Annotated in this window: 52 protein-coding genes and 9 tRNA genes (2 of these 61 cut by a window edge); 30 read left to right on the forward strand and 31 right to left on the reverse strand. The window is 42.5% G+C overall.

The genetic code is table 11. From position 1 onward, the window contains the following. The 3 genes in view from OFY17_RS11320 to OFY17_RS11330 are tightly spaced (at most 25 nt apart) and all read right to left on the reverse strand, a layout consistent with a single transcriptional unit that may run on beyond the window. A protein-coding gene (locus tag OFY17_RS11320) for a DUF2489 domain-containing protein (protein WP_263530850.1) crosses the window boundary here: on the reverse strand, positions 1-86 show its beginning. It extends 373 nt beyond the left edge of the window; the window shows 86 of its 459 coding nt (coding positions 1-86); the start codon lies at positions 84-86; its stop codon lies beyond the left edge, outside the window. A 24-nt stretch (positions 87-110) separates the two neighbouring features. Beyond that, a complete protein-coding gene (locus tag OFY17_RS11325; RefSeq protein WP_263530851.1) occupies positions 111-914 on the reverse strand; it encodes an inositol monophosphatase family protein in 804 nt (267 codons plus the stop codon). A gap of 25 nt (positions 915-939) precedes the next feature. Continuing rightward, positions 940-1,608 carry an alpha/beta hydrolase gene (locus OFY17_RS11330; RefSeq protein WP_263530852.1) on the reverse strand — a complete coding sequence of 223 codons (669 nt, stop codon included), beginning with the start codon at positions 1,606-1,608 and terminating at the stop codon, positions 940-942. 187 nt (positions 1,609-1,795) lie between these two features. Here OFY17_RS11330 and OFY17_RS11335 point away from each other — a divergent pair, with 187 nt between their 5' ends. Continuing rightward, a complete protein-coding gene (locus OFY17_RS11335) occupies positions 1,796-2,614 on the forward strand; it encodes a phosphate/phosphite/phosphonate ABC transporter substrate-binding protein (protein WP_263530853.1) in 819 nt (272 codons plus the stop codon). Between the two features lie 8 nt (positions 2,615-2,622). Next, positions 2,623-4,275, forward strand: coding sequence for an ATP-binding protein (locus OFY17_RS11340; protein ID WP_263530854.1), 1,653 nt, complete (start codon positions 2,623-2,625; stop codon positions 4,273-4,275). A 45-nt stretch (positions 4,276-4,320) separates the two neighbouring features. Here the strand turns inward: OFY17_RS11340 and OFY17_RS11345 are convergent, their stop codons facing one another. Further along, positions 4,321-5,931 carry an EAL domain-containing response regulator gene (locus OFY17_RS11345; protein WP_263530855.1) on the reverse strand — a complete coding sequence of 537 codons (1,611 nt, stop codon included), beginning with the start codon at positions 5,929-5,931 and terminating at the stop codon, positions 4,321-4,323. A gap of 198 nt (positions 5,932-6,129) precedes the next feature. Continuing rightward, positions 6,130-7,188 (reverse strand): DNA polymerase IV, encoded by a 1,059-nt coding sequence (gene dinB / locus OFY17_RS11350; RefSeq protein WP_263530856.1) that lies wholly within the window; start codon positions 7,186-7,188, stop codon positions 6,130-6,132. A gap of 345 nt (positions 7,189-7,533) precedes the next feature. Here dinB and OFY17_RS11355 point away from each other — a divergent pair, with 345 nt between their 5' ends. The 6 genes from OFY17_RS11355 to OFY17_RS11380 all read left to right on the forward strand — a co-directional run bounded on the left by OFY17_RS11355 (position 7,534) and on the right by OFY17_RS11380 (position 11,383). Further along, positions 7,534-8,187, forward strand: a complete 654-nt coding sequence (locus OFY17_RS11355) for an LPP20 family lipoprotein (RefSeq protein ID WP_263530857.1) — start codon at positions 7,534-7,536, stop codon at positions 8,185-8,187. Positions 8,188-8,192: 5 nt separating this feature from the next. After that, a complete protein-coding gene (locus OFY17_RS11360; protein WP_263530858.1) occupies positions 8,193-9,380 on the forward strand; it encodes a flagellar assembly protein FlgT in 1,188 nt (395 codons plus the stop codon). A 40-nt stretch (positions 9,381-9,420) separates the two neighbouring features. Then, entirely contained in the window at positions 9,421-9,648 is a 228-nt protein-coding gene (locus tag OFY17_RS11365) for a cell division protein ZapB (RefSeq protein ID WP_263530859.1), read from the forward strand. Beyond that, positions 9,648-10,118: a hypothetical protein gene (locus tag OFY17_RS11370; RefSeq protein ID WP_263530860.1), complete on the forward strand. Its 471-nt coding sequence runs from the start codon at positions 9,648-9,650 to the stop codon at positions 10,116-10,118. The genes OFY17_RS11365 and OFY17_RS11370 overlap by 1 nt, the downstream gene beginning before the upstream one ends. Before the next feature lie 182 nt (positions 10,119-10,300). Next, entirely contained in the window at positions 10,301-11,248 is a 948-nt protein-coding gene (locus tag OFY17_RS11375; protein WP_263530861.1) for a ProQ/FINO family protein, read from the forward strand. Positions 11,249-11,299: 51 nt separating this feature from the next. Beyond that, positions 11,300-11,383: transfer RNA gene (locus tag OFY17_RS11380), tRNA-Tyr, on the forward strand. A 467-nt stretch (positions 11,384-11,850) separates the two neighbouring features. On the opposite strand, the gene OFY17_RS11385 is transcribed toward OFY17_RS11380, so the two are convergent. The 8 genes from OFY17_RS11385 to OFY17_RS11420 form a co-directional block, all read right to left on the reverse strand. Further along, a tRNA-Lys gene (locus OFY17_RS11385) sits at positions 11,851-11,926 on the reverse strand. 77 nt (positions 11,927-12,003) lie between these two features. Continuing rightward, positions 12,004-12,079, reverse strand: a tRNA-Asn gene (locus OFY17_RS11390). Positions 12,080-12,114: 35 nt separating this feature from the next. Next, positions 12,115-12,190: transfer RNA gene (locus OFY17_RS11395), tRNA-Lys, on the reverse strand. A gap of 14 nt (positions 12,191-12,204) precedes the next feature. Further along, a tRNA-His gene (locus OFY17_RS11400) sits at positions 12,205-12,280 on the reverse strand. 21 nt (positions 12,281-12,301) lie between these two features. Further along, positions 12,302-12,378, reverse strand: a tRNA-Pro gene (locus OFY17_RS11405). A 2-nt stretch (positions 12,379-12,380) separates the two neighbouring features. Next, a tRNA-Asn gene (locus tag OFY17_RS11410) sits at positions 12,381-12,456 on the reverse strand. A gap of 36 nt (positions 12,457-12,492) precedes the next feature. Further along, positions 12,493-12,583: transfer RNA gene (locus tag OFY17_RS11415), tRNA-Ser, on the reverse strand. A gap of 56 nt (positions 12,584-12,639) precedes the next feature. Continuing rightward, complete coding sequence (locus OFY17_RS11420) at positions 12,640-13,710, reverse strand: polysaccharide deacetylase family protein (protein ID WP_263530862.1); 1,071 nt, start codon at positions 13,708-13,710, stop codon at positions 12,640-12,642. A 192-nt stretch (positions 13,711-13,902) separates the two neighbouring features. Here OFY17_RS11420 and nudC point away from each other — a divergent pair, with 192 nt between their 5' ends. The 3 genes from nudC (at position 13,903) to glsB (ending at position 17,573) form a co-directional block, all read left to right on the forward strand. Continuing rightward, positions 13,903-14,715: an NAD(+) diphosphatase gene (gene nudC / locus OFY17_RS11425; protein WP_263530863.1), complete on the forward strand. Its 813-nt coding sequence runs from the start codon at positions 13,903-13,905 to the stop codon at positions 14,713-14,715. Positions 14,716-14,794: 79 nt separating this feature from the next. Beyond that, positions 14,795-16,471 carry a choice-of-anchor I family protein gene (locus OFY17_RS11430; protein ID WP_263530864.1) on the forward strand — a complete coding sequence of 559 codons (1,677 nt, stop codon included), beginning with the start codon at positions 14,795-14,797 and terminating at the stop codon, positions 16,469-16,471. Between the two features lie 193 nt (positions 16,472-16,664). Continuing rightward, a complete protein-coding gene (gene glsB / locus OFY17_RS11435) occupies positions 16,665-17,573 on the forward strand; it encodes a glutaminase B (protein ID WP_263530865.1) in 909 nt (302 codons plus the stop codon). Positions 17,574-17,619: 46 nt separating this feature from the next. Here the strand turns inward: glsB and ppnN are convergent, their stop codons facing one another. Then, positions 17,620-18,993 (reverse strand): nucleotide 5'-monophosphate nucleosidase PpnN, encoded by a 1,374-nt coding sequence (ppnN, locus tag OFY17_RS11440; RefSeq protein WP_263530866.1) that lies wholly within the window; start codon positions 18,991-18,993, stop codon positions 17,620-17,622. Positions 18,994-19,483: 490 nt separating this feature from the next. On the opposite strand from ppnN, the gene OFY17_RS11445 reads away from it, so the two are divergent. After that, positions 19,484-20,803 carry an ABC transporter substrate-binding protein gene (locus tag OFY17_RS11445; RefSeq protein ID WP_263530867.1) on the forward strand — a complete coding sequence of 440 codons (1,320 nt, stop codon included), beginning with the start codon at positions 19,484-19,486 and terminating at the stop codon, positions 20,801-20,803. A 77-nt stretch (positions 20,804-20,880) separates the two neighbouring features. After that, positions 20,881-22,596 (forward strand): purine-cytosine permease family protein, encoded by a 1,716-nt coding sequence (locus OFY17_RS11450; protein ID WP_263530868.1) that lies wholly within the window; start codon positions 20,881-20,883, stop codon positions 22,594-22,596. A 97-nt stretch (positions 22,597-22,693) separates the two neighbouring features. Here the strand turns inward: OFY17_RS11450 and OFY17_RS11455 are convergent, their stop codons facing one another. From OFY17_RS11455 to urtA, 9 genes are all read right to left on the reverse strand, one after another. Beyond that, positions 22,694-23,083: an FmdB family zinc ribbon protein gene (locus OFY17_RS11455; RefSeq protein ID WP_263530869.1), complete on the reverse strand. Its 390-nt coding sequence runs from the start codon at positions 23,081-23,083 to the stop codon at positions 22,694-22,696. Positions 23,084-23,099: 16 nt separating this feature from the next. Next, on the reverse strand, positions 23,100-24,329 hold the full coding sequence (gene fmdA / locus OFY17_RS11460) for a formamidase (protein ID WP_263530870.1): 1,230 nt from the start codon (positions 24,327-24,329) through the stop codon (positions 23,100-23,102). Between the two features lie 108 nt (positions 24,330-24,437). Beyond that, positions 24,438-25,511 carry an AAA family ATPase gene (locus OFY17_RS11465; protein WP_263530871.1) on the reverse strand — a complete coding sequence of 358 codons (1,074 nt, stop codon included), beginning with the start codon at positions 25,509-25,511 and terminating at the stop codon, positions 24,438-24,440. A gap of 21 nt (positions 25,512-25,532) precedes the next feature. After that, positions 25,533-26,576 (reverse strand): aliphatic amidase, encoded by a 1,044-nt coding sequence (locus OFY17_RS11470; protein WP_263530872.1) that lies wholly within the window; start codon positions 26,574-26,576, stop codon positions 25,533-25,535. Positions 26,577-26,595: 19 nt separating this feature from the next. Beyond that, entirely contained in the window at positions 26,596-27,285 is a 690-nt protein-coding gene (urtE, locus tag OFY17_RS11475) for an urea ABC transporter ATP-binding subunit UrtE (protein WP_263530873.1), read from the reverse strand. Positions 27,286-27,380: 95 nt separating this feature from the next. Beyond that, positions 27,381-28,124 (reverse strand): urea ABC transporter ATP-binding protein UrtD, encoded by a 744-nt coding sequence (gene urtD / locus OFY17_RS11480; protein ID WP_263531077.1) that lies wholly within the window; start codon positions 28,122-28,124, stop codon positions 27,381-27,383. A gap of 64 nt (positions 28,125-28,188) precedes the next feature. After that, entirely contained in the window at positions 28,189-29,340 is a 1,152-nt protein-coding gene (gene urtC / locus OFY17_RS11485; protein ID WP_263530874.1) for an urea ABC transporter permease subunit UrtC, read from the reverse strand. A gap of 84 nt (positions 29,341-29,424) precedes the next feature. Further along, positions 29,425-30,348 carry an urea ABC transporter permease subunit UrtB gene (gene urtB, locus OFY17_RS11490; protein ID WP_263530875.1) on the reverse strand — a complete coding sequence of 308 codons (924 nt, stop codon included), beginning with the start codon at positions 30,346-30,348 and terminating at the stop codon, positions 29,425-29,427. A gap of 162 nt (positions 30,349-30,510) precedes the next feature. Beyond that, positions 30,511-31,800: an urea ABC transporter substrate-binding protein gene (gene urtA, locus OFY17_RS11495; RefSeq protein ID WP_407659431.1), complete on the reverse strand. Its 1,290-nt coding sequence runs from the start codon at positions 31,798-31,800 to the stop codon at positions 30,511-30,513. Positions 31,801-32,241: 441 nt separating this feature from the next. On the opposite strand from urtA, the gene OFY17_RS11500 reads away from it, so the two are divergent. From OFY17_RS11500 to OFY17_RS11525, 6 genes are all read left to right on the forward strand, one after another. Then, on the forward strand, positions 32,242-35,661 hold the full coding sequence (locus tag OFY17_RS11500; RefSeq protein ID WP_263530876.1) for a hybrid sensor histidine kinase/response regulator: 3,420 nt from the start codon (positions 32,242-32,244) through the stop codon (positions 35,659-35,661). Continuing rightward, the gene (locus tag OFY17_RS11505; RefSeq protein ID WP_263530877.1) at positions 35,658-36,587 is read left to right on the forward strand and encodes a response regulator transcription factor; all 930 of its coding nucleotides are present in this window, start codon (positions 35,658-35,660) and stop codon (positions 36,585-36,587) included. The genes OFY17_RS11500 and OFY17_RS11505 overlap by 4 nt, the downstream gene beginning before the upstream one ends. A 307-nt stretch (positions 36,588-36,894) precedes the next feature. Then, positions 36,895-38,523 (forward strand): ABC transporter substrate-binding protein, encoded by a 1,629-nt coding sequence (locus OFY17_RS11510; RefSeq protein ID WP_263530878.1) that lies wholly within the window; start codon positions 36,895-36,897, stop codon positions 38,521-38,523. Between the two features lie 5 nt (positions 38,524-38,528). Then, positions 38,529-39,554: an ABC transporter permease gene (locus tag OFY17_RS11515; RefSeq protein ID WP_263530879.1), complete on the forward strand. Its 1,026-nt coding sequence runs from the start codon at positions 38,529-38,531 to the stop codon at positions 39,552-39,554. After that, positions 39,547-40,413: an ABC transporter permease gene (locus OFY17_RS11520; protein WP_263530880.1), complete on the forward strand. Its 867-nt coding sequence runs from the start codon at positions 39,547-39,549 to the stop codon at positions 40,411-40,413. The genes OFY17_RS11515 and OFY17_RS11520 overlap by 8 nt, the downstream gene beginning before the upstream one ends. Positions 40,414-40,415: 2 nt before the next feature. Continuing rightward, the gene (locus tag OFY17_RS11525; RefSeq protein ID WP_263530881.1) at positions 40,416-42,101 is read left to right on the forward strand and encodes a dipeptide ABC transporter ATP-binding protein; all 1,686 of its coding nucleotides are present in this window, start codon (positions 40,416-40,418) and stop codon (positions 42,099-42,101) included. A 45-nt stretch (positions 42,102-42,146) separates the two neighbouring features. Here OFY17_RS11525 and OFY17_RS11530 read toward each other — a convergent pair whose 3' ends face one another. Next, on the reverse strand, positions 42,147-42,854 hold the full coding sequence (locus tag OFY17_RS11530; protein ID WP_263530882.1) for a ChrR family anti-sigma-E factor: 708 nt from the start codon (positions 42,852-42,854) through the stop codon (positions 42,147-42,149). Positions 42,855-42,859: 5 nt separating this feature from the next. Beyond that, on the reverse strand, positions 42,860-43,435 hold the full coding sequence (locus OFY17_RS11535; protein WP_263530883.1) for a sigma-70 family RNA polymerase sigma factor: 576 nt from the start codon (positions 43,433-43,435) through the stop codon (positions 42,860-42,862). A 206-nt stretch (positions 43,436-43,641) separates the two neighbouring features. Here OFY17_RS11535 and OFY17_RS11540 point away from each other — a divergent pair, with 206 nt between their 5' ends. From OFY17_RS11540 to OFY17_RS11575, 8 genes are all read left to right on the forward strand, one after another. Beyond that, positions 43,642-44,085 carry a nuclear transport factor 2 family protein gene (locus OFY17_RS11540; protein WP_263530884.1) on the forward strand — a complete coding sequence of 148 codons (444 nt, stop codon included), beginning with the start codon at positions 43,642-43,644 and terminating at the stop codon, positions 44,083-44,085. Between the two features lie 30 nt (positions 44,086-44,115). After that, entirely contained in the window at positions 44,116-44,877 is a 762-nt protein-coding gene (locus OFY17_RS11545; protein ID WP_263530885.1) for an SDR family NAD(P)-dependent oxidoreductase, read from the forward strand. 74 nt (positions 44,878-44,951) lie between these two features. Next, complete coding sequence (locus OFY17_RS11550) at positions 44,952-46,202, forward strand: NAD(P)/FAD-dependent oxidoreductase (protein ID WP_263530886.1); 1,251 nt, start codon at positions 44,952-44,954, stop codon at positions 46,200-46,202. Beyond that, complete coding sequence (locus tag OFY17_RS11555; RefSeq protein ID WP_263530887.1) at positions 46,196-46,984, forward strand: DUF1365 domain-containing protein; 789 nt, start codon at positions 46,196-46,198, stop codon at positions 46,982-46,984. Before OFY17_RS11550 ends, OFY17_RS11555 begins: the two co-directional genes overlap by 7 nt. Positions 46,985-47,009: 25 nt before the next feature. Continuing rightward, positions 47,010-48,269 (forward strand): SAM-dependent methyltransferase, encoded by a 1,260-nt coding sequence (locus tag OFY17_RS11560; RefSeq protein ID WP_263530888.1) that lies wholly within the window; start codon positions 47,010-47,012, stop codon positions 48,267-48,269. Positions 48,270-48,290: 21 nt separating this feature from the next. Then, on the forward strand, positions 48,291-48,830 hold the full coding sequence (locus OFY17_RS11565) for a DUF2878 domain-containing protein (RefSeq protein ID WP_263530889.1): 540 nt from the start codon (positions 48,291-48,293) through the stop codon (positions 48,828-48,830). Further along, positions 48,827-49,549 carry a hypothetical protein gene (locus tag OFY17_RS11570; RefSeq protein ID WP_263530890.1) on the forward strand — a complete coding sequence of 241 codons (723 nt, stop codon included), beginning with the start codon at positions 48,827-48,829 and terminating at the stop codon, positions 49,547-49,549. The genes OFY17_RS11565 and OFY17_RS11570 overlap by 4 nt, the downstream gene beginning before the upstream one ends. Positions 49,550-49,617: 68 nt before the next feature. After that, on the forward strand, positions 49,618-50,169 hold the full coding sequence (locus OFY17_RS11575; protein ID WP_263530891.1) for a DUF3833 domain-containing protein: 552 nt from the start codon (positions 49,618-49,620) through the stop codon (positions 50,167-50,169). A gap of 119 nt (positions 50,170-50,288) precedes the next feature. Here OFY17_RS11575 and OFY17_RS11580 read toward each other — a convergent pair whose 3' ends face one another. Together OFY17_RS11580 and OFY17_RS11585 are read right to left on the reverse strand one after the other, a co-directional pair. Further along, positions 50,289-51,062, reverse strand: a complete 774-nt coding sequence (locus OFY17_RS11580; protein WP_263530892.1) for an SDR family oxidoreductase — start codon at positions 51,060-51,062, stop codon at positions 50,289-50,291. A gap of 4 nt (positions 51,063-51,066) precedes the next feature. After that, positions 51,067-51,690: an FMN-dependent NADH-azoreductase gene (locus OFY17_RS11585; protein WP_263530893.1), complete on the reverse strand. Its 624-nt coding sequence runs from the start codon at positions 51,688-51,690 to the stop codon at positions 51,067-51,069. Positions 51,691-51,794: 104 nt separating this feature from the next. Here OFY17_RS11585 and OFY17_RS11590 point away from each other — a divergent pair, with 104 nt between their 5' ends. After that, positions 51,795-52,685 carry a LysR family transcriptional regulator gene (locus OFY17_RS11590; protein ID WP_263530894.1) on the forward strand — a complete coding sequence of 297 codons (891 nt, stop codon included), beginning with the start codon at positions 51,795-51,797 and terminating at the stop codon, positions 52,683-52,685. Between the two features lie 93 nt (positions 52,686-52,778). Here the strand turns inward: OFY17_RS11590 and OFY17_RS11595 are convergent, their stop codons facing one another. Beyond that, the gene (locus OFY17_RS11595) at positions 52,779-54,308 is read right to left on the reverse strand and encodes a hybrid sensor histidine kinase/response regulator (RefSeq protein ID WP_263530895.1); all 1,530 of its coding nucleotides are present in this window, start codon (positions 54,306-54,308) and stop codon (positions 52,779-52,781) included. Between the two features lie 309 nt (positions 54,309-54,617). Between OFY17_RS11595 and OFY17_RS11600 the strand changes: the two genes are divergently transcribed. Next, a complete protein-coding gene (locus OFY17_RS11600; protein ID WP_263530896.1) occupies positions 54,618-55,736 on the forward strand; it encodes a response regulator in 1,119 nt (372 codons plus the stop codon). Positions 55,737-55,808: 72 nt separating this feature from the next. Here OFY17_RS11600 and OFY17_RS11605 read toward each other — a convergent pair whose 3' ends face one another. After that, the gene (locus OFY17_RS11605) at positions 55,809-56,126 is read right to left on the reverse strand and encodes an AzlD domain-containing protein (RefSeq protein ID WP_263530897.1); all 318 of its coding nucleotides are present in this window, start codon (positions 56,124-56,126) and stop codon (positions 55,809-55,811) included. Continuing rightward, positions 56,123-56,806 carry an AzlC family ABC transporter permease gene (locus OFY17_RS11610; protein ID WP_263530898.1) on the reverse strand — a complete coding sequence of 228 codons (684 nt, stop codon included), beginning with the start codon at positions 56,804-56,806 and terminating at the stop codon, positions 56,123-56,125. The genes OFY17_RS11605 and OFY17_RS11610 overlap by 4 nt, the downstream gene beginning before the upstream one ends. Positions 56,807-56,905: 99 nt before the next feature. Between OFY17_RS11610 and OFY17_RS11615 the strand changes: the two genes are divergently transcribed. After that, complete coding sequence (locus OFY17_RS11615; protein ID WP_263530899.1) at positions 56,906-57,463, forward strand: helix-turn-helix domain-containing protein; 558 nt, start codon at positions 56,906-56,908, stop codon at positions 57,461-57,463. A 172-nt stretch (positions 57,464-57,635) separates the two neighbouring features. Here the strand turns inward: OFY17_RS11615 and OFY17_RS11620 are convergent. Then, positions 57,636-57,671, reverse strand: a tRNA-Arg gene (locus OFY17_RS11620) (it continues 41 nt past the right edge of the window).

Consider the following 57,671-nt stretch of genomic DNA (forward strand, 5'->3'; position numbering starts at 1 on the left):
TTCAATTGGCGACGAATAAACCAGAGGGAAACTAGAATCATCCCTAAAGAAATGGATAAAACAATAAAAAACACCGTTAACGACATACTCAAGCTCACTTTAAATTAATTCTATTTCAATAATACACATAGCTTTTCACACAGCTCGGGAGTAGAAACTAATAAAGACTCACCATCCACTACTTCTGGCCACTCATTTTGCGTACTAGCATAATGACCAACGTATGCTCCAGCTTCTTCCGCTATTAGAGCGCCTGCCGCCATATCCCAGGGTTTCACACTTTCAAAATAAGCATCCAAGCGACCCGCAGCGACCCAACATAAATCCAACGCAGCAGACCCATTACGGCGAATATCCTGACAAGCATGTAGCACGTTAGAAACACGAGCTAAGATAGTAGCAATGTCTTTCTTTACATACGGAAAACCTGTCGCCACTAGAGCGTTTCTCAGGTCTATTGCTCCTGATACAGATAGCTTCGCATCATTACAATACGCACCTTGCCCTCTAAGCGCCCAAAAGCATTCCCCTAAGAAAGGGGCATTTACCACGCCTAGGATGCGCTCCCCACCAAGATAAAGCCCAATTGATACAGCAACATGTTTGTGCCCATGGGCAAAATTGACTGTGCCATCGATAGGATCAATCACCCACACAGGAACATTTTCATCTTGTGAGCCGAGATCTAAATTAGGAAAGGACTCTTCCGACATGATCCCATGAGTTGGGTATTTCTCTGCCAAACTGGAGACTAAAAGCTGGTCAACAGCAAGATCAGCTGAGGTAACCAACTCGTGACCCAGTTTGTAATCCTTTTGAAAAGCATTTTCTTCCCGAAAAGCGACAATCATATCACCTGCTTTCAGAGCGATACTTTTAGCAAACGCTAGCCATTCATGCTGATCGACTGTCATACAATCTCCTAAGCCTTTTTATTTCTTAAGCTAAGTTCTCAGTTACCCAACGAGATATATCACCCACTTGTTCAGGACAAACTGAATGGGGCATCTCATAATCTTTTGAAGAAATAGTAAAGCCTTTCGCAGCCAACACAGACCTCGCTTTTTCAGCAAGTACAGGAGGGACAACTGGATCTAGAGAGCCGTGATGAATAACAAATGGGATTTCGCCGTTAACACAATCAGAGGCATCAGGAACAACACTTTCATCAGCAAGATAAGTCGACAAAGCAAGTACACCTGCCAATTTATGTTTTGTCGTTAGTGCTGTTTGATAGGCAATAACTCCGCCCTGAGAAAAACCAGCAAGTATAATACGTTCTGCACTAATACCCTGACGAATTTGATCTTCAATCAGGGCCTCAATAGATTCACAGGACTCCAAAATATTGGCGCTATCCACTTTACGCTCAATATTCATTTCATAAATGTCATACCAAGCACGCATCTCCATACCGCCATTTACTGTCACAGGACGTATGGGAGCATGGGGAAATACAAATCGAATAGATAGGTTTTCCGGTAAAGTTAAAGCAGGCACGAGAGATTCAAAATCATGACCATCAGATCCTAAACCATGCAACCATATAACAGCAGCATCTGGCTGCCCATTATTTTCCACAACTACCGAAGGCAATAAATTCGCCATTTCACTCTCCAGAAACCTTTAACCATTAAAAACCTATGAAGCCTACCATATTTCTTTATTAGAATTCTGATATACCTAGAAGACAGCGAAGGCCTATTCAATTTATTTAATAATAAAATCAAATATTCCAAAGCCGTGACCTTTTGACTATGCTTTATCTATATTTATCAATTAATAAGGGAAGAACATGAAGAAACTAGTATATATAGCACTACTCATTTTCGGCCTACCTATTCAAGCACAAGATCGAGTTTTTACTTTCGGTATTGTCCCTCAGCAGTCCGCAATTACTCTAGCGAAGAACTGGGGACCTATTCTGCAGCATCTTTCAAAAGAGACTGGCTATAAAATAGTTTTTCGTACAGCTAAAGATATTCCAGAATTCGAACAGCGAGTACTCAAAGGCGAATATGATATTGCTTATATGAACCCTTATCATTACACCGTATTCAATAAAAAGCCTGGTTATCAGGCATTTGCCAAACAAAAAGACAAGCTCATTTACGGAATAATAGTTACCAGAACAGACAGCCCCATTAAGGGTTTAAAAGAACTAGATGGCGAAACGCTCGTCTTTCCATCACCCGCAGCTTTTGCTGCCAGCGTCGTACCTCGCTCTTCAATCGCCGCTATGGGGATAAATTTCACCCCCCAATATGTATCCTCCCACGACTCTGTGTATTTAAACGTTTCTAAAGGGTTCTTCCCTGCTGGCGGCGGTATAGAGCGAACCTTAAACAACACCAACAGTGATGTGCGAGATAGCCTAAAGGTACTTTGGCGAACCCCTGGCTACACCCCCCACGCGTTTGCAACACACCCTTCACTTCCTGAAGCAGTCAGAAGTAAAGTGGTGGAAAAAATGCTAGCAATGAACAACAGCAAAGAAGGTCTAGCATTATTAGAACGTATAAAATTCAAAGGTCTAGAGAGCGCTGAAAATAGTGACTGGGATGATGTTCGCTCTCTAAATATCACTTTACTTGACTCATTATTGGAGCCTTAGACCTTCAAATGTCACTTAGACTTAAAACCATTTTAGGGGTCGCCTTAATAGAAGCAACTCTATTGGCGATTCTACTAACGCTAACGCTCAACTATCTGAAAGCTACCAATTTTGACGGCTTAGACCAACGAGCTTTTTCCACCTCAAACTTATTTGCTTCGACTGTAAAAAATGCCGTTCTGTCCTACGACTTAGCGACCATTGACTCATTTACACAAGAGCTATTACGTAACGATGACATTACCTACGTAGCCGTTTTCGGTGATGGAGGACAGTTACTATCCGGCGCGGGAGACTTACCGAAAGACTACTCTATTGAATTTACTGAGCTAAGCTCCAGCCAAGTTAATGACGGTATTTTTGATGTATCAAGCCCTATAACAGAGTCCGGCATTGAATTTGGAAGTGTACGACTAGGGTTTGATATGACGGCTTTAAACTCCGCCATCAACTCAGCTAAAAAGTGGAGTACGTTAATCGTTATAGGAGAGATGAGTCTAGTAGCACTATTTTCTTATTTCCTCGGCGCTTATCTGACACGTAGACTTAGTAAATTAAGAAAAGCTGCCGATGCCATTGCAACAGGGGCGCGAAGCGTTGATATAAAGGGGGATGGAAAAGATGAACTCGCCACAGTATCACGTGCATTTATCAACATGGTTTCCCAAATCAAAGCATCTGAGGAAAATGCTGAGCTTTATCGAATAAAGTTAGAAGAATCAAATGCCAGCCTTGAAAGCCGAGTGATTAAGCGAACCAAGGCCTTAACTGATGCAAACCATAAACTAACCGAAACCAATCAACGCCTTAAAAACACGCAAGATAAGTTAGTAGAATCTGAAAAATTAGCCTCTATTGGTACCATGGCTGCAGGCGTAGCCCACGAAATCAACAACCCCATGGGAGCAGTGAGCAGTAACTTGCAGATGTGCCAAACATACCTTGATACTTACCAATCTTGGGTAGAACGAAGTGAAGCATTACATAACAAAGTAATGAGTGAAGAAACACAAGACCTCGAGAAATGGAAAGAAGAACAATATGTAGATAGTTTAGAAGGGGATTTCCGCGATAGCCTTAGTGATGCTTTAGCAAGTGCTGATCGTGTGCGTACTATAGTAACAGCACTGCAACATTACGCTTCCCAGCTACATCAAGAAAAAGAAGAACGCGAACCCATTCTATTAAAACAATTAATAGCACATTGCATTGAAGCTCTGACACCACAGGAACATTTAAACATCACTCTACACCCATCACTGAACACTTTACCTCAGTTACACGTTCACCCTGAGGAGTTCAGACAATTATTTACCGAACTACTTAAAAACGCTTTTCAAGCCTGCGATCGAAAACTTGAACCTTCGGAAAGCAGCATATCCATTTCTGCAAAAATAGAAAACCAGCGACTACTAATCTATATCGTAGACAATGGCCCTGGGGTAGAAACTAAGAATTTAAAACGACTGTATGACCCTTTTTTCACGACGCTACCTGTTGGGCAAGGAATGGGGCTTGGTTTAACCTTCGCCTATAACATTGTCCGTCACCATAAGGGAGTCATACGTATCCAAAACCGTGAAACGAATGGTGTCGTTGTCACACTCGCATTCCCATTAACTCTGATAACTCAGGAAACGCAGAACGCTTCTAGCACTTAATAGCAATACCGTAACCCCAAAAGACCTCTGGGTCATGCTAGCGCCTCATTTACTCTCTTTAAGTAACGATAGAAATTTATCCATTGGCAATGGAGGACTCACTAAATAGCCTTGAATACGTGTACCTCCTATCTTTTTAAGATATTCGGCTTGATCGCTTCTTTCTACCCACTCTGCAACTACTTCCATTTTCAATGACTTGGCACTATTTATAATTGAAGACAGTATTACTTCATCAGCAAGGCCATTTCCCAGTGCACGAATAAAGCGTCCATCAATTTTCACCACATCGAAGGGCAGCTCACAAAGAGACTCAAATCCGGAGTACCCTGTGCCAAAGTCATCCATGGCAATAGTCACTCCCATTTTCTGCAGCATACGGAATTCTTCTAATGCCCGCTGATAATCGAACACCTGTTCACCTTCAACAACTTCAAGCTCAATATCACTAATTGCTACTGACGAATTTTCAACTGAATTGCACAGCAACTCTCTTGCAAAACCAGTAATCAATTGTTTAGCCGTTACGTTAACGCTAACGGTTAATTGACCAGACTTTCCAACACAATCCAATAACTTAATGGCATCTTTCATCATTAAGGTGGTTAGCATGTCATCCAACCCATATTTCTCGATCAAATAGAGGAAATCTACGGGGCTTTGGTAACTATTATCAGGAAGCTGGCGGCGAACTAACGCTTCACAACATTCTATACTTTGCGTCCCTAGGGTCATTTGCGGCTGAAAAAATGCCTTAAGATTTCCATTCGAAAAGTCGTCAATCAACAGCCCTAGTTCTTGAAACTCTTCTCCAACTGAACTGTTATTTTCTTGAATTAACCAGTGCAAATTTTTTCCAATAAATAGAGCTGCACTTTTACTGCCTAAAAAGTTTTGATTATTCCAAGATTTCCAGCACTTGGCTTCTGCTAGATAACAATTTATCGCGACTTGATTCTGGGTTATATGACACTCTTGATGAATGCATGCCATAAGATTATTAAGGGCCTGATACCCCCTAACAGAACATTCAATTAAAGAAATAAATTTGTCCCCAACTCGATACCAGACATTCTCTGTACTTCTTATAATTATATCGGCCATTTTTTGAATCATGGCATTACCTGAGACCTTACCATTAACACTGTTATATTCGGTTAAGTTGGCTATATCCACCACCAATAACAACCAAGGAAAACCACTCTCAGAACATTCAGGTAAGGCACTTAGAGATCGGTTTAAAGCGCTTTCCGTCGCCATTTGTGTCCTTCGGTCTATTGAAGGCTCTTGCTCGCTCAAAGTTTCCTTGATCGCATCGGCAAGGTTTTTGGCATCCCAAGGTTTATCTATATACCTACTGATAACCCCGGCATTTAGAGCGGCCGTCACACCACTAAAGTCCGCTTGCCCCGATAACATAACAGCTGGCACTTCAGGAAAACGCTTCTTCACCTCTAATAAAAACTCCGTGCCGGTCATCATTGGCATACGGTAATCCGTCACAATCAAATCAATATGCTGACTAGCTAATATCTCCAACCCCTGCTCAACCTTTGTAGCCGTATACACAGTAGCAACCTTTGAGCGCAACTCACGTCGTAATGCATTACAGATGTCAATTTCGTCATCCACTATGAGAATCTCAGCAAAATCCATTATATAAAGCCCTATTCGTTAGATGAGTTATTGTAAGAACGGCAGAGAATCAAAAAATACATTCTAATCTCCAGAACTGGGCTTAGCACCAAATTCAGTCACCAGCTTCTAGCATAGTTCAAATTCTTCACATTGCGCCCTTGGCTTTCTTCAGCAAAAACAGTCTATTAAGCATTAGCACCTCCTCTCAGCTTAAGATCAAAAAGGAAGTTCAAGCTGCAATGCCTGAGGCGGTTTCAATCGGTAGCCCACGCCAATCAAACGCACAGGCCTTCTACCCCTCTCATATGCCTCTTCTAATAAGGCATAAAACACTTGATCCGATAACTTCCCTTTTAGTGGCCTTTCCACTGTCGTCTGCTGAAAGTCATCAAATTTTAACTTTAAATAGTATTTGCTGATCTGGGAGTCAAAATTGCGCCCCGACATACGTTTTTTAAGGTCTACTAACAAAGCAGGCAAAATAGCATTACATGGTTCAACACCAGACAAGTCTTTCGCAAAGGTTCGTTCGAGAGAAATACTTTTTCTTTCTCTCGAAAGGACGACAGGGCGCTCATCTATACCTAGCGCATATTGAGATAGGCGAAATGCCATGCTGCCAAAACGTTTTAGCAACAAAGAGAACTCGATATCCTGTAGGTCTTCACAAGTAAACACGCCTAATTCTGCTAACTTTTCTTGCGCGACCTTACCTATTCCAGAAATCGCTTTGACAGGGATAGATTGAACAAAACGGGATTGTTCCGCAGGAGTAACAACGGTTAAGCCATTCGGCTTTTGCCAATCACTTGCTACTTTGGCAATAAATTTATTCGTGGCAACACCTGCAGACACTGTGATCCCCACTTCATCCGCTATCATTTTACGAATCATCTCTGCTATTTGCGTCGCACTGCCGTTACAAGCAATTGAATGAGTCACATCTAAATACGCTTCATCCAAGGATAGTGGCTCAATTTCCTGAGTAAAACGTTTAAAAATATCATGCATCTGCTGGGAAGCTTGACGGTATTTATCCATATTCCCTGTAATGACACACAAAGATGGGCACAAACGCTTTGCCACTGAGGTCGGCATCGCTGAACGCACACCATATTCACGGGCAGGGTAATTTGCAGTAGCTAGAACACTTCGAGTACCTTCCGGTCCGCCGATTGCGATAGGTTTCTCCTTTAGACTAGGATTATCACGCATTTCTACCGCGGCATAGAAACAGTCCGCATCTATATGAATAATCTTCCGAACATTGGACATAACAACACCAAAAATACTGTATATAAAAACAGTATATTTGATTTTACTGTTTTACCAAATAAGAAAAATAGAAAACACAGGCAGGATAAACATAGCTAAAATGTTAAAAATCTCACTAACTCTAAGATTTCGTATAAAAAACAATGAAAATCTGCTTTTTTAAACAAGCAAACATGGACGATAGCACGTAAAATAGTTTACATTTTATTCATTAGATTACATGCGTTAAGCAGTTGTTAATGAGTGTAATGTCTATTGTTCGTAAAATAAGCACTACTTAAGTTATTTAACACAGACATTTTTCGACTCAAGACAATCAAAAGGTTTTATATAAAAGGTATTACCATGACAGTATTTTTTCGATTAATTTTTGTCGTCCTTGGCGCAGTAATCCTATCTGGTTGCCAAAACCTAAACCAAACAGGCACCACATCGGCAGTATCCGCAGAATGTACAACTGTCGCACCCTGTAATGGCAATACAACTGATTTCAATCAGTCAACTCCCACACCAGTTTTTACTCAAAATACCGGCTCAGTAAATACCGCAAGCACCATTGCTGTGATCAAACAAGAACCTATCGTAGTTACCGCAACCGGCTACGCAGCACTGACAACCAATAAGCGACTATCAAAGTCTCAAGCACGAATCCTAACGTTGCGTAGCTCTATGCTCGACGCATATAGAAACTTATCTGAACGTGTTTATGGCCTAAAAATAGACGGTTCAAGTTCATTGAGAAACATGGTTATAGAAAATGATGAACTAAGAACCTATGTAGATGCTTACTTAGTGGGTGCCAAAGTCGTATCTCAACGCGAGCACGAAGATGGCACTTTTGAAACCGTTGTGGAAATGGCGCTTCAAGAAAACTTTCGTCAATGTATTACATCTTCGGCGGGAGTAAGTGCAGATCCAAATTGTCAAATAACTCCTGGATATCGCGCCATCAATGTTGAAAGCGCTGCACCAACTACCAATTTTTATAGTATTGAGTAGTCACTTTGAACTTAAAATACTTCTTCACTACATTAATTACCCTCTTCTCGACCACCCTCTTCGCGGCTAGCATAGACGTTAAGGGGGAGGCGATCATCTATAAGCAAGATATCGCTGATGCTCGTTATCGCGCGACTCAGCAGGCTATTAAACAGGCTGTTCTAGAATCCGGTTCCAGAGTCAATGTGAAAGACGCACTCAATAATGGCGAGCTAGACTCAAGTCTTGAAATACGCAGCTCAGCCCATGTACAGCAAGCAAAAATAATCTCAGAAGAACAAAATGGTGACATACTCACAGTAGTCGCTCGTGTTGACGTAACTCCAGACTCTCAGTGTAGTAGCGGACCAACCAGTTACTATAAAAAAACGGTTGGCGTTACAGGCTTTGAACTACAGTCCCCAGAACAAGCAAACTTAGGTCAGCTAAACAATATTGGTAGAGATCTACCCAAAAAATTAGCCGACGAAATCAATAAGCAAGGTTACCTCAGAGCTTTAACCGCTACTAATATTTCCATATACCCTGACACCATTAACGCCCCTTCTTCTACAAACCATGACGGCTCACTTACCAACGTTACTAGAATAAGCGAGCAGCTAGGAGTGCAATATATTGTTAGCGGTGTCATTAGAGATATTGGTGAAACCTACTTCCGAGACCCTAACAATAGAAGCGACAAAGATCTTATTGAGCTCGGTATTGATAAAGAAAGACGGTTTGTTGTCGATATTTATCTCTATGACGGCTTCAGTGGTGCCTTATTGTTTGAGAATAGATATGATGAAACTGGCAACTGGGACATTTCAGACTTCTCTCGGGTGGGTTTTGGCAGCGCCAAATTTTGGAGTATCCATTATGGCAAAGTGGTTCAACAAGCTCTAAAAGAAAGTGCACTCGACACCAGTGAAAAACTAAGATGCCAACCTTTTATTGCCAATATTTTTCGCACAGAGAGTAACAGAATACATATCGCTGCAGGCTCAATAGCCGGAATCAAACAAGGCGACAAATTCAGTGTATATAGACGATATGAAGTTTACAATCAGCTACAATCCACCCAGACTCAGCTGAACAACGCCAACATAGGTGTTACAATAACCCAAGTTCAACCTAACTTCTCGGTTGGTGAACTGGTTATAGACTCTAATATTCTGAATGTTCAGCAGCAAGATGTCGTCATAGCATGGTAGCTAAAAGCACAGAAACAATTTTTAATTTTAGGATTAACTAATGAACAACGAACTACTACACCACTTAGAACAACGCATAAACGAAGCTGTAGACGAAATCAATTCCCTACGCGGCCGTGTATCAGAACTAGAAATGCAAAACTATGAATTGAGTGAAGAGAAAAACGAATTACAGAACACAATTAACCAGACTAAAGAACAGCAATCCAACTGGGAATCCTCTTTATCTCAAATGCTTAACCGTCTAAACCAAATGGATAATAACTAATGAGAAAATTACTACTTGCAACTTTGTTTCTAGTGAGTGCAAGCGCCTCAGCTGAAGGCCAAATTGCAAGTCTAGTAACATTTGAATCCACCGCCCTACGCCCAGACAGTAACGAATCAGAAAATGTAACGTCAACTCTGAACACATCCATGGAATTCACCTTACCGTCTAATGTATCCCTATATGGAGGCTTTACTTTTGTACTAGGGGAGAACTTCGAAAGCGCCATTAGCTTTGGTTCTCGATATTATAGCTCAACGCCTGCTTTTCAATTATTCGCTAGTGTTCCTATGTGGTCTTATTTAGGTGCAGGCGTTTCATTTTTAGATGAAACCGTATACTACCCTGAAGCAGGCTTTCGTCTTGCCACCTCAAATACATCTCGCATCGATGTATATATGAAAATTTTTAATAGTAGCCACGATCGATATGATAAACACATTCTCGTTGGCGCAGGATTAACGTTTTAAAAAATGACCAAAACATTACTTATAGCAAGCTTGTTTATATTTACAACTTACCTATGGTGGCCACAAGATACTAAAGATATATCTATTGTCATGCCTAGCGAAGAACAGAAAAGAGAAATGGTTGGCATAAGCAACACACCTAACATCCCACTAACACCTATACAGAGCTGAGCCTTGTGTTTATGGAACAACTTATTGCCGAACTAGAAGCCAAAACAATCTTGTTAAGCCAGCAGCTAAAAGCGGCTCAAAATGAGATTGCACAGCTTAAACAAGAGGCAAACCAGCAAACAACAAACAGTGCCTCTATGGATCTCCTGAGTAATATGAATAGCCATTCAACTGAAGATCAGTTGCAACTATACATATCTGATTCCTTAGACCTTCTAAGCAACACAAAAAAAAGCACCACAACAAACAAAACCAAGCCCGCTGAACAGCAACTCAACTTTGATTTATTTCATGAGCAAACAGAGATCAGCAACACACCAACCCCAACAGATCAGATTAACAAAATGACCTCAAAACAAAATGAACAAATCAATGAGCCAGTAGAAGAGAAAGCCGCAACTGACACTAACTCAGTTACTACAACAGAAAGTAACGACTCTGATAACACTAAAAAACTTACACCAGAACAGAAGGCGCGCCAGAAAAACCAGAAAAACAATCGTCGCCTTATTAAAATGCTAGAAGATCGCTACCCAAAAGCTTTTGACTGGAACAAACCTAAGCCACTTAAAGTCGGCATAGACAAAGATATGACGTTAGATGATGAATTTAACGCCAGCAAACAAAAACGCGCCCTAGCTGCTTACACTCGCTCAGACCGCTATAAAAAGTGCCTACTATCAGGACAACCTCGTATCGATCTAGAAGGTGTTGCAGTGAGCGACGAACCAGCCCTTCCTGAATCTATGATGCCAGCGAAGAAAGCACGTCCCGCCCACCGCCCTACTCAGAAAACAGCAGATCAACAAAGAACAGAAAAAGCCAAGAAAAAGCCACTCAATAAAAACAAACAGCAGAGCAAGAACAAAAAGCCACCCACTCAAGATGATGCTTACGCAAATCTATCTGCCGAAGAGCGCATGAAAGCAAAACTTGAAAAACTCTTCAATAAATCTTAAATAATTGTTTACATCATGAAGCGCGGCATATAATATATGCCGCGCTGCTGTGGAGGGGTTCCCGAGTGGCCAAAGGGAGCAGATTGTAAATCTGCCACGAAAGTTTCGGTGGTTCGAATCCACCTCCCTCCACCATTAATTCTTTTCTATGTATTTCAACATGATACATTCAATTTCAAAAAGCGCCACTTAATTCTCAAAAGCTTTCTTACGCTTCACACCCCTATCCAGAAAAATTTATTCTACTCACTAAACATACAACACCTTAGCTACAGAATTATCATTACTCCAATACACCCCATACGAAGCTTTATGTCATATCACAACATTCGTCGATGGAAGAAACAAAAACCAAAGAGCCTACCTTTTATAAACCTAAAGAAGACAGCAGCTTAAACCCAATAGCTTCAGAATAAGGCACCCCTATATACAAACTACCATCACTAATAGCCACACCAATAAAGAAGAAACCAATCCCACCCTTAAGAGCCCAAGAAACGATAGACGATAGACGATAGACGATAGACGATAGACGATAGACGATAGACGATAGACGATAGATATCTTACAGAGAAGAAATTGGAAAGAAAGGATATTAGAGATGGTGGGTCGTACTGGATTCGAACCAGTGACCAATTGATTAAAAGTCAACTGCTCTACCAACTGAGCTAACGACCCGCTCTAAAGATTTGACACACCACTAAGTAAATCAAATGATAAACCCAAGGCGAAAACCCGATTTAAGAAAGCTTAAATGGCTCCTCGAACTGGACTCGAACCAGTGACCCAATGATTAACAGTCATTTGCTCTACCAACTGAGCTATCGAGGAATTAATCACTTAATACAAAGATTAGTGTCTGATAGTGGTGGGTCGTACTGGATTCGAACCAGTGACCAATTGATTAAAAGTCAACTGCTCTACCAACTGAGCTAACGACCCAACTATCAATGCAATGGGGTGGACGATGGGGCTTGAACCCACGACCGCCGGAATCACAATCCGGAGCTCTACCAACTGAGCTACGCCCACCATAACAAGGTGATGATAAAATGGTCGGAGTAGAGGGATTCGAACCCCCGACATCCTGCTCCCAAAGCAGGCGCGCTACCAGACTGCGCTATACTCCGAATGGCTCCTCGAACTGGACTCGAACCAGTGACCCAATGATTAACAGTCATTTGCTCTACCAACTGAGCTATCGAGGAACTAATTTTATCTACCGCAACTCATCTTATAAAAGATGGCGGAGGAGGAGAGATTCGAACTCTCGGTAGGCTATTAACCTACGCCAGTTTTCAAGACTGGTGCATTAAACCGCTCTGCCACCCCTCCGTTGCGAGCGAGGTGTATATTACTGATTTGAAATTTCAGTGCAACATTTTTTTTAATTAATTTTCACTTTTTTCAAGAATATAGCCTTGATCGACTCCAGGACGTATCCAGACATGAGAATACCAGTGATATTGACGCCCTGTATTGTCCGGCATAGTGCAGTTAATTCGCCCTCTCCCTACTCTAAAGGCCTTACTTGCCGTAGCAATCACCTCTGTATCAGAAACCCAGTCTAATGAAGCTTTCCCCTGCCCTGACACATAGCAAACAAAGTCTTTTAAGCGATATTTCCCTTCTTTAAATTTTAAAGTTAAAGAAACTGGTAAATCACCAGCATAGAAGCTACTCGACTCTTGGGAAACTAATGGCATCGGCTTTGAGTTCAGTTTGGTTTTCAGTGTCGCTAACTTAGCGTAAGCACCGGATGCAGGAAACCGAGGTAAGTTTAAATAATCCGATTCTGCACTCACCACGCCAGACTGCTGACCGAAAGCAATAATACCTTGCTCTTTAAGCATCTCATGTATCTGACTATTAGACTCGCCATAAGGATAGGCCAGCATCTTTGGAGAGGATCCCAAATTATCTTCTAAAAGAATCTCTACTGTATCTACTTCATTGCGCATTCGCGCCAGCCACTCAACATCAGATTCAGCTTCATTTTTACGCAGCATATAAGGATGGCTGATAGTGTGATTTGCAAACACACCGCCAAAACCTTGCATTTCCTTCATCTGCTCCCAAGTCAAAAAGCTACGACTTTTTCTTTGTACAGGTTCTGTATTAATAAAAACGGTAAATGGAAAGTCTCGTTCCTTTAAGATTGGAAAACCGAACTGGTAAATATTTCGATAAGCATCATCAAAAGTAATTGCCACAGCTTTTTCAGGTAAAGGCTTACCCGCTTTCAAGTCATCTAATGCCATACGCAAATCAATCACTTGAAAGTTAGCGCTCTTTAAGTAGTCCATATGCTCAGTGAACTGCTCTGGTGTCACCGAAGTCGACTTAGGTGATGTTTCGCTCACATGGTGGTATTGCAAAACAGGTATATAGTCTTGAGCTTGAGCGGTCGCACCCAATGCCAGACCTATTAACACGCTTCCAAAATAAGCTTTAAGCTTCATTCTTTTCATCCTTTCTATTCATTTTTTATCATTTTACGTGACAGACAATAAAAATAGCTAGGGAAGGCTCTAATAACATAATGCCTAGATATTTAAAGAAACGTCTGAATCCTTAGTAATTTAGCCGTTAAGGTTGCACGCTATTGGAGTTCGGGGTAGCGTATTCATTTACCCTGCACACAGAGCTTTATCATGCTAACCATTGGCACCCATGCACACCCAAGCCCCCATAAAGATGCCCTGTATATTTTATTACATCGTAATCAAGTATTGGTTGAGAAGCACCAGAACTTCCTAATCCCTTTTACTCACTTTCAGCCTAACGCCAATATGAGTGCCGTATATTGTGGGCAATGGCACAACCAAGACATCTTTGTATGCCGCTTTGAGTCCATTCCCAAGGGCTTCGAAGAAATGGGCTTACGTGATTTGTTGTTTTTACAAGATAATGACCACTATCTTCTACTAAGCCGAGCACACCAACTTTCCACATGGGATAGAGACCATCAGTTCTGTGGCCGCTGTGGCACCAGCATGGATAAAAAGCATCCTGTCGAGCACACAAAAATATGCCCTAAGTGCAACCTTCGCCACTACCCAAGAATTTCTCCATGCGTCATTATTTCCATCAGAAAAGAAAACAGCATTTTGCTCGCTCGAGGGCACCAAGCACCAAAAGGAAAATACAGCAACATTGCCGGCTTTGTTGAAGCAGGTGAAACGTTAGAGCAAGCGGTTTCACGAGAGATCTCCGAAGAGATAGGTATAAAGGTAAATAACATTCGCTATGTGGACAGCCAACCTTGGTCTTTTCCACATCAACTCATGGTTGGCTTCTTTGCAGACTATAAAAGCGGAGAAATCACTCCAGCCCCTGGCGAAATAGACGAAGCCAATTGGTACGACATCAACGATTTACCGAACATACCCAACCCAACAACTATCTCCGGCCAACTTATTCTTAAGCACATTGAGCAAATGAAGCAAAATACTGAAGGCAAGTAGCGAACATAAAACTGACACGATAACGTAATAATACATCCTTAGGATAATCGCACCTCAACCACACCCTATAGGATAAAAAATGCGTTTACTTCCGTTACTGCCACTTTGCATTGGTGCCGCTGTAATCAGCGGCTGCTCTACTCAATCCCATCAAGAATCGGTCACTTCATCTATTAAGCTGAGCTTTTTAGGCCGTTATGAGTCTGGCATCTTTGATGGCAGCGCAGCAGAGATCGTAGACTACTCTCCATCTGCAGAAGCCGCGTTTGTCGTAAACGCAAAATCTGGAAAAATCGACGTTATTTCTATTAGCAAGCCTTCTAACCCAACAAAAGTATCTTCCATCGATGTTGGTGAAGACATTACCACTGCCACAGGAATTCCAATGGGCGCCGCTAACAGCGTCAGTATTCATAAAAACATTATGGCCGTCGCGGTTGAAGCGAAAAACAAACAATCGAATGGCTACATCGCTTTTTATAACGTAGCGAACCACTCGTTCATTACCGCTTTAGAGGCAGGTGCTTTACCTGACATGGTCACCTTCTCACCTAATGGCGAATATGCTCTTGTAGCCAATGAGGGCGAGCCAAACGATGCTTACACAATAGATCCTGAAGGCAGTATCAGCATCATTTCTATCCCGAATAATATTGCAGATCTAACCCAATCAGACGTTACTCAGGTCAACTTCCAAGCTTTCGACAAAAGTGGCAGCAGAGCCCATGAGCTTCCTTCTGATCTACGCATTTTTGGTTTAAATGCCAGCGTAGCGCAAGATTTAGAGCCTGAATACATTAGCGTTTCAGAAGACAGCCGTTACGCTTATGTCTCTCTACAAGAAAATAATGGCATTGCAAAAGTGGATATCAGCAAAAAATCTATTTCTGCTATCTGGTCTCTAGGAGAGAAGGATTACAACCAAGTTGGTAATGAGCTAGACATAAGTGATAAAGATAAAACACTCCAACTTAATAATTGGCCTGTTATTGGACTCTATCAACCAGATAGCATTGCTTCATACACAGTTTCTGGCACTACTTATATAGTAACCGCCAACGAAGGTGACTCACGGGATTACGACGGCTATAGTGAGGAATTCAGGGTCAAAGACATAAGCAGTGAGTTGAACAGCACTATTGCTCTCACAAGCCCTATCAAGCACAAAATAGAAGGCTCTTTAGAAGACAGTAAAAACCTTGGCAGAATGAAATTCACCAGTACGCTGGGAGCTGAGAACTGCGACTTAATCAAAGGCAAGCCCAACAATTGCACCTACACAAAACTATATGGCTTTGGTGCACGTTCGTTCTCAATCTGGAATGGTGAAGACGGCACACAGGTTTTCGATAGTGGCAGTGACTTCGAACGCATCACCATGGAAGCGTTAGGGGAACAGGGCTTTAATGCTTCAAATGACGCTAATAAAACGGACAACCGCAGCGACGACAAGGGACCTGAGCCAGAAGCACTTACCCTAGGCAAGATTGATGGCCGAACTTATGCTTTCATTGGCCTAGAGCGTGTCGGTGGCATCATGGTGTACGACATTACCAACCCAACTCAGGGTAAATTTGTACAATACATCACTAGTCGTAATTTTGATGCTGATGCAGAAACCTCTGCAGCGGGTGATTTAGGCCCTGAAGGCATGGCCTTTGTTACAGCAGATCAAAGTCCAACAGGACAAGCCCTATTGATTGTGGGAAATGAAGTAAGTGGTACAACATCTGTTTACCAAGTCACTACCCACTAAAATATCAAACTATGGCCTTTTGATTTTCACCTAAGGTCTTCCCCCTTTGCCATTACAGAGCTCAATGGCAAAGGGGATTTTGTTTTTTTACACCTCCCTCCCAATTCGATCTAAAACCATATCAAAATAACTTGGGCAGCAAGTTTTCTTTATCTATACTAGCGGCTTCGTGAATACTGTCATCGAGACCACCATGGACGACTTATTAAAATCTATTGAATGCCAAGCCCGCAAATTAATTGGGCAAGGTAAAGTCGCGGATTACATTCCCGCTTTAGCAAAGGTTGATCCGAACCAGTTTGGCATTGCCATATACAGCAATGACGGGCAGCTTTATCATGCTGGCCAAGCTAGAACTAATTTCTCTATACAGAGTATTTCTAAGGTTTTTAGCCTTACCTTAGCCATCAAGCATTATGGCGATGGAATGTGGCAACGAGTAGGTCGTGAGCCTTCAGGAAATCCATTTAATTCCTTAGCTCAATTGGAATATGAAGCAGGCATCCCCCGCAACCCTTTCATCAACGCAGGGGCGTTAGTAATTAGCGACATGAACCAATCTCGGTTCGCATCTCCTCATTATGCTATGAGAGAATTCATTCGTCGTTTAGCTGGCAACGCCAACCTTTTATCCGATCAAAACGTTTCCAACTCTGAGTATGAGTTTCGCTCCCGAAACGCTTCGATGGCCTATTTGATGAAAGCCTTCGGGAATTTCGATAATGATGTCGAAGCCGTTCTGCGTAACTATTTCTATTATTGCGCTATGCGTATGAACTGTGTGGATTTAGCCAAGGCATTTAGCTTTCTTGCCAACAAAGGCGTATCCCATACTGGCGAACAAATACTCACTGCAAGGGAAACCGCCCAAGTAAATGGTTTGTTAGCGACAAGTGGTCTATACGATGAAGCAGGCAACTTCGCCTACCGAGTTGGGCTACCGGGAAAAAGCGGCGTTGGCGGTGGCATTATCGCCATTGTACCTAATCGCTTTTCGGTATGTGTTTGGTCTCCAGAGCTCAACAAGTCCGGCAATTCACTAGCGGGCATGGCTGCTTTAGAAGCCTTATCAGAAAGTATTGGCTGGTCTGTTTTTGGATAAAAAAAGGCTTCATCATGAAGCCTTTTAAAAACGGATAATATAAAAGTTACTCTGTAATCACCTTATAACAAGGTACATACGCCGTTCCTGGTAGTTTCATTCTCTGCTGAGCAACAAAGGCTTCTAATAAAGCATCTAATTTAGCCAACAAAGATTTATCTCCATCTATCTCAAACGGGCCAAACTCTTTAATACAAGCAACCCCTTGCGCTTTCACATTACCAGCAACAATGGAAGAGAATGCCCTTCTCAAATCCGCCGCCAGCAAATGAACCTCTTGATCGAAATGGAGGTTAAGCTGACGAACACGTTCATGGGTGGGCTCAAATGGGCGCTGGAACTCTTCAGGAATATGAAGTTTCCAATTATAGTAGAAAGCATCTTTATGCTCTTTACGGTACTGACGAACCGCTTCCATACCTTGTTTCATCACGCGAGCGACTTCCACTTCATCGTCGACGATAATGCGATATTTGCTCTGTGCCTCTTCACCCAGCACATCACCAATGAAAGCATGAATCTGTTCAAAATAATCAGCACTTTCTTTTGGACCGCTAAATACTAACGGGAAAGGAATATCCGCATTTTTAGGGTGTAATAGAATTCCTAAAATATAGAGAATCTCCTCTGCCGTTCCTGCACCGCCGGGGAAAACAATAATCCCATGACCTGCGCGAACAAAAGCTTCAAGACGTTTTTCTATATCCGGCAATATGACAAGCTGATTAACAATAGGGTTCGGGGATTCCGCTGCAATAATGCCCGGCTCGGTCAGACCTAGATAAACGCCATTTTTAATATGCTGTTTTGCATGGGCAATTGCTGCTCCCTTCATCGGGCCTTTCATCGCCCCAGGGCCACAACCGGTACAAATATTCAGCTCTCTTAAACCCAGCTCATGTCCGACGCGTTTAGTGTAATCATATTCATGACGCTTAATAGAATGCCCTCCCCAACAAACAACCATATCTGGCGTTTGCATACGACGGAATACATTAGCATTACGAAGCAACTCAAATACAACATTCGTCAGTTTGTCGGAGCTAGCATGTTCTAAGCCACGATCAAGAATGTATTCATGCTGAGAAAAAATAATGTCTCGCAGCACACTAAATAACATCTCACGAACACTATTAATCATTTTACCATCAACAAAAGCACTAGCAGGTGCATTTCTCAGCTGCAGCTTTACTCCTCGCTCTTGTTGAATGATCGAAATCTCGAAGTCATCGAATTCATCCATCATGGCTTCTGGGTCATCAGAATCACTACCACAGTTTAAAATCGCTAAAGCACAACGATGAAATAAATCATGAAGCGAATCAGACTTCTCTGACAGGCGATAAATCTCATCCTGAGACAACATTTCCAAAGAACCTTTCGGTGCGACCAAAGCATCTACACGATTTTGATTACTCATAAACACCATCCTTATATTTACTGCTTTTTATGTATCCATATTGACTGTGTATCTAATCTTTATCAAGTAAACTTATAAATATATTTTAAAATCAAACACTTAAACCTGATCTAAGTGTCTTACATCATCAAAAGCAGCAAACATTATAGAAAAGGGTCGTGTTACCAAATGTTGTCATATAACAACATATAGACTTAAAAATTACACTTCCAATACCCAAAGGTTACTTTGTTACAACAAAAGCTGTGATTAAATCTCATTCGCACATTAATTTGTGCACAAGGATGACGGACAAAAAATCAGGGAAGATAGTTATTTATTCTATGCAACTACATCTATTGAAAAATAATGCGTCGCACAGAAAACCTCAGCTGCTTCCAATGGTTCCCTAGCCTCTTTTTTTCCCCATCAAAACAACAGGTTCTAAATGAAGTGGTACCACTTCATTTAGAACCTTCGTTAACAATAAAAAGAATATATCGAGGTAATAATGAAAGTAAGTAATAGAGTTGGTCTCTTCTCGATGTGCTTTGCAATGTCTTTCCCCGTAGTAGCGGAAGAAACATTAAGGATTGCGACAGTCAGCAACCCTGACATGGAAAGGATGCAAAAACTCTCCCCCCACTTCACTAAAGCTAACCCAGATATCAAACTCGATTGGGTTGTCTTAGATGAAAACTCACTTAGACAAAAAGTAACGACTGATATTGCCACGAAAAGCGGCCAATTCGATATCGTAACAATCGGTGCCTACGAAACCCCTCTTTGGGCCAAACAAGGTTGGTTGGTTGATCTAAAAGGTATGCCTGCTGAATATGATGCGCAAGACATATTCCCTGCCGTGCGAGAAAGCCTTTCTTATGAAGGTGGCCTTTATGCTGCACCTTTCTATGCTGAGTCCTCTTTCACCATGTACCGATCTGATCTGTTCGATAGCGTAGAACTTGTTATGCCAGAGCAGCCAAGCTGGGACTTCATCGAAAGCGCCGCAGCCAAAATCAGCGCCAAACATACAGATGTCAATGGCATTTGCTTAAGAGGTAAAGTCGGCTGGGGTGAAAACATGGCTCTCATCATGTCCATGGCGAATTCATACGGAGCTCGCTTATTCGATATGGAATGGCAGCCTGAACTCACCGGCGACGCATGGGGTAAGACAATAAATGACTACACTCGTTTGTTGCAAAAATACGGCCCTGAACAACCTGAGCAACAAGGCTTTAAGGAGCTACTAAACCTCTTTAAAGATGGAAAATGTGCTATCTGGATTGACGCCACAGTGGCTGCATCAGCCATTACCGACCCAGCTACTTCGTCTGTAGCAGATAAGGTGGCCTTTGCTTCCGCTCCAGATGCAGGGTTAGGCAAAAAAAGTAATTGGTTATGGTCATGGGCTCTGGGCGTATCCAATGCTTCAGAGAAACAAGAAGCAGCTAAACGCTTTGTTCAATGGGCGACATCTAAGGAATACATTGAACTAGTCGCCACTTCTGAAGGCTGGTCGAATGTACCACCGGGTACACGTCAGTCCTTGTATCAAAACCAAGACTACCTAGCAGCAGCCCCTTTTGCTGAACTCACTCTATCCGCCATTTTAAGTGCGGAGCCTAACTCTCCAGCCGTTCAGGAAGTACCTTACAAAGGTATTCAATTTGCTGACATTCCTGAATTTACAGGCATCGGTACGGCTATTGGGTCTCAGGTGGCAAGAGCATTAAAAGGTGATATCAGTGTCAGCGAAGCCCAAGAGAATGCCCAATGGGTTACTTCTGAAGTTATGTCGCATGCTCACTTTATTGGCAATAAATAACCTTTATCAAAATAGCAGGCTTAATTAGCTTGCCAAAAAGTAATATTCAAAAAATATAATAAAACGGAATAATTATTATGAACAATCAAAATCAATCCGTTGCAGAAATGGATGATGAGCAACTCCCCGTTGCCCCCCATAGACTGCATGGAGCACGTCACTTCCTAGGGCTCTACGCTGCTGAGCACGTCGCCGCCACAGAGTTTGTAATTGGTGCTGCATTCGTTGCATTAGGTGCAACAATTTACGACATTCTAATCGGCTTAATGATAGGTAATACCTTAGCCGTCATGAGTTTCTGGTTGATCACTTCGCCTATTGCGGTGAAAACACGACTCAGCCTTTATACCTATATAGACAAACATATGGGGGAGAAATTCTCACGGTTTTACAATGGCGCCAACGTCGCCATATTTACCGCCATATCGGCCGCGATGATAACGGTATCGGCGACCGCAGTGAGGGCATTATTCGATATTCCACCACAAACCTACCCATACCCTACTAGCTTGTACTTTGCCATTGTGGCTTTTGCAGTTGGTACTATCGTAGTTGTCGTGGCATATAAAGGCTTTAATGTCGTATCAGACTTCGCCAGTATTTGTGCGCCTTGGTTGATGCTTATGTTCACCGCAGGTGGCATGGTATTGATTCCAGCATTAAACGAATCACTAACAGGCTATACGTCACTGAACAGCTTTTCTGACTTCATCAGCTTAGCTGGCGCCACGGTATTCACAGGTGTCAATGCGGAAGGGCAGCCCGGCATAGGTATCTGGGAAGTTATTGGCTTTGCTTGGGCGGCTAACACTTTTGCACACTTTGGCTTAGTGGACATGGCATTACTACGCTACGCGAAGAAAACTCGTTATGGTCTAGCAACAGCAACTGGCATGATGTTTGGTCACTATGTAGCTTGGATTTCAGCGGCACTAATGGGTGCAGCAACAGCGGCACTAATGAAAACCAGCATTGCGATTGTTGAACCGGGTGATGTGGCTTGGTACGCCTTAGGGGCAACTGGCTTTGTTATCGTAATTGTTGCCGGTTGGACAACCGCCAACTCTAACCTTTACCGTGCAGGCCTTGCAGCACAAGCTGTTTTCCCTGAGGTATCACGTACACAGGTGACTTTATTGGTCGGTATTGCCGTGGTAGCAGGTAGCTGCTTCCCTTATGTATACCGAAACATTCTGCCGCTATTAACTTATGCTGGCCTAATACTGGTTCCCATTGGTGGTATTGTATTCGCGGAGCAACAGATATTCCCTAGAATTGGCTACAAAGCAAACTGGTTCCAGCTAAAGGGCATTAAGGACAATACTCCAGCACTAGTTACTTGGGCGATTTCACTGGTATTCGGTTTTACCCTAAATGCCATCAACATCATCCCATTCTTCTACTTGTTCCTACCAACTTGGTTCGTATCCATTGCGGTTTACACCATATTGGCGAAGAAACATGGTGCAGCCGATAGCTATCCAGAAGCAGAAAAACGCTTAGCGGAACACGAAAAAGAAGTGGAATCCTACCACGCTCAATTGGCTAAAGAAGAAGCGGTTGTTGTGAAAGAAAAAGACACCAGCTTACTAACTAAAGCCATTCGTGCCACTTGGATTGTCATCGGTATCGTAATACCTGCAATTCTAGCTTGGCGTGTGCTGTTTAATAGCCCAGACCTATTCACTTACTATGAAAATAGAGAGATGTTTTACGACCTAGCAATTTGGTGTACTGTCATCTACTTTGTCTTCGCTTGGTGGGATCTACAAAGGTCTAAAAAGCTAGGCTAATTACAAAGCAAGTTAGCTAAATAACAAAAAGCCAGAACCCTCATTATATTGAGTGTTCTGGCTTTTTCACTTCTAAACTACTTAGATCGAACTTACCCTAATGGCTAATCATCCAAGGCCGCTGTGATGGAAATACCTTACTACCATCTGGCAATAGCACCACCTGCTGCTTTAAAGCACTTTGCTCTGGCCTATATTCAGAGCAACCACAACCTCGATGTCCCTTGCTCATAGCAAACTTTTGCTTTTCATCCGCTTCAGCCCTTGAATCTAGCGTAGAAATAATCGGACTATGACGAGCTTCTTCATTGGTCTCTATGGCTTTCTTAGAGTCAGGAGACATAGCCAGTACAGATGGAGCCACCAAGATAACAGGCTTACACTGTATTCCACACTCAGGGCATGGAACCGCTTCTCCCGCTTTATCTATGGCCACCAGCTCGTGAAACAAGCCATGTTCAGCACATTTAAAATCATAGATAGGCATATCAACTTACCTCCAACTATTTATCTGCTGAACGAGGGATATCAATACTGCCATCTAAATGAATGTCCGGTCCCTCTGCATTAGGTTGCACATCAAAGTTAAAGATATCTGTTGGCAGCCATAATGTGGCACAAGCATTCGGAATATCTACTACACCACTTATATGGCCTTGCACCGGAGCACAGCCAAGAATCGCATAAGCTTGTGCTTTACTGTAACCAAACTTGGTTAAGTAGTTAATGGCATTCAAACACGCCTGACGGTAAGCAACATGAACATCTAGATAATGCTGTGTTCCACCCTCATCAACGGATATACCTTCAAAGATCAAGTAATCATCGTATTTAGGTGTGATTGGACTTGGTTTAAAGATAGGGTTCTTAATAGCATATTTTTCCATTCCGCCCTTAATCAGGTTCACACGCATGTGAATCCAACCAGCCATTTCAATCGCACCACAGAACGTAATCTCGCCATCACCTTGGCTGAAGTGTAAGTCACCGACACTCAAACCAGCATCTTTTACATAAACAGGGAAATAGACTTTCGAGCCACGAGATAAATCCTTAATGTCACAGTTACCACCATGCTCACGGGGCGGTACAGTTCTCGCACCTTCTGCTGCTGCATTATCCCTTTCCTCTCCTTTCATACGTCCCATATGTGCCGTATCTGCATAGGGTAAGGTTGCCAGCGCTGGCGTACGATCTGGCTCAGTATCATATAAAGCTTTTTCGCGAGTATTCCATTCTTCCAGCATGTCTTTAGAAGGCAAACAACCAATCAGGCCTGGGTGAATTAGACCTGCAAACTCAACACCCGGAATATGACGAGAGCTGGTAAACATACCCTTAAAATCCCAAATGGATTTTTGTGCTTCAGGAAAATGCTCCGTTAAAAAGCCACCACCATTTTGCTTAGAAAAGAAGCCATTAAAGCCCCACTGGCTGTCGTCGAAGGTACCAATATCAAGAATATCAACGACCAATAAATCTCCCGGCTCAGCACCTTCAACACCGACAGGGCCAGATAAGAAATGCACCTGAGATAAATCAACATCACGGACATCATCGGCAGAATCATTGTCTTTAATTTGTCCACCAGTCCAATCGACACACTCAACAATAAAGTCATCTCCCGGCTTCACCATAGATACCATTGGGATATCAGGGTGCCAGCGATTATGGATCTTATCGTTGTCATAAGGGGATTCTTTCAAATTAACTTTAATAATTGTTTCAGCCATTGTTCTCTCCATTCGTCTTCAAAAATAAGATTGCTTATCGAGCTTTTGTCGCCAACCAGTTAATACAAAACGCCATATCGTTCGGATAAACTCACGATAGACTTCGCCTTAGTGTTTATCTTTTATTTCACTGCCACTGTGCAGCCCTCCTTCTAAAATCACGTAAACCGCCCTGTTCTGAACAACCACTCTGAGCTCCTTCGCCAACGGATGGTTATTCATCACTCGTGCGACCCTAGGTTCTAAATACGTTCGAATACGTCTTACAAAGTCACGAGCACCGTATTCAGGGTTATATTTGGATAGCAAAAGCTGCTTTGCCTCATGCTCAATGGTTAAGGCGACTGACTTCTTACTCAGCCTCACCTTTAGATCTTCAATTGAAATAGCTAATAAGCTGGGCAATGCATCAGAAGTAATGGCATTGAAGGAAAACAAATAATCAATCCGGTTAATAAACTCCGGATCAAATGCCGACTTAAAATTTTGGTTGAATAGTTCCACTTCTTTTTTCCGAGATGGTTTTAAGCCCAAAGCCTTACGCCAGCCACCATCGAACCTATTTTGATAACTCTGAATTTCTTTTGCGCCCACATTGCTAGTAAAAAGAATTAAGCTATTTCTAAAATCAATGGATTGATTACCAGCGGTAAGTTGTAGGTAACCTGAATCCATAATATTGAGTAAGGCACGCTTAACAGCGCTATTGGCTTTCTCAACTTCGTCAAAAAGCACTACCCCCGGTTTGCTATAAGAACCAGCGATCTTCTCCTTGTCGAAAAGCGTGTCGCCGTCTTTACTGCCCACATAACCCGGAGGAGCACCAGTAATAGAGGCGGCATAGTGCTCTTGAGCGAGTGTGTTCATATCTATCCGACAAAGCCCATCCGCTTTGCCAGTAAGTGCCGCCGCCAAAAGCTTGGCCAATTGAGTCTTTCCGACCCCCGTTTTTCCTGAAAAAAAGCAAACTGCTAATGGCCGCGTAGGCTCGCCAATATCTGCCTTAATGAAATGCAACAAGTCACCAACAGATTCCAAAACCTCATCTTGCCCAACTATAGATTGACGTAGCATGCCCATAACGCTATCTGGGTCGAAGGTGAATCGAGACAATCTCTGAGGTGAATTTGTAACTTCAATCGACTCTTTATTCGCAGCAACTTGGTCATTGATAAAAGGCATAGGGGCATTCTCGTCGTCAGACTATTGCTGTTGCTTTTCAATATCAGGGACAGGAAGGTTCCCCACAGGGCAATCCGCTACGCCAACCGTTTTACGGGTCAGTTTTTCAACCTCCTCTTGGGTTTTCTCTGCGTCTAAAACCCAGCTTCGGTAGAAGTCAAACGGGCAAGCTGCAACGCCTTTATCCCCATCGCCAGAGTTGTACACGCCTGTGTAACCACGATGTAAAAGCTTGAATAAGTGATTTTGAGATTGGTCGTTGGCGCGGGCATCACGAATCTGACTAACGGATAACTGAGCGTATTGAACGCCCATATCTTCCTCGCCACATTCTCCTAAAGTGCGGCCATCAAAGCCGATAATGGCCGAATGACCAAAGTAGGAATACACACCATCGAAGCCAGTAGCATTGGCCACCGCCACATAAGAGTTGTTCGCCCATGCCATAGTTTTAGCCATCATGATTTGCTGTTCTTTGGCGGGGTACATATAGCCTTGGCAGCGAATAATAAGTTCAGCCCCTTTCATCGCACAGTCACGCCATATTTCTGGGTAGTTACCGTCGTCACAAATGATGAGACTGATTTTTAAACCTTTGGGACCTTCAGTCACGTAGGTGGTATCACCGGGATACCAGCCTTCTATCGGGCACCAAGGAATACACTTACGATATTTTTGTACAATTTCACCATCGCTATTGATGAGCACTAGGGTGTTGTATGGTGCTTTGTTCGGGTGTTCTTCATGGCGCTCACCTGTTAATGAAAATACCCCCCAAACATTGGCCGCCTTACAAGCTTCGGCAAAAACATTGGTCTCATCACCAGGAATGGTCGCGGCGGTTTCCATCATTTCATCACCGTCATACATGATCCCCATGGTGCTGTATTCAGGGAACACCACTAAATCCATACCCGGCAAGCCAATCTTCATCCCTTGGATCATGTCTGCAATTTTATTCGCGTTTTCGAGTACTTCTGCGCGGCTATGGAGTCGCGGCATTTTATAGTTCACTACCGCTACACCAACGGTATCTGGACTGCTTGAAATATCACCGTGTCGCATAAGTCACCTCTATAAATGGTTATACCGATAAATAGCCTTTGATTTTGTCTGTATCCACGTCATCCCTTAGGTCTTCATGAATGAAGTTACCTTTATCAATGACGATAATCCGATCTGCTACTGCCATGGTGAAACTCAAAACCTGCTCCGAAACTATGATGGTAATGTCTCGCATCTTTTTGATTTCATTAAGAACATTAGCAATATCTTTAATAATGGAAGGCTGTATACCTTCTGTTGGTTCATCTAAAAGCAGGACTTTTGGATTGGTGACCAATGCCCGAGCGATAGCAAGTTGTTGTTGCTGACCACCCGACAAGTTGCCACCTTTTCTGTGGCGCATCTCATGCAAAACAGGAAATAAGGCATAGATGTCATCCGGTATGGCTTTCAACTTAGATACCCCCATACCTGTTTCGATATTTTCTTGTACGGTCAAATTTGGGAAAATCATTCGCCCTTGAGGGACATACGCCACGCCATTTTCAACACGCTGATAGCTTTCGCATTTAGAAATATCTGTTCCATCGATATGAATGCTGCCGCCACTCAATGGCAATACCCCAATAAGGGACTTGAACAAGGTGGTTTTACCCATGCCATTACGCCCCATGACGGCTAAGGTTTCATTTTTCTTCGCGGTGAAGTTCAAGCCATGGATTACTTCACTCTGCCCATAGCTAACTTTCAAATTCGCAACGTCCAACATACATTCACCCTCCAATAGGCTGCCATGCTCACTTGGCGAGTCATGACCTCAAAATTAATGGTCTGTTCTAATGACCTGCTCTTAATGCCCTACTCTTAATGACCTAAGTAGACTTCAATGACTTTTGGATCTTTTTGTACTTCATCCATTTTGCCGGCAGCGAGAATTTTGCCTTGGTGCAATACCGTGACCTTATGGGCAATTCGCTCAACGAATTCCATGTCGTGCTCAATCACCAATACAGAGCGACCTTTACTGATGCTGTTTAGCAGCTCAGCAGTTTGCTCTCGTTCTTTCACACTCATACCTGCTACAGGCTCATCCAGCATAAGCAGCTGCGGGTCTTGAATTAGCAACATGCCGATCTCTAACCACTGCTTTTGGCCATGGCTTAATAAAGCCGCTTCTGTCTCCATTTCACCGTCCAACATAATCAATTTGGCAATTTCATTAATTTTGCTAATCACCTTTTCGCTACGTTTGAAGAACAAGGAACCGAACACGCCACGGCCTTCTGGGTAAGACACTTCGAGGTTTTCAAATACAGACAAGTTTTCATAAATCGACGGAGTCTGAAATTTACGCCCCACGCCTCTACGAACAATTTCATGTTCAGATAAGGTCGTAAGCTCCTGATTCAAAAACTTAATACTCCCCGACGTTGATTTGGTTTTACCGCAAATCAAATCGAGCACTGTCGTTTTACCTGCCCCATTTGGACCGATAACCACGTGTAGTTCATTTTTATCGATATATAGGTTCAAGTTGTCGACCGCCTTGAAGCCATCAAACGAGACGGTTAAATCCTCAATGCTGAGCGAGAAATCTGTATTAGTCATAGACGGCATAGGTCACCTCCAAAATCATTCACAGCAAGAAAAACTACCCTAGGATTCAATAGACTCATGAGTTCGTCTCCTTTAAACCAGGGGATGACAGTGGCAACTCAGGGTTCGCCATACCAAATGTTGAACGTATTTTTTTGATGATGTCTGGGCTGTATTGGCTCCATAAACCCGCTAGTCCATTCGGGAAGAACATGACCACCGCAATAAAGGTTCCGCCCATCAAGAAGAGCCATAACTCAGGGAAGGATTCAGAAAAGGTCGTTTTACCGAAGTTAATCAATAAAGTGCCGTAAACCACACCAATTAGGGACATACGACCGCCCACCGCAGCAAAAATGACCATTTCAATGGAAGGTACAATGCCCACAAAAGACGGAGACATGAAGCCCACTTGCAAGGTGAACATAGCGCCACCTAAAGCCGACACGAAAGCTGCAAAGCAGAAGATGAAGATCTTAAAATTGGCCACGTCGTAGCCAGAGAAACGAACCCTATCTTCCTTGTCACGAATCGCTAACAGCAGGCGCCCGAATTTACTCGTTAATATGAAGCGAGACAGCAAAATTACGCCGATCAGCAAACCACAGTTAATGTAATAAAACAGATACTTGGCGCTGTCTGAAGTGATGTCCCAACCGTTCAATGTTCGTAAGTCTGTAATACCATTGATGCCGCCGGTATAACCTTGCTGACCAACAATCAGCACGGTCAAAATTACCGCTATTACCTGAGTGATAATGGCGAAATACACACCGCCAACTCGACGCTTAAACATGGCAACACCAATGAAATAAGCAAATAGTGCAGGCAAGACTAGAATGGCAAGCAAGGTAAAACCAAAACTGCTGAAGGGTTCCCAAAACCATGGCAACGCCGTTATTTGGTTCCAATCCATAAAGTCTGGAATACCCGGTGTAGACTGAATGGCAGTATTCTCTGGAGAAGAGGCTTCAAGCTTCAGGAACATGGCCATGCCATAACCACCAAGACCAAAGAAAATACCTTGTCCTAAGCTCAAGGTACCGCCATAACCCCACAACAGCACTAAACTAATGGCCGCAAAGGCGTAGGTTAAATACTTACCCACTAGATTCAGTCGGAAACCATCCAACAACATAGGAAAAACAATCAGGATTATTACGGACAGCACCAGCAAGCCAATGGCTCCTGATTTACCCCCTAATAATTTGTCATATACAAAGCTCATATTCGTCTCCAAGGTGTATTAATTCATCACTTTCAACATTGACGTTTCCCTAACGACCTTTAAAAGCCGTTAGGGAATAACAGATCAACGGCGAACCTTACTGGCAAACAGGCCTTCTGGTTTAAACATTAAAATCAGTACTAGAACGAGCAAGGTGAAGACTTTGGCCATCGAGCCACTGATAAAGAATTCAAGAATGGATTGTGCTTGGGCGATAGAAAACGCTGAGGCAATGGTGCCAAATAAGCTGGCTGCGCCACCGAAAACAACCACCATAAAGGTATCTACTATGTACAGGGTTCCCGTTGTAGGGCCTGTAGAAGCAATGGTGGTAAACGCCGCACCGGCGATACCTGCGATACCGCAACCTAGAGCGAAGGTAAAACGGTCAATCTTTTTGGTATTGATACCAACCGCACCACTCATAACGCGGTTTTGCGTAGTGGCTCTAACACGAAGCCCCCAGCTGGATTTGAACATCAAATAAAACACACCTAAGGTCACCACTATGGTGAGACCTAAAACAAAAAGACCATTGATTGGAATATCTATCATGTCTGTTGCAGGGTAAGCGCCCAGCAACCACTCAGGTAATGTTGGGCTCACTTCACGAGCACCAAAAATCGAGCGGAAAGATTGCTGCATAATCAGGCTCAAGCCCCATGTCGCAAGCAAGGTATCAAGCGGTCTTGAATAGAGGTGCCGTATCAAAACATATTCGGCGAGATAGCCCATGGCCCCGGCAACAATAAACGCCAAAGCAATCGATAAGATGAAGTAATAGGGTAAAAATGCAGGAAAGAAACTTTCCGTCAAAGAAGACATTAGGTAAGTCGTATAAGCACCTACTGCCATAAACTCACCATGGGCCATGTTAATCACACCCATTTGTCCAAATATAATGGCAAGACCTAACGCCATTAAAAGAAGAACACTAAATAAACTAATGCCAGAGAAACCTTGCATGGCAAAGATGGCACCCAGTTCGCCGTAGCTGTATCCGCCCATAATTAAGCCCCTAATGCGTAATTGATTGAGGTAAAATCTGGCTATTAACGCCCTATTTCATGTGCTTTTTTTCTGAATAACCCATTGAGAAAACTCCCCTCCCAATGGGTTACTAGAAAAATTAACCGTATTTAATCAATATCTTAAAAACTCAATAACTCGCTATTGGTAACCTGCTGGGAATGGATCAGGCTCGATTAGCTCAGAGGTATAAACAACGGTTGCTTGTCCGTCTTTATTCCATTGACCTACACGTGCTTTACTCCATAAGTGATGGTTTTCATGCAGTTTCACGTAGCCTTCAGGTGCTGTAGTCAATTCAATGTCGCCTTTTTCAGATTCAGCAACCACCTTGTCTACATCAAAGCTACCGGCACGCTCAACAGCGGCTTTCCATAACCAAGGACCAAGGTAGGCCGCTTGCGTCACGTCACCAATTACACTGTCTTCACCCCACATTTCTTTAAAGGCTTTTACGAATGCTTTGTTGTTGGCGTTGTCCTGACTTTGGAAGTACTTCATGATGGAATAGAAACCTTCAAGGTTTTCACCGCCGATACCAAGCACCTCATCTTCCGTAACGGAGATAGTTAGAAGTGTTTGTTTCTTAGAGTTAATACCTGCCGCTTTTAGCTGTTTAAACCAAGCTACGTTACTGCCACCTACAACGGCTGCATAAATAACATCTGGTTTGCGTAAACGGATTTTGTTGATTACAGAACCGAACTGAGTGTCACCCAGTGGCTTGTACTCTTCCCCTACGACTTTGCCACCAAGTACATTTTCAATGTGCTTACGAGCAATTTTCATAGAGGTTCTTGGCCAGATGTAATCTGAACCTATGAGGTAGAATGTTTTCGCTTTTTTCTCTTTCGCAACCCAGTTCAATCCATCTAGAATCTGCTGTGTCGCTTCTTGACCTGTGTAGATAACGTTTTTAGATTGCTCTAAACCCTCATAGAAGGTTGGGTAGTAAAGTAGCCCATTTTCTTTTTCAAACACTGGCAAAATGGCTTTACGAGAAGCGGAAGTCCAAGCACCGAATACCGCTGCTACTTTATCTTGCACTAACAATTTACGACTTTTTTCAGCGAAGGTTGGCCAGTCACTGGCGCCATCTTCCTGAATGACCTTAATTTGTCTACCTAAGATGCCACCCATATCGTTAATTTGTTTGATGGCTAATTTCTCAGCCTGTTGAGCACCTGTTTCACTGATCGCCATGGTGCCAGTCAAGGAATGCAAAATACCGACTGTGACTGTATCGTCTGTAACCGCCAAGCCTGTCGTATTAACATCCGCGGCCGTCGCAAAGCCCATATGAGCGGCTAATACTAAGCTAACTGGAATAGTGCAAAGTGATTTCAAAAAAGAACGCGATTTACCTGTCACTTGAGTGACCGCCCTCTTATTGGTAGAGCTTTTAGCTGGTACTAATGAATAGATACTCATTTCTTAACTCCTCGGTTGATTGACTGAATCCATTCTGCTCCGAACAACTCAAGCCAACCATTAGAGGAATACTCAGGCCATCTAGTTAATTCACGCTATACGCTCAATTTTGAAAGTCTGATATACAAGGTATCTGTTTGTTTTACATAAGTTCTATTCAGTCACATGAATTCCTAAGTACAGTAAAAAAGTACTGTGGAAGGGCCATTAGGAAAAAAAGGCATAAGATTTGCGTCTCCCCTTGTCTGTTTATGAAGAACCTCTTTATTAGCTAACGGTCATCAGACCTATTAAGAGAGATAGTCACCATAAACAAAAGAACAAACACTATGACTGAGGACGAGCAACAAAACTCAAGACAAGTCGGGAACGGATAACCTTTTGTTTTTCTGGAATGCCCTGTTTAAAGACAGGCTGTAAAAATAGAAAAAGGTTTGCTAAATGAGTAAAGCGCCGCAAGACGTATTTCGAGTAAGAAGGCATTATAATCAATGGGTTGCTAACCAAACCCTAGAAGATTATGCGCTCAGATTCACCGCGAAATCTGCTCGTCGTTGGTCTATTTTTAAGGTCGCAATGACCGCCTTGGGTGCTATTTCTTTCTTGGCACTAGAAGCCATAGGAGGGGCAATTACCCTAAGCCACGGTTTCAGTAACGCCATGGCCGCTATTATCGTTGTTAGCCTGATTATATTTCTCACTGGCATTCCCATCGCTTACTACTCAGCTAAACATGGCATTGATATAGACTTGCTAACCCGTGGTGCGGGGTTTGGCTATATCGGCTCTACTGTTACTTCTTTAATCTACGCCTCCTTCACCTTTATCTTCTTTGCCTTAGAAGCCAGTATATTGGCGCTTGCGCTAGAGCTAACGCTCAACATCAACGTATCTATTGGTTACATCATCAGCAGTGTTATCGTCATTCCGATTGTGACCCACGGCATCACCTTGATTAACCGCTTCCAAGTGTGGAGCCAACCACTGTGGCTGGTACTTCAAATTCTTCCACTACTTTGTATAGCCTTTCAGTATGAGGAGGCGATAGCCCTGTGGGTGAACTATGAACCGGATCAAAACCCACTTTCGACAGAGCTAGAAACAGACCTAAGTATTTCTCAATCCAGCTTTTCTTTGCTCGCATTTGGTGCAGCTTCGGCGGTTTTGTTCTCTCTTATTGCGCAAATAGGAGAACAAGTCGATTTTTTACGATTCCTGCCAGAACAAGATAAAAACAACAAAAAGGCTTGGTGGGCGGCCGTCATCAGTGCAGGACCGGGATGGGTATCATTCGGGTTTATTAAGCTTTTGATTGGCTCATTTTTGGCCGTACTCTGTATTCAATATGGTCTATCTAGCGTACAAGCCGAAGACCCTAATCAGATGTATATGCTGGCATTTAGCTACGTCACTCAGTCAGAACAATTAAGCCTGCTATTACTGGGTGTGTTTGTCATTCTTTCGCAGATAAAAATCAATGTCACCAATGCTTATGCAGGTTCAATTGCATGGTCAAACTTCTTTTCCCGCCTGACTTACAACCACCCAGGGCGAGTGGTTTGGTTGGTCTTTAATGTCATTATTGCCATTCTTTTAATGGAACTTGGCATTTATCGTGTTTTAGAAAGCATCTTAGGTGGCTATGCCATCGTCGCGCTAGCTTGGATTGGTTCACTGGTTGCGGATCTGGTCATCAACAAGCCCCTTGGCCTACGCCCCCAAAAGATGGAGTTCAAACGAGCTCATTTGTACGACATCAACCCTGTTGGCATGGGTTCTATGATTGGCGCTTCTATTATTGGCTTTATCTGTCATTCAGGACTCTTGGGAGTCGAGTTACAGGCGCTATCTTCTTACGTCGCTTTGTCGCTCACTTTTATACTCTCACCCTTGCTAGCTTGGCTAACCAAGGGAAAATATTACCTCGCCCGACCTGAAGTGATTTTCAACTCAGTAGAGGAGATACGTTGCAGCATTTGTCACTACCACTTTGAGCAAGAAGACATGACCATTTGCCCTGCTTACTCTGGCAATATTTGCTCATTATGCTGCTCTTTGGATGTGCGCTGTGGCGACATGTGTAAAACACGGTCGCGCCTCTCTGAACAATTTGTTGATGCTTTTGGTCGTCTGCTACCAACGTCATGGCTGCAAAAGGTCAACACACGAATGGGGCATTTCCTTTGGCTCTTCTTGCTCAACAGCATGGTCATTGCGGGTGTGCTCTTTCTGGTTTATGGGCAAATATTATTAGAAGAAAAACACATTAATAACGCGATTTTTGACGCTTCCATTTCCTCTGCTCTTATTAATGTATTTTTAATTTTGCTGATTGTTTTTGGGGTTGTGGCTTGGATGTTTTCTTTAGCTAGAGAATCGAGACAAATTGCCCATAAAGAAACCGAAAAGCAAACCATGCGTTTGCAGGAAGAAGTAAAAGCCCACCATAAAACCGACCTAGAGCTACAAAAAGCCAAAGAGTTAGCAGAAGCGGCCAACCTTGCGAAAAGCCGCTATCTTACGGGTATTAGCCATGAGCTTCGCTCCCCTTTGAATGCCATTATGGGTTATGCGCAACTGCTTGAAAATGCTCAGGATATTCCTTTTCATCGCCAAGGTGCCCTATCCACTATCAAGCACAGCAGTGAGCATTTAACCGATATTATTGAAGGCTTATTAGATATCTCCAGTATTGAAGCTGGCACACTTCATATAGAAAGAAATGACGTTCAATTAAATGAGCTACTTGATCAGCTTGTAAGCATGTTTAGTATGCAGGCAAAAGGTAAAAATATTGCTTTCCACTATGAAAAGCTCACCCCTATTCCAAACACAGTTCATGCCGATCAAAAGCGCTTGCGCCAAGTTTTAATAAACCTTTTATCGAATGCCGTTAAATACACCCATACAGGCAGTGTTACTTTTACTGTCAGCTATCGAAATCAGGTGATGAAATTCAAAGTGATCGATACTGGTGAAGGTATTGAAAAAGACGCTTTAGAAAAAATATTTCTTCCTTTTAAGCGAATCATCAAACCCGGCCAGCCTTTTATCGCAGGAACAGGTTTAGGGTTAACCATTACACGCTTATTAATTGACATTATGGGGGGCGACTTAAAAGTCACTAGTCGCCCTAATCTAGGCAGTGAATTTAGTGTGTCATTCATGCTTTCTAGTATTGACCTCAGCTACCAAGAAAACCGTGAGTTAAAAGCCCAAACAGAGAAAAACATTCTTGGATACTATGGCAAAAAACAATATATATTCACCGTGGATGACGACCCAACACAGCGCAGCTTACTATCAGAATTATTAGTACCCATCGGCTTTGATGTCTTCATCGCCAATAGCGGCATCGAATGCCTGAATATGCTGCCACACTGCCCATTCGATCCAGATATTTTCCTTTTAGACGTTACCATGCCGGGAATGAATGGCTGGGAGCTTGCAGAGCAGCTGAGAAAGCTTTACCCCAAGTCCAGCATTATCATGATATCCGCGAATGCCAACACTGTATCCCCATTGGATAAAAACCCCAGTAATGGCTATCTAATCAAACCTCTAAAGCACAATGATTTGTTCAATAAGATTCAACAATGTACAGGCATTCGCTGGTGCTTTTCAGATGATCAACATGGCGAGCTATCAACCACACAGAAAAAAGAACACGACAACAACCTAGAGCTGCCTAGAACAGAAGACATAAACGAACTCATTGGTCTGGCGAAAATAGGTCACCTAAATGCCATTAGGAAAAAGATCGAATCAATGAAACCTTTTCCTCAATCTAAGGAAATACAGTCACTGTCAAGCCAATTCCAATTTCAGCAAGTAGTAGAAAAACTGGAGGAAATGCTATGACCTCTGCTCAACAGAAAAAAGACCTCGTTCTTGTAGTCGATGACTCTCCTGATTCTTTAGGCATGATAAACGACACACTAGATGAAGCAGGTCTTACTGTGTTAGTCGCATTAGAGGGTAACCAAGCATTGAATATTACCCGCAGTATTACACCCGACATCATACTAATGGATGCTTTAATGCCGGGAATGGATGGTTTTGAGACCTGCCGTCAACTTAAAGCTCAGGCAAATCTCGAACATATCCCCATCATTTTCATGACTGGGTTGAGCGATACGGATAGCATTTTAAATGGCTTTGCAGCAGGCGGTGTCGACTACATACAAAAGCCAGTCAACAGCTCCGAGTTGCTGGTGAGGATTCAAGCACACCTCAGGAATGCCCGTCTTACTCAAAGTGCGCGACTGGCACTAGACGCATCAGGACAATTTCTCATCACTAGCAGTGAACAAGGTGAATTCAAATGGGCCACCCCTCAAGCCTACCAACTTCTTAGCGATGCAGGGGTAAGTGAGGATTGGTTAAAAGCCAATCTAAAAACGGAATTGGCTCCTTTCTTTTCAAGAAATTTTAATAGAAATAAAAACCTGAAATTACAACAAGGTGATAAGACCATTGAATTGCACTTTATCAGCCAAGACAGCAAGGATGATTACTTATTCAAAATTGTCGATTTAGCATCACCCCAAGAAGAGCCAATTCTGAAAGACGCTTTTCACCTCACCACTCGAGAGGCTGAAGTACTCACTTGGATCGCTAGAGGTAAAAGTAATGCCGAAATTGCCATAATACTGAGCATCAGCCCGCACACTATTAATGCGCACCTTGCGCAAATATTTAAAAAACTCAATGTAGAAAATCGCACCAGTGCCGCGATTACCGCACTGGATAAAATACGCAGTATTTCTGCAGCTCATCAGGTTTAAATCGAGGTGCTCTCTATGTATCTATTCATAACGGTGAGAGCTCTCTGTTTCAACTATGAAATATCTAATTAATTTTCTATCTGGCACATCAATTGCTCTAGATAAACAGGTGGAGTAGACACTTTTTCTGACACTCTCCCCACACCTATTAATTAGCGCTATGAAGATATCCCGAAAACTAGGACATGCTACTCCTTTGAGTTACGGCTAAACGAAGAAGTAGCGATCAATACAAGGCTTGGAAGCTTACCCTGCAAGCACAGTGTTTTAACGCAACTTGAATTTTTATCCTGAAGGAGAACGTTTCATGCTCAGCTCATTAAAGAAAAAAGTTCCGCACAAAATAAAACTCTACGGTCTTATCACCTTATCTATAGCCAGCTTACTCGCCCCCCAAGTTAAGGCCGATACAAGACAAGAAACACTCATTGTTCTGTCTGGGGCTAGCATTAACAGCCTAGATATACATAGAACAGGCACCAACCGCCCTAGCTATCAAGTGGCCGTCAACATGTACGACCGACTTGTCTCGTTTGGCATAAAAGAAAGTGCTAACGGCAGCTTAAAATATGACTCAAGCACCATCAAGCCAGAATTGGCAGAGAGCTGGGAATTAGTAGATGATGGTATGAGCTACCTCTTCCACATTCGTAAAGATGCCACCTTTTGGGATGGCTCACCTGTTACAGCAGACGATGTTAAATGGTCTTTTGATCGTGCTATCAGCTTAGGAGGCTTCCCAACCGTACAAATGAAAGCTGGCGGCTTAACATCCCCAGAGCAATTTGTTGTCGTCGATAAACACACTTTTAAAGTCAAAATGTTTAAACCAAGCAAACTGACGCTTCCAGATTTGGCCGTTCCCATCCCTATGGTGATCAACTCAACGCTGGCTAAAAAGCACGCCACTAAAGACGACCCTTGGGCAACAGAATACCTGCATAAAACACCGGCAGGTGGTGGCGCATACATGTTAGAACGCTGGGTTCCAGGCCAGCAATTGGTTTATAAGCGCTTTGACGATTGGAAAAGTGGTGACCTACCTAAAATGAAGCGTGTCATTGTCCGCGAAGTACCAAGCTCTGCAACACGAAGAGCTTTGATTGAAAGAGGCGATGCGGATGTCGCATTAGGTCTTCCTTCTAAAGACGTTAAAGAATTAATGAGCTATCCGTCATTAAAAGTGTCAAGTTCGACCATAGACAACACCATTCATGCTCTTGGTTTAAATATGAATTTTGAACCCTTTAGCAAAACCAAAGTTCGCCAAGCTATTGCTTATGCCATCCCTTATCAAGAAATCTTTGATGTAGCAGCGTATGGAATGGGTAAGCCAATGTGGGGGCGCGACACTGAAAAAGCGACATCCATTCTTTGGCCTCAACCTTTCCCTTACAACACTAATCTAGAAAAAGCGAAAAGCTTACTCGCTGAAGCAGGCTACCCTAATGGTTTTGAAGTGCCTATTTCGATCAACTTAGGTTTTTCTCAATGGACAGAACCTACTGCACTCTTAATCCAAGAAAACTTGAAAGCCATTGGTATCTCCGCACCTGTTAATAAAATTCCGGGCGCTAGTTGGAGAACCAAAGCATTGGTGGAAAAAGGTTTAGAGCTGCATCTTAAAAACTTTGGTGGCTGGTTAAATTACCCAGATTATTACTTCTTCTGGGCTTATATCAAAGGGCATTTGTTTAACTCAATGAACTACGATAACCCTGAGATCAAATCCTTGGTAGATAGCTCGTTACACATGGAGGTTACCGACTCTCAATACGACACTAACGTAAAACGTCTTATTGATATTGCTACAGATGAAGTACCTATGATCCCTCTGTGGCAACCTTCTCTTGATGTTGTTATGAAGAGCAATGTCTCTGGCTATGTAAACTGGTTCCATCGCCAACTTGATATCCGAGCTTTCTCTAAGGAGTAGTAAACATGCTCTACGATAAAGGTCTATTGATACTGAAGCGTGTAATGCTTGCCATTCCAACCTTCTTTGGTGTCATGGTCATATCGTTTTGCCTAACAAGAACACTGCCGGGTGATCCGGCAGTGTATTTTGCTGGCGTATTAGCAGACGAGGCTTCCATTCAACAAGTGCGAGAACAACTAGGTTTGGATCGCTCTCTACCCTATCAATTTCTGGCCTATTGCCAAAACATATTACAAGGGGATTTCGGTCGTAGTTTAAGTACAGGACAAGATGTCTTGGATGAAATAAGAACCCGTCTCCCTGCCTCCTTAGAATTAACTTTACTAGGGTTATTTTTCGCATTGATCACGGCGATTCCGTTGGGGATTATTGCCGCTCTAAAGCCCAATTCGTGGGTAGATCATGTATGCCGCATTCTTGTTACCTGTGGAGCCTCAACGCCCATATTTTTTAGTGGGCTATTTTTAATGTTCGTCTTTTATTATCTATTGGGCTGGGCACCCTCCCCCATTGGGCGACTCGATTTTATTTACCTAGAGCCTTTACATATCACAGGTTTTTATACGATAGACGCTTTGTTAGTGGGTGACTTGGAAACCTTTAAAGCTGCTTTTTCACAGCTTATTTTACCCTCTACAACACTCGCACTATGTGCTTTAGCACCAATTGCCAGAATGACACGTTCGTCTATGCTGACATCACTGGAGAGTGAATATGTAAAAGCCGCTAAAGCCAACGGCATTCCCGCCAAAAAAAGAGTTTATCTTTACGCTTTACAGAACGCCTCTCTCCCTCTATTAACAGTAATTGGGTTAGTGTTTGGTTTTTTACTCGGTGGCAATGTCTTGGTAGAAAAAGTCTATTCATGGCCCGGTGTCGGAAGCTTTGCGATTGAAGCGCTTATTGCCTCAGATTATGCCGCTGTTCAAGGCTTTGTTCTGATTATGGCAATCCTATTTGTGTCTCTTAACCTCTTGATTGACATCTTCTACACCCTACTTGACCCGAGGATGGGACGTAATGAATAACACTTTTGAAACCCAAGAAAGTTTTGCTCAAAGATTATGGTTTACTGCCAATCAAAACATATTATCCCTAGTTTCATTAGCCTTATTTGGTCTCTATATTTTGATAGGCTTAACTAGTCCCTATTGGATTCCATTTGATCCCCTAGAAACCAATACTTCAATTGCCCTACAAGGCCCTAATAGCCAACACTGGTTTGGAACCGACCACCTAGGCAGAGATGTCTTCTCTCGGGTAATGATAGCGACACGCTTAGATTTAGGAATTGCGGTTAGCGCTGTCGCCATCAGTTTTATTATAGGAACAGCACTGGGCAGTATCGCTGCCTACTATGGTGGTTGGTATGAACGACTCATTGGACGATTAGCAGACATAGTGTTGGCCTTTCCACTATTCGTGCTGGCTATGGGAATTGTCGCCGTATTAGGGAATTCATTGATTAATGTTATTTATGCCACCGCTATCATCAACATACCTTTTTATATCCGCATAGCACGGGCTGAAGTCAGCTTACAAAGAGATCGCCAATATGTTCAGGCGGCACTTTTATCTGGTAATAGCCACTTGAGAACGCTATTTTTTCATATTTTACCCAACTGTCTACCCAACCTAGTGGTTCAAATCTCCATCAATATGGGGTGGGCTATTCTAAATGCTGCAGGACTGTCTTTTATTGGCCTAGGGGTGAGACCACCCGCTGCCGAATGGGGAATATTAGTCGCCGAAGGCGCCGACTATATTATTTCTGGTCAATGGTGGTTAGTTCTTTTTCCCGGCTTCTTCCTCATGCTCGCTGTCTTCACCTTTAACTTAGTGGGCGATACGTTACGCGACCTTGTTGACCCACAAAAAAGGAAGTAAGTATGGATAAGCAACCTTTGCTCAGTATTAAAAACTTGGCGATTGATTTTGAAACTCGACGGGGCACAGTACGAGCCGTTCGAGATGTTAGCTTCCATTTAAACAGGGGAGAAGTTTTAGCCTTGGTAGGCGAAAGTGGCAGTGGTAAATCAGTTACTGCTTATAGCATTCTTAACTTACTCGACAAAAATGGCCGACTCGCTGAAGGTGAAATTTTTTATAATGGCATGTCACTGCATAATGCCAATAAAAAGCAGTTAGAAGAAGTTCGGGGCAGAGAGATTGCGATGATTTTTCAAAATCCCATGTCGACCCTGAATCCCATCCGTAAAGTGGGTCAGCACTTACGAGATATGCTAAAAACCCATGGTTACGCAAACTGGTCAAATTTAGAAGCAGAAATCGAGAAGCTATTGCATCAGGTGGAAATTTTCGATGTGGACAGAGTAAAAAACGCTTATCCCTTTGAACTCAGTGGCGGTATGTGTCAAAGAGTCATGATAGCCCTAGCGTTAGCTTGCAGATCACAATTGCTCATTGCTGACGAACCTACCACAGGGCTAGATGTTACGACACAAAAATCCATTATGGATTTAGTCCACAACCTCGCCAAAGAAGGAGACTTGGCAGTCATACTCATTACTCATGACCTAGGTTTAGCCGCCAAATATTGTGATAAATTCGTAGTAATGGAAAAAGGCCTAGTAGTCGAGCAAAATCCAAGAAGCCACTTCTTCGCTGATGCAGCGCACCCTTATACTCAAAAACTACTCCTAGCAACACCTTCAAAAGATGCATCATTGAGCGAATTAACCTCCCACTCCCCTGACTATTTGCATTTACCTGAACCCAGTAAAGCCACAACCCCGCTATTGCAAGTAAAAGGCTTACGTAAGACTTACGGCAAACAAACGAACTTTCTATTTTCTTCGGCGACAGAAGAGTTTGTTGCTGTTGAAGATAGCCACTTCGAAATTTATTCTGGCGAATGTGTTGGACTCGTTGGGGGCTCAGGAAGCGGTAAATCGACCACATCACGAATGCTCAGCAGATTAGAGGATCCAACCTCTGGTCGTATCTTATTTGAAGGAACAGACATTACTGCCATCAGCAGCAAAGACTTTATTCGTCATCCTTTACGTAAGGACATACAAATGGTCTTTCAAGACCCGACAGGCTCGTTAAATCCAAGGCATTCAGTATTTGATCTAATCTCCGAACCTTTATTAAGACTCGGCGCCTATAGAAGTAAGGAGGATTTAAACTCCAAAGTCGAAGAGTTAACACGACAAGTTGGTTTACCGTCTGAGTTTATTTACCGATTACCACACCAACTAAGTGGTGGACAGAAAGCGAGAGTAGGAATCGCTAGAGCCATTGCATTACAGCCCAAATTATTGATTCTTGATGAGCCTACATCGGCTTTAGATGTATCGGTGCAAGCCACCGTTTTACAGCTCTTAGAGACATTACGCAGGGAATTAGGGCTAAGTTATTTATTTATCAGCCATGATTTATATGTGGTTAAGATGCTAAGCCATCGACTGCTGGTGATGCAAGAAGGGAAAATAGTAGAACAAGGAATGACAAAAGAAGTGATGAGTAACCCGCAGCACCCGTATACACAAGGTTTAATGGCGGCCATTCCCGTTATAGAGAAAAAATCGCCAGCTCTTGCAGAGTTGTAACCGCTGCAAGAGCTGGCGAGGTCAAACTTTAATGATAAAAGTTAACTAACCTTCCGCGCGAGTGAAAGGGTGGTGACGTCGAATCAGCGGGTTCAGTAGACGTGTAAACCAGCCTGTAAACTCTATTGGAGCATCCAGTACCGTTAGACAGATGCATTCCGCGTCTTTGGTCACAATCGGTTTATGTTTGTGGTTTGCGCCACGCTGTATAAAGTCCCCTTTTCGGTAAATGCCCGCTTCATCAGAGAAGGCACCTTCCAGCACTAGGGTAATTTCATCACCTGTGTGCGTATGGCTTGGCATGTGGGCACCTGCTTTTACTCTTGTTAAAGCAACTTGAGCACCGCCCTCTTCGTTATACAATGTGGCGATTTTGAACGAAGGCGACAAACGCGTCCAGCTCAACTGATCGTACGATTTCTTCACAAACTGACGTAAGCTTTTTGGTACGGAATAGTCTTCCAAGAAAGCATCCAGTTTAGATTCTGTCGACTCTTTAGGATGACTGTTATCAGACACGCGATCACTTTTTCTCAGCTTAGATAATAGGTTTTGTTTAAGGTCATCTAAGCGGCGAGGCTCCGTCGGCACATCATCAAATAAGTGAGATCCTAAGATTTCTAGCTTTCTTAATTGCTGCTGACATTCATGGCAGTGTTCAATATGAGTTGATACGCACAAGGCATGAGTTAAGGGTAAAGACCCTGCCGCGTAGTCAGTCAACATTTCAACAGATGGATGGTAGTGAGTCATAGGTACTACCTCTTTATGTAAATAGTAAGTTTATGCAAGGCCAGACGAATACGGGATTTAATCGTACCCAATGGAAGCGATAACTCTTCGGACGCTTCTTGGTGTGTCTTACCTTCTAAATAGACTTTCGATAACACTTGCTTTTGTTCTTGCGGCAATTTATCTAAGCCCTCTTTTATGCGTTTCTGATCCCTGTGGTGCTGCATATCCTTGAAAGGGTCAGCATTTTCATCAACAACGTCTTGCCAAAGATTTTCTGGATCTATGTCAGACTGATGGCGACTGTTCTTTCGTAAATAATCAATTCTTGCATTCCTAGCGACGGTAAAAATCCAAGTATTTAATGACGCCGATTCCTTTTGATAGGTGTGTGCTTTATTCCAGACTCGAATCATCACTTCCTGAGCAATATCGTCGGCCATTAAGTTCGCCCCCGGCTGCTTGGCGAGACAAAATGCCCGTATTTTCGGAACATAATAGTCAAACAGGCGCACCAGAGCTTCTTGGTCTCTATGCTGAGCAATAGCAATTATGTCTAATACTCTTTGTTCATCAGCTTGCTGTTGTAATGCAGGTTCCATGGATCATCCACTCGCTAAAGGCTATCAGGGAATAGTACACAGCTATTCTACTAATCAATACGTTATTAGGTCCGAATTTGGATCACATTTATAACACTACTAAGAAAAAGTGATCTAAAAGCTAATTTACAGCGTTTAATGATCATATAAAAACACACCTCATAATACCTGTGAGAGATAGAGAAGATGAGGAGGAAGGCGAGATTATGCACGAACAAAAAATAGCTTCGACACATAAACTGATTGAAGGATTCAAAGCCTTTTATCAGGATGTAAAAAATCCCCAATTACAGAACATCAACGAGATCTACAGCGAGAACGTTTGGTTTAAAGACCCTGTTCATGAATTGTATGGTTCGGAAGCTCTACATGCGTATTTATCTGAGATGTGCTTGAACGTTCAAAGCGGCCGTTTTGAGTATCTCGATCAAATACTCTCCGAAGACACCGCCTATATCAAATGGAACATGCACTTTAAACACCCAAAACTGGGTAAAAATACCGTAACAGTGCGTGGCGTCAGCCAGATTCAATTTAATGATCGAATCTATTTCCATGAAGACATTTACGACATGGGTGAGTTGATTTATGAACACGTACCAGTGTTAGGCTCAGTTGTGAAAAAACTAAAGAAACGTCTTGCAGCCTGATACTTAGGGCTTAAAGCTTAGGAAGACTTTATGAGTCACACAAAGAGTAAACAAGTTGTTTGGATAACTGGGGCAAGCTCAGGTATTGGCCTAGCCTTAACAAAACGTTATTTAGATAATGGCTGGAAGGTGTTAGCCAGTGCACGGAGTGAAGGCGAACTATCCCCCCTCTTAAGCCTATATGACGACTTAACTTTTATTGCTTTTGATGTGACAAACGAAAGCCAGATTAGCCTAGTTCGTGAACAACTATCAGAGCATACGGAACACCTAGACTGCGCTATTTTAAATGCAGGCAGTTGCGAGTATTTAGACCTATCTGTCGAACAACCAGACTGGGATATGTCTAAACGAGTCATGATGGTGAATTTCTTTGGCATGATTCATTCTATCGATACCTGCTTACCTCTATTAAAAAAAGCCTCACGCCCTCACCTAGTTGGCGTTGGTTCACAGGCTGTTAATGCGGCTTTCCCAAAAGCTGAAGCCTATGGCGCCAGTAAAGCAGCCGTTCGCTATTTTTTAGCTTCATTAAGAATGGATTTAGTACCTTTTGGCATTGATGTATCCTGTTTACTTCCCGGCTTTGTCGACACTCCACTAACCAAGAAAAATGACTTCTCTATGCCGTTTATTATGTCGTCGGAAGACGCCGCCCAGTGTATGTTTAAAGCGATACAAAGACGCCCATATGAGTATGCCTTCCCTAAACCTTTATCAACTATGCTCTGGTTTGGCAGACACTTCCCAAAAGTGTGGCAGTCTCTCCTTGCCCCTAAAAAAGAGATCTAAAGAAAGTAGCGCTGAGAAGACTAGTCCCTAACAATAACTATTAACCACTTTTCCCATTCAAAGGAGAAAAATTAGTGAACATCGCCATTATCGGTTCAGGTATATCAGGTTTAACCTCTGCCTATCTTTTGAATAAAAAACACAACATCACCTTGTTCGAGTCCGCCGATAGAATAGGCGGCCACACAGCAACTATTGATATCGATGAAAATGGTAAAAAGCGTGCCGTAGACACGGGCTTCATTGTCTTTAATGATTGGACTTATCCAAACTTCATTCGCTTAATGAACGAAATTGGCGTGACTTCCAAGGCAACAGAAATGAGTTTCAGCGTTAGTTGCCAAAACACAGGACTAGAATACGGTGGCAATAATTTAAACACCCTGTTTGCTCAACGCCGTAACTTATTCAACATCCCCTACCTAGGAATGCTAAAAGACATTCTTCGATTCAATAAAGAAGCCATCCAAGACCTAGAAAGCGGTCAATTAGCAGAAGACCTGACATTGGCTCAGTACCTCGCCGAAAAAGGCTATGGCAAGCGCTTCGCAAGCCACTACCTAATACCCATGGGCAGTGCTATTTGGTCGTCTACCTTAGATGAAATGATGAAATTCCCCTTAGTCTTTTTTGTTCGTTTCTTTAAAAATCACGGATTATTGAGCGTAAACGATCGACCACAATGGCGAGTCATCGAAGGCGGCTCTTCAGCCTATTTAAAGCCTCTAACGGCTTCGTTCATGGACAAGATACGTCTATCCACAAAAATAAAGCAGGTAAGCCGCTCTGCATCTGGGGCAAGTATTGAATTAGAAAACGGCGACATGGAGCACTTTGACCAAGTAATCTTCGCTTGCCATAGTGATCAGGCATTAGCCTTACTCGCTGATCCAAGCCAAGCTGAAACAGACATACTGTCTTCCATCCCTTACCGCGACAATGAAGTGGTGCTACACACAGATACCAAACTGCTGCCAAAAGCAAAACTGGCTTGGTCCAGTTGGAACTATCACTTAGGGGAAGATCAAACTAAGCCAGCTACCCTAAGCTACAACATGAACATTTTGCAGCACTTTGAATGTGACACCACCTATGTGGTTACCTTAAATGAATCAGAAAAAATTGATCCAAATAAGGTGCTGCGCAAATTCAATTACTCTCACCCAGTATTCACTCTGAAGGGCATGCAAGCGCAACAGAACTGGCAAGAGATCAATGGCGTCAACAGCACATGGTTCTGTGGCGCCTATTGGCGTAATGGTTTCCATGAAGATGGCTGTTGGAGCGGTATACGTGTTGCCAAAAGTCTGGGGGCGCAATGGTAAGCCAACAAGGAACGACGGGCATTAAGCACTCAGCTATATTTCAGGGAACCGTTCGTCATAGGCGCTTTTCGCCTAAAAGCCATGCTTTTCAATATCGTGTTTTCATGATGTATTTTGACCTAGACGAACTCGATAGTGCGCTTTCTCTAAGCTCTTGGTGGTCAACAAAACGCTTTTCTCTTGCTCGTTTCAATCGCCAAGATTATTTTGGTGACGATCAAAAAAGCATTAAAGAGGCCGTACTAGAAAGAGTGAATACTCAGCTCGGTTTGTCACTTTCAGGGCCTGTTAGAATGCTGACCAACTGCCGTTACTTTGGTTTTATCATCAATCCTATCAGTATTTATTATTGCTTCGATGAAGAAGAAAATCTGCAAGCTATGTTGCTGGAAGTCACCAATACCCCGTGGAAAGAAAAAGTCGCCTACGTATTAAAATGTGATCCACAAAAGCAAAAACAGCGTATTGAATTTAACAAGACAATGCATGTGTCGCCGTTTCATCCGATGGAACATTTTTATGATTGGCGCAGTAATAAGCCAAATAAAAACTTGGTTGTACATATGCAAAACAAAGAGTTAGATAGCAAAGAGTGTGTTTTTGATGCCACTCTGTCATTATCAAAGGTACCCCTCACTTCAGCCAGTATGGCAAAGGTGCTGTTTAGTTACCCTGTAATGACCATGAAAGTTGCTTATGGCATTTATTGGCAAGCAATGAAGCTATTACTAAAAAAGGTGCCTTTTTACTCGCACCCTGATTCGTCTTCCACTGTTAAATAATGCCCCAGTAAGGAGCCTAACAAAAATGAACTCCGTTAGTATCGATAGTCAAAAAGTAAAAGCCAACAATGTCACTTGGTTTGATGGTATCGCACGAAAAATGGTATTCACCATGCTAAAGAAGTTAGAAGTTGGCCACCTTATTTTGGAAGAAAATGGTCAAACTTATTCCTTTGGTGAAGACAAAGACAGCGCCCAACACATTGCGCATATTCATGTTCACAATCATCAAGCTTTTCGCGATGTGTTTTTGCACAGCAGTATAGGAGCAGGTGAAGCCTTCATGAAGGGGCACTGGACATCGCCAGATCTCGTCGCCGTTATTCGTCTTATGGTAGCGAACCTTAACCTGATTAATAAAATCGATGCTAAGCGACCTATTTGGAGCCGCATTGGAGCAAAGATAGCACATCGATTGAACGCCAATACCAAGCAAGGCTCAAAAGAAAACATTTCAGCCCATTATGACCTTGGTAATGACTTCTTCTCACTCTTTCTCGATCCAACCATGATGTATTCTTCTGCTATCTACCCACAGGAAAATGCATCATTAGAAGATGCGTCTGTACACAAGCTCGATACTATTTGCCAAAAGCTACAGCTATCGCCTGAAGATCATCTACTAGAAATTGGCACAGGTTGGGGAGGCATGGCCATCCATGCTGCGAAACACTATGGCTGTAAAGTCACTACGACAACGATTTCAAAAGAGCAATTTGAGTTCGCTCAAGCACGAGTGATCGCGGAAGGCTTACAAGACAAAATCACCTTATTGCTAGAAGACTACCGAGACCTAACAGGTCAGTACGATAAACTCGTTTCTATTGAAATGATTGAAGCGGTTGGTCATGAATACTATGACAGCTACTTCTCCAAATGCAGTTCTTTACTAAAGCCTCACGGTGTCATGGTGATTCAAGCTATTACTATTGCCGACCAGAGATACGACTACGCTCGTCGCTCAGTAGATTTCATCCAAAAATACATTTTCCCTGGTGGTTGCTTACCGTCAAACAAAGTTATCGCTGATAAAATCGCCTCAAAAACCGATATGCAAATCATTGGTCTGGAAGACATTACTGAACACTATGCGAAAACCTTGGCAGACTGGCGAACTCGCTTCCATAACGTAAAACACACTGTTTCAGACATGGGTTTTGATGACGTGTTCTGTCGTATGTGGGACTTTTACTTAGCTTATTGTGAAGGCGGATTTAAGGAACGTGCCATTAGTACCGGCCAATTTATCTTCGCTAAGCCAGAGCATAGATTATCCATTAAGTAGCCAGCATTTGGAGGATATGTAATGAAAGCTATCACCAACACAGCATTATTCCAGCTAGTTTGGCTAATTTGTGTGGTAGGTGGAAGCCCTGTGGCGCTTATTGCAACTTTAGTCTATCTGTCTATCCACCAGCACTATTTGATGAATAACAAAGCCGAATGGAGGCTCATTGTTCTCTTCGGTGTGTTAGGTTGTTTGATTGATGGTGGCCTTTTCAAAATGGGCATTTTACTACCAGACTCTGGCGAGCCACTCGATGGAATCATGCCAATTTGGTTACTTTGCCTGTGGTTTTGTGTAGGTACGCTTTTTGCTCACGGTTTGCGTTTTCTACAGTCCCGTTATTTCGCAGCGGCGCTAGCTGGCTTTATCGGACCAGCCTTTAGTTACTTTGCGGGAGCCAAGCTAACCGATATCAATTTAGCCCAGCCAACCTTTGAGTCATTACTACTGATTTCCATAATATGGGCCATTCTGGTGCCAATGGGCGTATGGCTAAGTGAAAAGTGGCAACTTTATCCAAGCCTGCCAGAACAAAATGAACATGAGGAGCTGACATGAATCCACTCTTCACGTTAGCTAGTGCCTACCTTGTGCTTTCAAGCGCTATGAGCTTTGCCGAGCAGAATGATTCATCAATTCACTCGACACCGTATGCTGTTATAGGCAAAGCCTACAGTTTAAAAAGTGGTGAGCTTCTCTACCAAGAAATTCACCGTACCAAAGAAAGCATGCGCACCGTCACCTACATGGAAGCAGACGGCACCGTGTTTGCCAACAAATCCATTAACTATGCCTTATCAAGCCACCAGCCTAGCTTTGAGCAAACTAACGACAGAAATGGCGAGTTCATTAAAGTCATTCAGCAGGGCAAGGATATTCTGATTACCTACAAAGCAAGCCGTGATGAAGCAGACAGTACCAAGCAATTAACACTGACTCCAAACATGATCATTGATGCAGGCTTTGATCCCTTTATAAAAGAACATTGGCAGCCCCTTCTGGAAGGCGAAAAATTCGATCTGGACTATGTGGTACCTAGTAAAAAGACGACCTTTGGCTTTCGTTTTGGACTGGACAAGTGCTTAGAAAACACAAAAGATGGCAGTGTTTGTTTTTCTTTATCTCCAACGTCTTGGCTCGTTAAAATGGCGGTAGACCCTATCGTGGTTGCCTACGAAGAGAACACAAAAAGGCTAGTTCGATTTACTGGCCGAGCCAATATTAGTAACGCAAAAGGCAAGTATGAAAACGTCGATATACGCTACCAATACCCCTAATACCTTATTCTTAAAATTAGCTAATAGATCAAAACCATTTCAAACTTTTAACGCCATATGGAGTCATAATGAAAGCATTACAACACCACATTAAAACCAAAAGTATGGCGTTATTCTGCTTATTATTTCTTAGCGCCTGCTCAGCTCCTTCGGTAAGCCTCTACGAAAAAAACCAACCAACCTTTGATCTACAGGGCTTTTTCTCTGATTCACTTACCGCCCATGGCATTCTTAAGAATCGCAGTGGTGAAGTCATCCGCTACTTTAACGCCACCCTCGAAGGCTCATGGGAAAATGGTGTAGGCACCTTGGCTGAAGTGTTTGAATTTGATGATGGCGAGATTCAAAATCGCACATGGATTATGACTCCAGATGAAAACGGTCAGTACAGCGCCACGGCAAACGATGTTATTGGCACAGGTGATATTCGCATGGCTGGCAATGCCCTTTTCATGAAGTACACTCTTCAGGTCCCTTACAACGACAAACTGATTGAAGTAAACGTCGATGACCGCATGTACATGGTCAAAGAAGGTGTCGTAATGAACGAATCCATCATGACCAAATTTGGGTTCGAGGTGGGATACTTGTCTATTGTGATTCAAAAAGTAAAAAATTAACGATTTAGAAGATTAACAAAAATTGAGAAAACAAAAGCCGCTAAACAGATATCCAACATTTAACGGGTTTTGATTTCTCTCGCTTCATTTTAAATTCACTGTAATCCTAAATTGTATTTTCAAACAGCTAGTCCGACTCTTTTCCGCCCTTCTGCAGTCTTAATAGAAAAATCCATACCGGCAAACTCCGCTCCCTCTGACCCACAAAGAAAAGCTACCCCCTCAGCTGCTGATTCAGGGGATATATGTACAGACCAATCAAGATCACTCACAACATTAATTTTTGCCTCCCGAATATCTTCCATCATCCCTGTCGCTACAGTACCCGGTGATAAACCTACAACACGTATGTTTCTTTCGTGCAACTCATTATGAGCGACTTCCGTTAGTTTTTTAGCCGCCGATTTGGAAGAGCAATAATGACTCCAACCATGCAACGCACTGTTAGCCGCTCCAGAACTCATATTGACAATAATACCGCCCCCAGCGTTCAGCATATGAGGTAGTACCGCACGCATACAGAAATAGACGCCTTTATAATTAATATCAGCCGCTAAAGCCCATTGCTCAGGATCACTATCTATAAGGTGTGCTAATGGCTCAATAACTCCTGCGACATTAATCAAAAAATCAATTTTTCCTGTTTGTTGTAGGCACTTATCGACACAATGTTGAATGGAACCATAATCACTCACATCACAGGGTATGGCATAGGCATGACCACCCTGCTCATTAATTTTTCTAGCCCCTTCTTCTATCACTTTCGAAGAGCGAGCTGCGAGGACAACCGTCGCGCCATACTGAGATAATATCTGCGCTGTTGCTAATCCTATGCCACGGCTTGCCCCCATAATAAGGGCTGTTTTACCTCTAAAGTCCAACTTTTGTAACATGATATTACCCCCTGACTAGCGTCTTAATTTCCATGGCTAACTGCTCTTTCTTCAAGGCAAGTTGTTCTGGCGTAGCTGTTGAAGTTCCTTCAAGACGAATCACATGAATTTCTTTAATCCCCAAAAATGACAACAAAGAAGTTAAGAATGGTTCAAAGAAGTTCATTGCGGAAAGTTCACCACCTTCTGCATACCCTTCTGCACCATAAGCTAAAGTCAGTATTGCTCTCTTCGTTGGAAGAAGGCCACTAAAAGAGACTCCATCGTAAGCAAAGGTTTCATTGATTCTAGAAACCTGATCTATCCAAGCCTTAAGGGAAGCTGGCACTCCAAAATTGTACATAGGAGCACTAATCAATAAAGTATGTGTACTTTTTAGCTCAGCGATTAATTCATCAGATAGCGCAGTATCATGCTTTTGTTCCAACGTCTGTTCTTCAGATGGAGTAAAAAAACCGTTAATTGTTACATCAGATAACGAAGGTATTTGAGTGTCAGCAAGGTCACGTCGCTGAATAGTTAAATTAGGCGTAATAGATTGCAAATGCTGTTCAACCAAGTCAGCAATTTCACGAGAATGGGAGCTCTCTTTACGAGGGCTAGAGTCTAAACGGAATAAAGTAGTCATAAGTATTCTCCTATCTGTATTAACAATGAGATAAAAAGAATAGGGCGAACCCAATTTGCAATAAATAACTTGAACTGCAAATCATTAATGCAAATAATGCACTAATGAACTTAGACCATATAAAAATATTCCTTGCGGTTTATCGCGCTAAAAGCTTTACCCTAGTGGCTAAAGATCTTGATGTTGCGGCGTCGTCTATTTCACGCGCGATAGCCACGCTTGAAGGTCAGCTTAAAATCAGGCTTTTCCAAAGGACAACACGTAATCTTGCTCCTACACAGGCAGGCATAGACTATTTTCATCGGATTCAACCACTGTTTGATGAACTCGAATGCGTAAATCAAGAAATTACCGATAATTCATCTGAACCTTCAGGCTCACTGCGCATCACCGCTTCTATATCATTTGGACAGATAGTCTTAACGCCTTTATTGAAAGAGTTTCTCCAGAAATACCCAAAAGTGACCCCTGAAATTACCCTATCTGATTCACGGGATAATATTATTACTGAACAGTTTGATATAGCGATTCGACAGGGGAAGTTATCCGACAGTAGCTTAGTCGCAAGAAAGTTGATCGATGTTAAGTACCTCTTAGTTGCAAGCCCTACTTATTTAGAACAGGCTGCACCTATCCAATGCCCAGAAGAAATTATGCAGCATCCGCTAATCACATTTAGTTATTCAGGGTTTAATAAGGAATGGTATTTCAAGCAAGATGATCAAATCGATACTATCGCTATTCGCCCCATACTAACCTTAACAACTGCTTCCGCTATTAAGACCTGCGTCACCAAGGGAATGGGGTTAACGATATTACCCGAGTGGTCAATACAAGATGAAATTCTTTCGAGGGAGCTCGTTGAAGTTTTACCTGATTGGGCTTTCTCTGGCCTACCAGTCGAAACTGGTGTCTGGCTGATGTACCCTTCCCGTGCTTTTATACCAGCGAAAACCGCAGCATTTATGAACTTTTTATTAGACAAGGTAGGTTAATATAGAAATGCGATAGCTACCAATAAAGTCCATTTATAAAACTCTTTAAAAGAGCCTGCTATACAACTTAATAAGATTTATGGGCGCCCTTCCCTAGTCTTCCCAGCTAGGCAAAGTAACAACCAGTTTAGTAGTGCTTTCTCCACACTCTAGTTTGATATCGCCACGCTGGGCACGTGCCATTAAGCGAGCAGAATGGGTACCAATTCCTGAACCGTCTTCTTTTTCAGCCGTGGAAAATTTATCGAAAAAGTTACCTCTAATTGACTCGGGAACCGTTCCAGTGTTTTCAATTTCCAGCACTACCATAGAGTCGACTTTACTAAACTGTATTTTAATTTCAGAATTGTCATCACTTGCTTCAATGGCATTTTTAAGTAGATTTTCTGCCAGAATATAGCAAAGCAACTCTTCCCCTACGATATACCAAGGGTCCTCTGAATGAGCAGCAAAACTTACTGATTTTTCATTCATAATACCTTGTAAATCTTGCTCAATACGCAAGACTATCTTATCTAAATCGACTTTTTCCTGTTTCGATTTATAGGTTCCTTGTTCTATTTTGATCAATTTCTGTGAGCTATTTATCATGGCCAACATTCGATAGGAAGCCGACTCCATGGATAGGATATGATTCGTCGCGTCTTTAGGTATATCTGGATTGTCTATAAGCTCTGTCAGGTGGTAGATCATGCCAATAAGAGGGGTTTTCAGATCATGTCGAATAATCAGCTGCATCTCTTCCCTTAGCCTGCTATTTTCCAGCATCAAATCCAGCTCTTGCGCCATAGAGTCTCTTCCACTTTTTAGGCGTAAATGATTTTTCACCCTAGCTTTTACGATAGCTGGCTCCGAAGGTTTGATCACATAATCAACTCCGCCTATTTCGAAGCCTTTCGTCATATCAACAGAGCTGTCTCTAGAAGTAAGAAAAATAACAGGGATACCCTGCGTGTCTGGGTTTTTTTGTAACTCTTCACATGCTTCAAAGCCACTCATACCTGGCGGCATACTGACATCCATTAATATGAGGTCAGGCGGCGATGCAAAGCAGATTTTTAACGCTTGCTCCCCTGAAGAAGCCACTTTTACTCGATACTCTTTCTGAAACAAATTAACCAAAACATCCACATTGCTAGCCACATCATCTACCACTAAAAGAGTAGATTTCTCTTCTACTTTAGCAGCAGGAGGACGCAAGTTACTTTGTAAATACTGCGCCATCCCCTCTGGGCTACCTACAAGGAAGCACCTTTCAATTTTCTCTTTCAATGCTTTCACATTAAAAGGCTTTACTAGAAAGTCAGTAACGCCAGAAGAAATCACCTCCATAACACGCCGTTTGTCTGTTTCAGCCGTGATCATTAAAAAAGGGATTTTTTTATAGGAAGGAAGGCGGCGGACTTCTTTTAAAAGATCGACACCATTCATTTTAGGCATGTTCCAATCGCAAATAATAAAATCGCATTGCTGAGACTCAACGATTTTCATTGCGGTTGTACCACTCGCGGCTTGAATAACATTCCCCGCACCTAACTGACTTAAAGACCGAGAGACTAATTGTCGTACTGCTTCTTGATCATCAACAATAAGAAAACTCTTGCCTTTAATCATCTCTTCCATGAATTAGCCTTCTGTCATCAAAATAGTAAATAGGTATGGTATCTACATGTTTAGCTCAAGGTATTTTGCGATAGCGTACTTAAATTAAAAGCTAGCTAATAATTACGCAAAGCTTCAAGTTAAGCACATTAGAAAAACATAAGATAAATTAATACTAAGAACAAATGCAAAATCTTACATTTTGAAATGTTTTACATACACAGTATTGCATAAGACGGTATTATTGCTAATCTATTAGCTAGATATAGAATAATTATCTTGCTTTATAAGTGACCTTTATGAAATCACTTAGTCAACATGGAGTTGGAAATGCAGCAGCATCAGGGAAAGACGATTGCCGCCTATCAGATACCACAAGATAACGAAATATTATCTGTTTCTTATAAAGGCGCACACTTATTACTGGCAGAAGACAACGAGATCAACCAACAAGTTGCTGTCGGTATGCTCAATTATCTCGGTATTACCTTAGATCTCGTCAAAACAGGCAAAGATGCCATTGATGCTATGAAGAACACCACATCCTATGACGGCATCTTGATGGACTTACACATGCCGGAAATGGATGGCCTTGAAGCGACCCGTATCATACGTCAAAACCCAAAATGGCAAAACATTCCTATTATTGCTATGACAGCAAGCTCCACTTCATCTGATAAAGAACAATGCAACAAAGCGGGAATGAATGACCATATAGCTAAACCCATTATGCCCGCAGACTTATTATCAAAAGTAGCAAGATGGATTAAAACCGAGCCGTCTCCAGAGAAACCTTCCCTTACTCCACAGCCCAAAACAGCGCCATTACCAGAACGACGCACTCTTAAAAAAGCAACCTATTGGAAAGAAGTGGATGCCATCACAGGATTAAAGCGTCTAGAACTAAATCAGGAGCTGTATTATAAGCTCCTGTTGAAATTTGCTACAGATTATGAAAATACACCACACACATTAAACAGCTTGCTCAAACAACCAGAGGATAAAGTCTCTTCCTTTGTAAAAGCCTCTCAACTTATGCACAGCATTAAAGGAGTTGCAGGCAATTTAGGCATTGTAAAAATACACCACCTTGCTGCCGAACTAGAAATGGCCTACAAGGCAGGCATTATGGTCGACCTATCCGAATTAGAGACAAAAATGGAAATGGTTTGCAGCGAGATACACCACAACCTAGATGAACTGCAAGAAGAAAAAACGGCTGAAAAAGAAGAGTTGTCAGTATCAACAGAACTACTTACAGACTTAACAGAACTCAAAACTCTACTCGAAGAATATGACTCGGAAGCTAAACAAGTTCTAAATAGGATGCTGCAAACATACGGAGAAAATACGCCATTAAAATCCGTTTCAAATGCACTAGAAGAGTACCAATTTGATCAGGCTCATCAGCTAGTTGAAGATTTAGAAGGGGTACTTAAGAACCTGTAACAAGATAAAACAATACCGCCAAATAGAAAATCCAACAAAGCAGGTAAGCGCTTCACATACGCAAGTCAGCTCCTAAGGAACTCCTAGTAAACGAAGACCTGCTGTTACAAAAGTCCCTACAAATAAAACACCTAATATATTCACTCGATAATATGCCAAGCCCCCAGCTGTTACGACACCAATACAACGAGCCCACCCTGCAAACGCACCCGCTTCGTATATCATAACGACAGCAGCAACAGAAATAAGCAATACCATCCCCATATTATTTAATAGCTCTTCATAGCGCTGAAAGTCTGGTACATATTGCTCCATTACCGAACCAAAATAACGAAAAGCAAAGGTACCAAGTGCTAAAATAGCCATACTAAAAATCAATAATAAAGTCATGCTCTTTCGCTCTTTTTAGTATCTGCTTTAACCCTTTTTGTTGTAAAAAAAAGTGCTAAAGAAGATAACAGTACAGGCAAACCAACCGGTAGAAAGGGGGTTGTTAATAAAGCTATTAACGCACCGAACAATGCTGTTACCTTTTTATTTATTGTGCTCAAGTTAGGAAGCACCAAAGCTAGTATTAGAGAAGGGAACAAGGCATCTAAACCAAAGCTTTCGGGGTGAGTTATTAAATCTCCAAATAGCCCTCCTACTAATATTCCCAGTGGCCAGCAGACAATAATACCAAGACCGCATAACCAATAAGCCCGCCTCCTTTCTTTTCTACTACTTTGAGCCAGAGCAAAAGCCACACTTTCATCATTCATTAGATGACATCCCAATAGCCTTTGTTTTCCTGCACCAACTTCATTTTTTACAGAAACCCCAAAAGGCAAATGCCGCGCATTAACTAACAAGCCAGCCAGCGCCGCCGTAAACGGGCTACCTCCAGCCGCAAGCACAGAAACAAATAAAAACTCAGAGGCACCTGCCAATACGACGATAGACAAGACAAATGGAATCCAAAGCTCCACTCCAAGATTCACAGCAGAGGCACCAAAAGACACACCAACAATGCCATCGATCAAGCAGACGAGAAGGATACTACGAGTCACTTTATCTATTTTAAAAACCATACATTAGTCTTTTATAGCGAACAATTGAACTATATAATGAACAAACAACAACTGTTCGTCAAATAAAACATTCGTTTTTTATAAAAAACAGGACACCACATGACACAATCAACTGCCGACCCCAAAAAAATCATATCGGCCTCTTTGCAAAGAGAACGACTCAAAAAAGGTTATTCACTCGGGAAGCTTGCAAAAGTTGCGGGAGTGTCTAAATCGACGTTATCTCAACTAGAGGCAGGAGTAGGAAATCCAAGCATTGAAACTCTATGGTCACTAAGTACCGCGTTAGAAATTCCTTTTTCTGTTTTACTGGAACAGCAAAAACCAATAGTTCAAGTATTACGCAAAGGTGAAGGAACCGCAGTGAATTCGGGGCAAGCAGATTACAAAGCTATCCTATTAGCAAACTGTCCTGCTTCTGCTCGGCGCGACCTTTATCTGACCTTAGTTCAACCTGACGAGATACATCACTCGCAACCTCACTCAAAAGGTACTATTGAACACGTTATAATTGCTCAAGGTCGAGCATTAGTTGGATTAGAAGAAGAGCCCATAGAGCTCAATCCAGGAGATTACATTTGCTACCCAGGTGATCAGGCTCATGTATTCAGAGCCCTAGAAAAAAACACTATGGCTGTATTTGTAACAGAACATTAAAAAATCATTTTTAGACAGAATAGTTCATTTTATGAAATGAACTATTCTAGGAGATATCTCAATTTTGTCCCATAAAGAAAAAATGTGTTTTACAGACAAAAATTAAAAATAATTATTTTCCTTATAAAGCCAGTAAAAACGAGGATTAAAGAGTTATTTTCCATTATAAAAATGGCGCGCCCGAGAGGATTCGAACCTCCGGCCTTCG

The organism is Marinomonas sargassi (assembly GCF_025716875.1).
Classification (GTDB): domain Bacteria; phylum Pseudomonadota; class Gammaproteobacteria; order Pseudomonadales; family Marinomonadaceae; genus Marinomonas; species Marinomonas sargassi.

Coding starts and splice junctions, on each gene's coding strand:
- OFY17_RS11430 (WP_263530864.1), top strand. CDS start 14,795: ATGCGTTTACTTCCGTTACTGCCACTTTGCATTGGTGCCGCTGTAATC.
- OFY17_RS11340 (WP_263530854.1), top strand. CDS start 2,623: ATGTCACTTAGACTTAAAACCATTTTAGGGGTCGCCTTAATAGAAGCA.
- OFY17_RS11535 (WP_263530883.1), bottom strand. CDS start 43,435: ATGGAACCTGCATTACAACAGCAAGCTGATGAACAAAGAGTATTAGAC.
- OFY17_RS11325 (WP_263530851.1), bottom strand. CDS start 914: ATGACAGTCGATCAGCATGAATGGCTAGCGTTTGCTAAAAGTATCGCT.
- OFY17_RS11595 (WP_263530895.1), bottom strand. CDS start 54,308: ATGGAAGAGATGATTAAAGGCAAGAGTTTTCTTATTGTTGATGATCAA.
- OFY17_RS11330 (WP_263530852.1), bottom strand. CDS start 1,608: ATGGCGAATTTATTGCCTTCGGTAGTTGTGGAAAATAATGGGCAGCCA.
- OFY17_RS11570 (WP_263530890.1), top strand. CDS start 48,827: ATGAATCCACTCTTCACGTTAGCTAGTGCCTACCTTGTGCTTTCAAGC.
- OFY17_RS11580 (WP_263530892.1), bottom strand. CDS start 51,062: ATGTTACAAAAGTTGGACTTTAGAGGTAAAACAGCCCTTATTATGGGG.
- urtA (WP_407659431.1), bottom strand. CDS start 31,800: ATGAGTATCTATTCATTAGTACCAGCTAAAAGCTCTACCAATAAGAGG.
- OFY17_RS11420 (WP_263530862.1), bottom strand. CDS start 13,710: ATGAAGCTTAAAGCTTATTTTGGAAGCGTGTTAATAGGTCTGGCATTG.
- OFY17_RS11505 (WP_263530877.1), top strand. CDS start 35,658: ATGACCTCTGCTCAACAGAAAAAAGACCTCGTTCTTGTAGTCGATGAC.
- OFY17_RS11345 (WP_263530855.1), bottom strand. CDS start 5,931: ATGGATTTTGCTGAGATTCTCATAGTGGATGACGAAATTGACATCTGT.
- fmdA (WP_263530870.1), bottom strand. CDS start 24,329: ATGGCTGAAACAATTATTAAAGTTAATTTGAAAGAATCCCCTTATGAC.
- OFY17_RS11465 (WP_263530871.1), bottom strand. CDS start 25,511: ATGCCTTTTATCAATGACCAAGTTGCTGCGAATAAAGAGTCGATTGAA.
- OFY17_RS11605 (WP_263530897.1), bottom strand. CDS start 56,126: ATGACTTTATTATTGATTTTTAGTATGGCTATTTTAGCACTTGGTACC.
- urtD (WP_263531077.1), bottom strand. CDS start 28,124: ATGACTAATACAGATTTCTCGCTCAGCATTGAGGATTTAACCGTCTCG.
- OFY17_RS11500 (WP_263530876.1), top strand. CDS start 32,242: ATGAGTAAAGCGCCGCAAGACGTATTTCGAGTAAGAAGGCATTATAAT.
- OFY17_RS11540 (WP_263530884.1), top strand. CDS start 43,642: ATGCACGAACAAAAAATAGCTTCGACACATAAACTGATTGAAGGATTC.
- dinB (WP_263530856.1), bottom strand. CDS start 7,188: ATGTCCAATGTTCGGAAGATTATTCATATAGATGCGGACTGTTTCTAT.
- OFY17_RS11610 (WP_263530898.1), bottom strand. CDS start 56,806: ATGGTTTTTAAAATAGATAAAGTGACTCGTAGTATCCTTCTCGTCTGC.
- OFY17_RS11355 (WP_263530857.1), top strand. CDS start 7,534: ATGACAGTATTTTTTCGATTAATTTTTGTCGTCCTTGGCGCAGTAATC.
- urtB (WP_263530875.1), bottom strand. CDS start 30,348: ATGGGCGGATACAGCTACGGCGAACTGGGTGCCATCTTTGCCATGCAA.
- urtE (WP_263530873.1), bottom strand. CDS start 27,285: ATGTTGGACGTTGCGAATTTGAAAGTTAGCTATGGGCAGAGTGAAGTA.
- ppnN (WP_263530866.1), bottom strand. CDS start 18,993: ATGAGTAATCAAAATCGTGTAGATGCTTTGGTCGCACCGAAAGGTTCT.
- OFY17_RS11530 (WP_263530882.1), bottom strand. CDS start 42,854: ATGACTCACTACCATCCATCTGTTGAAATGTTGACTGACTACGCGGCA.
- urtC (WP_263530874.1), bottom strand. CDS start 29,340: ATGAGCTTTGTATATGACAAATTATTAGGGGGTAAATCAGGAGCCATT.
- OFY17_RS11445 (WP_263530867.1), top strand. CDS start 19,484: ATGAAAGTAAGTAATAGAGTTGGTCTCTTCTCGATGTGCTTTGCAATG.
- OFY17_RS11615 (WP_263530899.1), top strand. CDS start 56,906: ATGACACAATCAACTGCCGACCCCAAAAAAATCATATCGGCCTCTTTG.
- OFY17_RS11590 (WP_263530894.1), top strand. CDS start 51,795: ATGAACTTAGACCATATAAAAATATTCCTTGCGGTTTATCGCGCTAAA.
- OFY17_RS11555 (WP_263530887.1), top strand. CDS start 46,196: ATGGTAAGCCAACAAGGAACGACGGGCATTAAGCACTCAGCTATATTT.
- OFY17_RS11565 (WP_263530889.1), top strand. CDS start 48,291: ATGAAAGCTATCACCAACACAGCATTATTCCAGCTAGTTTGGCTAATT.
- OFY17_RS11600 (WP_263530896.1), top strand. CDS start 54,618: ATGCAGCAGCATCAGGGAAAGACGATTGCCGCCTATCAGATACCACAA.
- OFY17_RS11515 (WP_263530879.1), top strand. CDS start 38,529: ATGCTCTACGATAAAGGTCTATTGATACTGAAGCGTGTAATGCTTGCC.
- OFY17_RS11560 (WP_263530888.1), top strand. CDS start 47,010: ATGAACTCCGTTAGTATCGATAGTCAAAAAGTAAAAGCCAACAATGTC.
- nudC (WP_263530863.1), top strand. CDS start 13,903: ATGCTAACCATTGGCACCCATGCACACCCAAGCCCCCATAAAGATGCC.
- OFY17_RS11545 (WP_263530885.1), top strand. CDS start 44,116: ATGAGTCACACAAAGAGTAAACAAGTTGTTTGGATAACTGGGGCAAGC.
- OFY17_RS11450 (WP_263530868.1), top strand. CDS start 20,881: ATGAACAATCAAAATCAATCCGTTGCAGAAATGGATGATGAGCAACTC.
- OFY17_RS11375 (WP_263530861.1), top strand. CDS start 10,301: ATGGAACAACTTATTGCCGAACTAGAAGCCAAAACAATCTTGTTAAGC.
- OFY17_RS11470 (WP_263530872.1), bottom strand. CDS start 26,576: ATGCGACACGGTGATATTTCAAGCAGTCCAGATACCGTTGGTGTAGCG.
- OFY17_RS11370 (WP_263530860.1), top strand. CDS start 9,648: ATGAGAAAATTACTACTTGCAACTTTGTTTCTAGTGAGTGCAAGCGCC.
- OFY17_RS11585 (WP_263530893.1), bottom strand. CDS start 51,690: ATGACTACTTTATTCCGTTTAGACTCTAGCCCTCGTAAAGAGAGCTCC.
- OFY17_RS11335 (WP_263530853.1), top strand. CDS start 1,796: ATGAAGAAACTAGTATATATAGCACTACTCATTTTCGGCCTACCTATT.
- OFY17_RS11520 (WP_263530880.1), top strand. CDS start 39,547: ATGAATAACACTTTTGAAACCCAAGAAAGTTTTGCTCAAAGATTATGG.
- OFY17_RS11455 (WP_263530869.1), bottom strand. CDS start 23,083: ATGCCTATCTATGATTTTAAATGTGCTGAACATGGCTTGTTTCACGAG.
- OFY17_RS11510 (WP_263530878.1), top strand. CDS start 36,895: ATGCTCAGCTCATTAAAGAAAAAAGTTCCGCACAAAATAAAACTCTAC.
- glsB (WP_263530865.1), top strand. CDS start 16,665: ATGGACGACTTATTAAAATCTATTGAATGCCAAGCCCGCAAATTAATT.
- OFY17_RS11365 (WP_263530859.1), top strand. CDS start 9,421: ATGAACAACGAACTACTACACCACTTAGAACAACGCATAAACGAAGCT.
- OFY17_RS11525 (WP_263530881.1), top strand. CDS start 40,416: ATGGATAAGCAACCTTTGCTCAGTATTAAAAACTTGGCGATTGATTTT.
- OFY17_RS11575 (WP_263530891.1), top strand. CDS start 49,618: ATGAAAGCATTACAACACCACATTAAAACCAAAAGTATGGCGTTATTC.